The following is a 57,671-nucleotide window of genomic DNA, read 5'->3' on the forward strand; positions in this document are numbered from 1 at the left end:
GGCGGCCCAGCCAAGCTCAAGCGCATCGTCATGCGCAACATGACCGAGTCGCAGTCGTTGCGCCTGATGATCGAGCGCGGCGACCTGGACATCGCCAAAGGCATGTCCGCGCCGGACATCGAAGCCCTGCAGAAAAGCGACAAGGTCCGCACCCAGACCTTGCAGCGCGGCACGCTGTACTACGTAGCCCTGAGTGTGAAGCAACCGATGTTTGCCGATGCGCGCGTGCGCAAGGCCGTGCGTGCGCTGATCGATTACCAGGGCATCAACCAGACCGTCATGCCCCATTACGGCGTGATCAACCAACGGCCGCTGCCGCTGGGCCTGGCCGCGCGCCTGCCGGATCCGGGTTACACGCTCAACGTCAAGCAGGCCAAGGCCTGGCTGGCCGAGGCCGGTTACCCGAACGGTTTCAAGACCACCATCCGCGTGCTCGCCGAACCGCCGTTTATCAACATTGCCTCCAACCTGCAGTCGACCCTGGCCCAAGCCGGTATCGATGCCAGCATCATCACCGGCACGGGCAACCAGATCTACGGCGCGATGCGTGAGCGCAGCTTCGACATCATCGTCGGCCGCGGCGGTGGCGGCGCGGAACGGCATCCGCACTCCAGCCTGCGTACGCTGGTGTACAACCCGGATAACCGCGATGAAGCCAAGCTCACCAACTTCCAGGGCTGGCGCACGTCCTTCTACAGCCCTGAGCTGAACCAGCTTATTGAGCGCGCGGAAGTCGAGCCTGACACAGGCAAGCAACTGGCCCAATACCGCGACATCCAGGAGCAGGTCGATCAGCAGGTCGGGGCCATTTTGCCGGTCTCGCAAATGACCGACACCGTGGTGGTGTACGACGACGTGGCCGACTTCCAGGGCCATACCGCCGCGACCACGCGCTACAAAGACGTCTACAAGAAGCGCTGACCGATTATCAGGAGCTCACTATGTTTGTTATGACTGCCTCTGTCATGGGCGCTCGCGCGTCCAACACAGCCCGGCGTGCCGGTACGGTGCTGGTGACCTTGCTCGGCCTGTTGGCCCTGACGTTCATCATCGGCCGGGTCATGCCGCTCGACCCCGTGCTGGCGGTAGTCGGGCCGGATGCCGACAGTTCCACCTACGATCAGGTGTACCGGTCGATGGGCCTGGACAAGCCGATCTGGACCCAATTCGGTCTTTACCTCAACGACCTGCTCCACGGTGACTTCGGCAATGCGCTGTTGACCGGCCACCCGGTGCTCGACGACATCCTGCGCGTATTCCCCGCGACGATCGAACTGGCCACCCTGGCGATCCTGTTCGGCGTGCTGATCGGCTTGCCGCTGGGTGTCTGTGCGGCCAGCAACCAGGGTCGCCTCGGCGATCACGTGGCGCGGGTGATCACTTTGTTCGGCTACTCCACGCCGATTTTCTGGCTGGGCATGATGGGGCTGCTGGTGTTCTACGCCTGGCTCGGCTGGGCCGGTGGAGCGGGGCGCATCGACTTGGCCTATGACGGCATGGTGCCCGAGGTCACCGGCCTGCTGCTGATCGACTCGACCCTGGCACGTGACTGGGAGGCCTTCGCCAGCGCCCTGCGCCACATCGTGTTGCCGGCGCTGATTCTGGGCCTGAATTCGGTGGCGTATATCAGCCGCATGACCCGCAGCTTCATGCTCGAGCAGCTGTCCCAGGAGTACATCATCACCGCGCGGGTCAAGGGCCTTTCCCGTCGCCAGGTGGTGTGGGGGCATGCGTTTCGCAACATCCTCGTGCAATTGCTGACGGTGGTTGCACTGGCCTACGGCTCGTTGCTGGAGGGCGCGGTGCTGATCGAAACCGTGTTTGCCTGGCCGGGGTTCGGCCAGTACCTGACCAGCAGCCTGATGCTCGGCGACATGAACGCGGTGATGGGCTGCGTGCTGGTGATCGGCTTGATTTTCGTCGCGCTCAACCTGATCAGCGACGCCTTGTACAAGGTATTCGACCCCCGTACCCGTTAACACACTGCGCAGTACCGATAAAACTATAAAAAGAAGGATTTTTGCATGAAGACGGTATTTTCAACACTGCACCTTGGCCTGTTGACGGCGATACTCGCCCTTGGGCCGATGACAACGGCCAGCGCCAAGACCCCCGCCGATCAATTGATCGTCGGCATGAGCATGGTCAACCTGTTTTCCATCGACCCGGCCAATGCGCCCGGCCTGGATGCCTCCGGCGTCAACGCCAACCTCTACGACACGCTGATCAAGCGCGACCAGGGCAACCCGGAAAAACACCTGCCGCAATTGGCCGAACGCTGGGACATCAGCGAAGACGGCAAGCAGGTGACCTTTCATCTGCGCCAGGATGTGAAATTCCATTCGGGCAACCCGCTGACCGCCGAGGACGTGGCGTGGTCGCTGTACCGGGTGATGAAGCTCAATTTCGGCCTGGCCACCACCTGGAAGGCCTACGGCTACAGCGTCGAGAATATCCAATCGCTGATCCGCGCCACGGACACCCACACCCTGGTCATCGACCTGCCGCAGACCATGGACCCGCTGCTGCTGGTGGACTCCCTGGCGATCTCGCCGAGCGCCGTGGTAGTGGACCGCAAGACGGCCCTGGCGCATGAAAAAAACGGCGACCTCGGCGCCGGCTGGCTGGTGACGAACGAGGCGGGCAGTGGCCCCTTCGTGCTGACCAAATGGAGCGCCAACGATTCGCTGCTGCTGACCCGTTTCGACGGTTACTGGGGCGGCGCGGCCAAGCTCAAGCGCGTGGTGGTGCGGCACATGACCGAATCCCAATCCTTGCGCCTGATGCTTGAACGCGGCGACCTCGACCTGGCCTACGGCATGGCGGCGCCCGACATTCGCGCCATCGACGGCTCGGACAAGATCCAGGTGCAATCATTGCCGCGCGGCACCATGTACTACGTGGCGATGAGCATGAAGCAACCCGAGTTTGCCAAGACTCAGGTGCGTGAAGCCGTGCGCAACCTGATCGACTACAAGGGCCTGGATGAACAGGTGATGCCGTATTACGGCAAGCTCAATCAGCAGCCGATGCAGTTGGGGCTGGAAGCGCGCTTGCCGGATCCGGGCTATCACATGGATGTGGCCAAGGCGAAAAAGCTGCTCGCCGAGGCGGGTTACCCCGACGGTTTCAACACTACTATTCGCACGCTGTCGGAGCCACCGTTCATCGACATCGCCGCGCGCCTGCAAGCGACCCTGGCCGAAGGTGGGATCAAGGCCAGTATCGTCACCGGCACCGGCAACCAGGTCTACGGCGCCATGCGTGCGCGCAATTTCGAGATCATCGTGGCCCGTGGCGCCGAGCGCTATCCGCATCCGTATTTCAGCCTGCGCACCTTCGCCTACAACCCCAACAACAGCGATGACGCTGGTTTGCCGAACTTCCAGGGCTGGCGCGCTTCATTCTTCAATCCGCAGCTCAACAGCCTGATCGACCAGGCGGGTGTAACGCGCGATTCGGCACAGCGGGTCAGCCTGTATCACCAGGCGCAGACGCTCTATGACCAGCAGGTGGGGCCGATCCTGATGATCTCGCAGATGACCGATACCGTGGTCAGCGCTGCCGACGTCAAGGGTTTCAGCGGTGACGATGCCGAGGCCACCCGTTACCTGGGTGTCTACAAGCAGCGTTGAGTGGGGCTGCGGCCCTTCAGAATTCACACAGAGAAGATGCTTATGAATGCCAATCTGTCTTCCATCGATACGGGGGCGAAGCGGCCGGTGGATCGCTCGCCGGGCTCCAGCTTCGATGCCTTCTGCAAGAGCGGCCTGCGGGTGCTGCGTCACCTGTTGCGTAACCCCATGACCCTGGCGGGCCTGCTGGTTGCGCTGCTATTGGTGGTGGTCGCGGCCTTTGCGCCGTGGATCGCCACCCATGACCCGGTCGCGCAAAATCTCGCCACTGCCTTGCAGGCGCCGGGCTCGGCGCACTGGTTCGGCACCGACGAATACGGCCGGGATATTTTCAGTCGGCTGGTCTATGGCTCGCGGATCACGCTGTACATCATTGCCCTGGTAACCGTGATCGTCGGTCCCATCGGGCTGTTTATCGGCACCGTTTCGGGCTACTTCGGCGGGGCGGTCGACACCGTGTTCATGCGCCTGACCGACATCTTTATTTCCTTCCCCAGCCTGGTCCTGGCGCTGGCCTTTATCGCCGCCCTGGGTCCTGGCCTGGAGCATGCGGTGGTGGCGATTGCCTTGACTTCATGGCCACCGATTGCGCGGCTCGCGCGGGCCGAAACCCTGTCGCTGCGCAACGCTGACTTTGTCGTCGCCGTGGAACTGCAAGGTGCGTCGCCGGCGCGGATTATCCTGCGCCATATCGTGCCGATGTGCCTGTCCTCGGTGATCATCCGCCTGACCATGAACATGGCCGGGATCATCCTCACCGCCGCCGCGTTGGGCTTCCTCGGCCTGGGTGCCCAGGCGCCGCTGCCGGAGTGGGGCGCGATGATCTCCACCGGGCGCCGCTACATGCTCGAGTGCTGGTGGCTGGTGGCGGTGCCTGGGGCGGCGATCATGTTGGTCAGCCTGGCCTTCAACCTGTTGGGCGATGGCCTGCGGGACATCCTTGATCCGCGCAGCGAATAATCGGAGAACACCTTATGTCCGCCATCAAACTGAATGTCGAAGGGCTTAATGTGCGCTTCGTCAGTGGCCAGAAAGAAACCCACGCCGTGCGCGATGTGTCCTTTACCTTGGGGCGGGAGAAACTGGCGATTGTCGGTGAGTCCGGCTCAGGCAAGTCCACCGTCGGGCGCAGCCTGCTCAAGCTGCATCCGCCCAGCGCCAGAATCACCGCAAAGGCCATGGCGTTTGGCGAGGTCGATCTGCTCTCGGCCAGTGAAAAGGCGATGCAGAAGATTCGCGGCCAGCGCATCTCGATGATCATGCAAGACCCCAAGTACTCGCTGAACCCGGTGGTCAAGGTGGGCGACCAGATTGCCGAAGCCTACCTGGCCCACCACAAGGCCAGTCGCAGTGATGCGCGCGAGCGGGTCATGCAGATGCTCGAGCAGGTGCATATCCGCGATCCGAAGCGGGTCTACAACCTGTACCCCCACGAGGTGTCCGGCGGTATGGGCCAGCGCATCATGATCGCGATGATGGTGATCACGCGTCCGGAAGTGATCATTGCCGATGAGCCCACGTCGGCGCTGGATGTCTCGGTGCGCCAGCAAGTGCTCAGCGTGCTGGAAGAGTTGGTGGACCAGCAGCAGATGGGGCTGATTTTTGTCAGTCACGACCTCAACCTGGTGCGTAACTACTGTGACCGCGTGTTGGTGATGTACGCCGGGCGCGTCGTCGAATCCCTGGCTGCCTGCGACCTGCAATACGCCGAGCATCCCTACACCCGCGGCCTGCTGGCCGCGCTGCCGAGCATGGATAACCGTCGCGTGCACCTGCCGGTGCTCAAGCGCGATCCACTTTGGCTGACTCAATAAGGAACCTGACCATGCCCATGATCCAAGCGCACGCCTTGAACCTGAGTTTCGGCACAGGCGCTGCCATCAACCAGGTGCTGCACGATGTGAGCCTGAGTGTCGCCGACGGCGAATCGTTCGGCCTGGTGGGGGAGTCCGGTTCGGGCAAGACCACCGTACTGCGCTGCCTGGCCGGGCAATACCGGCATTGGAACGGGGAGCTGAGTATCGCCGGCGCGCCGTTGCAGCACAAGATTCCCAAGGAGCATTTTCGCAAAGTGCAGATGGTCTTCCAGGACCCCTACGGCTCCCTGCACCCCAGGCACACCATCGATACCGCCCTGCGTGAGCCGCTGATTATCCACGGGGTAGGAGACAAGGACGACAGGATCAACGAGATCCTGCTCAAGGTCGGCCTCAACGATAGCTTCCGCTTCCGCTATCCGCATCAGTTGTCCGGTGGGCAGCGCCAGCGCGTGGCCATTGCGCGCGCATTGATCCTTGAGCCCCGCGTGCTGTTGCTGGATGAGCCGACCTCGGCCCTGGATGTGTCGGTCCAGGCCGAGATCCTCAACTTGCTGGCGGACCTGCGTCAGCGCGAGAAACTCACCTATCTGCTGGTCACCCATGATCTGGGGGTGGTCACTCACTTGTGCGACCGGGTGGCGGTGATGCAGCACGGCAGGATCGTCGAATTGCTCGACTGCCAGGCCTTGAGTCAGGACCAGGCCGTGCACGACTACACGCGCATGCTGGTGCAGGCCAGCCGTGACTTCAGTCAGGAGTCTGTAGGGCGTAAGGTCGGATGATCTCTATAGTCATCGTATGACCATGGCTTATTGGTGATGCGTGACTTCATGTTTTGTTCACGCAAGCTTATGGTTTTATTGATTAAATAATAATGGCGCAAACAAAAGCGCTTAGAGACTAGCTAACGCTCTTCTACAGTTGTACGATGACGTACCTCTTTAGGTATCCCCTTTATTTTTCGATTTGAGGTTTGCGAACATGACGCCACAAGAACTAAAAACAGTCCTGTCTTCCGGCTTGCTCTCTTTCCCGGTTACCGACTTTGACGCGGCCGGTGACTTCCGTGCCGACACCTATGCCCGCCGCCTGGAGTGGCTGGCACCCTACGGCGCCAGCGCGTTGTTCGCGGCGGGGGGCACCGGGGAATTCTTCTCCCTGGAAGCCAAGGAGTACACGCAGATCATCAAGACTGCCGTGGACACCTGCAAAGGCCAGGTGCCCATCCTCGCCGGGGCAGGGGGCCCTACACGCCAGGCCATCGCCTACGCCCAGGAGGCCGAGCGCCTCGGTGCCGCCGGTATTCTGCTGATGCCTCACTACCTCACCGAAGCCAGCCAGAAAGGCCTGGTGGCCCATGTTGAGCAGGTGTGCAACTCGGTGGATTTCGGCGTGGTGGTGTACAACCGCAACCTGTGCCGTCTCAACGCCGACAGCCTGGAACAGTTGGCCGAGCGCTGCCCGAACCTGATCGGTTTCAAGGACGGCATCGGTGAAGTCGAATCCATGGTGTCGATCCGTCGCCGCCTCGGCGACCGCCTGACCTACCTCGGCGGGCTGCCGACCGCCGAAGTCTATGCCGCGGCCTACAAGGCCCTGGGCGTGCCGGTGTATTCCTCGGCGGTGTTCAACTTCATCCCGAAAACCGCGATGGATTTCTACCGCGCGGTGGCCGCCGACGACCACGCCACCGTGGGCCGCTTGATCGATGATTTCTTCCTGCCGTACCTGGCGATCCGCAACCGCTGCGAAGGTTATGGCGTGAGTATCGTCAAGGCCGGTGCACGCCTGGTAGGCCACGACGCCGGCCCCGTGCGTGCGCCGTTGACCGACTTGTTGCCGGAAGAAGTGGAGCAATTGGACGTGCTGATCAAGGCGCTGGGCGCCCAGTAAGCCCCTTGTAGGAGCGAGCTTGCCCGCTCCTACAACCGCCTTATCAACTACCTCGAAGAATCCGGGCGGCAGATGTAGCGCCCCTCGGTGTGAATACCGGCAAAAACAAGGAGAACAACATGCCGTATCAACCCTCGAAAAAAAGACCGGTGCGTTGCGCGCTGGTCCTGGTGGTCCTCGGTTGCAGCCCGCTGTCATGGGCGCTGCAAGCCCCGTCAAAACTGCAAGTACCGACGCTGGCCTTTGATGACCGGCAAATCATCCTGGTGTGGGAAAAGCCTGCCGATCACGCCGACATCAAGGATTACCGGGTCTACGCCAATGGCACGCTGCTGGGCAGCGCCAATGCCAACAATGACCAGGTGTCACCGGCCAAACCCTACATCGACCGGTTTTATAGGCAAGACACCGCCAACTTCCACCATCGCATCGGCATTCACAGCTTCACCGCCCAGGGCCTGAAGCCCGACACCGCGTACCGCTTCACCGTGCGCTCCGTGGATGGCAACGGCAAAGAGTCCGCCGACAGCGCCCCGGTGCTGCAGCGCACCACCCAGGTTGCGGCGGTATTTGACGTGAAAAAATACGGCGCCAAAGGCGATGGCAGCCATCTCGATACCCAGGCTATACAGAACGCCATCGATGCCTGCAGCGTCGGTTGCAAAGTCTTGCTGCCTCAAGGCACCTACAAAACCGGCGCGCTCTACCTCAAGAGCAACATGACCCTGGAGATCGCCGAAGGCGCGACCTTGCTCGGCTCCGAGCGCGCCGAAGATTACCCGTTGGCCGGCTACATCCAGTACCCGTATTCCACCACCGTGCGCCCGGCCTCGCTGATCAACGCGTTGCCTCGCGATCCACGCCAGCATCAGTCATTCGAAAACATCCGCATCGTCGGCAAGGGCACCCTCGACGGCAATGGCTGGAAGCGCAACGCCGATGTCGTCGACGAACGTGGCCAGGCACTGCCGTTCTACCTGCCCAGCGACAATACCCGCTATGCCCAGGACGGCATCCTCGCCAAGGCGCAGGTGGAACAGGCCGTGGCGCGCGGCATGAACGTCAAGGATGCCTACGGGCAGATGCGCTCCTCGCTGATCACCCTGCGCAATGTGAAGAACGTGTTCTACGGCGGCTTCACCGTGGTGAACCCGGCGTTCCACGGCATCATGAACCTGGAGACCGAGAACGTGGTGCTGGCCAACACCACCCACAAGACCTACGACGCCAACAACGGCGACGGCATCGAGTTCGCCAACAGCAAGGGGGCGATGGTGTTCAACAACTTCTTCGACACCGGTGATGACTGCGTGAACTTCGCTGCCGGCACCGGTGCCGATGCCGTGCATCAGCCGCCGCAGGAAGATGCGTGGATCTTCAACAACTACTTCCGCAAGGGCCATGGCATGGTGGTCGCCGGCAGCCATACCGGCGCCTGGATCCAGAACATCCTGGCCGAAGACAACGTGTCGGACGGCACCGATGCCGGGCTGCGCATGAAGAGCACCAACTTCATGGGCGGCGGCGCGCGCAACGTGACATTCCGCGACTCGGCGATCCGCAACACCGTCAAGCAGGCGTTCATTTTTACCCTTGACTACAACGACCCGAACGCCAAGCTCGACTATCAGCGCTCAACGATAGCGGGGCAGTTCAAGGACATTCGGGTGAGCGACGTGAGCGTCGAGAATGCCCAAGGGGCGGCGATCGAGGTCAAGGGTGATGCCTTGCACAACGCCTACCATCAGGGCCTGGTGTTCGAGCGTGTGCGCTTTCGCGGCGCAGCCAAGGCGCGTATTGATGGACTGAAAGACTCACGCTTCGACCACGTGGTCTTCAGCCAGACCGGCGGTGCCAATCCATGGCAGGTCAGCGATAGCCAAGGGCTGGTGTTCAAGGATGTGGAGCCGGCGCCGTAAGCGTAAACGTTATGACGAATGGACCCTTGTAGTGAGCGGGGCAAGCCCGCTCACCACCGGTACGGTGTTCGCTCTTAACTGAACGGCCCGCTCACCACTGGGGAATCTATTGCGTCCTGCGTTAATAGACCTGCGGCACGATGATTTCCACCGGCGTCGGGCTGCGCGAGTAGTCCTCCTGCCTGACCCGTTGCGGCAGCTCGATCACCGGCAGTTCCACTTCCTCATAAGGCATTTGCCCGAGCAGGTGGTGGATGCAGTTGAGTCGGGCTTTCTTTTTATCATCGGCCTGCACCACCCACCATGGCGCTTCGGCGATGTGGGTGCGCTCGAGCATGACTTCCTTGGCCTTGGTATAAGCCTCCCAGCGCCGACGCGACTCCAGGTCCATGGGGCTGAGTTTCCATTGCTTGAGCGGGTCATGAATGCGGCTGAGAAAGCGCAGGTGCTGTTCCTGGTCGGAAATGGAGAACCAGTACTTGATCAACTGGATGCCGGAGCGGGCGAGCATGCGTTCGAACTCCGGCACGGTGCGGAAGAACTCTTCGTACTGGTCTTCGTTGCAAAAGCCCATGACTTGTTCGACGCCGGCGCGGTTGTACCAGCTGCGGTCGAACAGCACGATTTCACCGGCGGCCGGCAGGTGCGAGACATAACGCTGGAAGTACCACTGCGTCTGTTCGCGGTCGTTGGGGGCGGGCAAGGCGGCGACGCGGCAGACCCGCGGGTTGAGGCGCTGGGTAATGCGCTTGATCACACCGCCTTTGCCGGCGGCATCGCGGCCCTCGAACAGGATCACCACTTTGGCGCCGGTCTTGACCACCCAGCTTTGCAGCTTCACCAGTTCGCCTTGCAGGCGAAACAGCTCGCTGAAGTAAATCCTGCGCGCGGCCTTTTCCGGGCTTTCCTCGACGTGCTCATCGAACAGCGCATTCAGGTCGTGCCCGTCTTCGGACAATTCCAGTTCCAGCTCTTCGTCACTGTGATCCAGCAGCTCTCGGTGGATGCGCTGGATCAAGGCGTCGTCTACTGCAGACATGGGAGGCACTCGCGTCGTGGGGGGGAGATGGCAAAGTCTTAGTCGCATTTTGTTACCAACCAATTACATCGAAATGCATGGCAGTGGCGGAAAGGCGGGAAGAAATAGCGGTTTGCCACTCAATTTTCATAAAAGCGTAACAAAGCTGCTGCAAAGTGCCGGGAGCCCGTAATCACAAGGATTTCCCTGAATGAAACGTCTGATGAAGTCTGCTGCACTCGCCGTTGCGGTTTCTCTAAGTGCCACCTCGGTATTTGCTGCCGAGAACGTCCGTCTGACAGGTTCTGGCGCCAGCTTCCCGGCGCCGATCTACCTCACCTGGTTCAAGGATTTCAGCAAGAAGACCGAAGGCGTCACGGTTGACTACCAGTCCAAAGGCAGTGGCGCGGGTGTACAGGACTTCCTGAACAAAACCGTGGACTTCGCCGCCAGTGACTCGGCCATGAAAGATGAAGACATCGCCAAGGTCGCCGAAGGCGTGCAGTTGCTGCCGATGACCGCAGGCGAAATCGTGCTGGCGTTCAACCTGCCAGGCAATCCTAAAGAACTTAAGCTGCCACGCGATGTGTACTCCAACATCTTCCTGGGCAAGGTCACCAAGTGGAACGATCCGCAGATCGTCGCCGCCAACCCTGGCCTGAAACTGCCGGATATGCCGATCACCGTGGTCGTGCGTGCAGACTCCAGCGGTACCACTGCCGTGTTCACCAAGCACTTGTCGGCCATCAACCCACAGTTCCAGAAGGACTTGGGTGAAGGCAACACCGTCAACTGGCCAGCCAGCGACAAATTCATCAAATCGCCGAAGAACGATGGTGTGACCGCCACCGTACGCCAGACCCCAGGCGCGATTGGCTACATCGAATACGGCTTCGCCAAGCTGGCCAAGGTTGACTTTGCCCAGCTGCAAAACAAGGCTGGCAAGTACGTGGTACCTAACGCCGAAAGCGGTGCCGAAGCACTGGCGGCGGTGAAGATGCCGGAAAGCCTGGTGGCCTGGCTGCCGGATCCGGACGGTGCCAAGTCCTACCCGATCACCTCCTACACCTGGATGATCTTCCGCAAGGACAACGGCAACCCGGCCAAGGCCAAGGCCATGCGTGAAATGGTCGAGTACAGCCTGACCGAAGGTCAGAAAATCGCCGACTCGATGGGCTATATCCCGCTGCCGCCATCGGTGGTCGATCAGGTTCGCAAAGCGTCTGCCAACATCAAGTAACGCTCGTGAGGCCTCTCTCGGCGGGTGCTGTCAGCCTTGCCGGGAGAGTTACCCCCCCCTGTTCCGGAATTAGCCAATGAACACACCGTTTGTCGTACCGGGTAACCCGGATTCTGCCTGCCAGCCACCTTCTACGAAGGACTTCCTGGTTGACCGCACCTTCCGTGCGCTTGCGCGAATAGGCGTGGTTCTGGTGCTGGCGTTGGTGTTTGCCTTGGTGTTCGAAGTCGGCCGCAAGGCCCTGCCAGGCATGGAAAAGCACGGGTTTGACGTGCTGCTCGGCAGCGTCTGGGATGTCAACCAAGGCAAGTACGGCATTCTGCCGGCCATCTGGGGCACGCTCTACAGTGCTTTTATCGCGTTGCTGATCGCAGGCGTCTTCGGCGTCAGCATGGCGATTTTTCTCACCCAGGATTTTTTGCCGGCGAAGCTGGCGGCGGTGTTTCGTACCATCGTCGAACTGCTCGCGGCCATCCCCAGCGTCGTTTACGGCCTCTGGGGCATTTACGTGGTCATCCCGGCGATCCGGCCGTTGACCGCATGGTTGAACACTGAACTTGGCTGGATCCCCTTTTTCGGCACGTCCCTGAGCGGCCCGGGGTTGCTCCCGGCGGCGCTGGTACTGGCCATCATGATTCTGCCGACCATCGCCGCCGTGTCGCAGGATGCGCTCACCGCCGTGCCGATGAAAACCAAGCAAGCCGCCTACGGCATGGGTACCACCCACTGGGAAGCGATTCTCAAGGTGATGGTGCCGTCCGCCGCCACCGGCATCTTCGGTTCCCTGGTGCTGGGCCTGGGCCGCGCACTCGGTGAAACCATGGCCCTGGCCATGCTGGTGGGCAACGCCAACAACATCTCGCTGTCGCTGTTCGCACCGGCCAACACCCTGGCAGCCTTGCTGGCGCTGAACTTCCCTGAAGCCGGGCCGAACGAGATCGAAGTATTGATGTACGCCGCACTGGTGCTGATGTTGATCACGCTGATCGTGAACATCTTCGGCTCCATGATCATGATGTACGCCCAACGGGGTAATAAGTGATGACTGATCTCACTGCTGCAACCGACCTGACGTCCCCCGCAGGCGCACTGCCCAGCCTGCAGCGCCGGTTCGAAGGCCGTGCCCTGCGCAGCCTGGTGTTGACCACCCTGGTCTGGGCGGGCGCGCTGCTGGCCAGCGTACCGCTGATTTCCGTGCTCTACATGCTCATCACCCGCGGCGGTGCGCGCCTGAGCCTTGAAGTGTTCACCGAGCTGCCACCCACCGGTTTCGAGACCGGCGGCGGTTTCGGCAACGCGATGGCCGGTACCTTCGTGATGGTCGGCATTGCCGCTGCCATCGCCGTGCCGGTCGGCATCATGGCGGCGATCTTCCTCGCCGAACTGGGGCCGGACAGCAAGCTGGCGAACGCTGCACGTTTTGCCGCGAAGATGCTCACCGGCCTGCCTTCCATCCTGGCGGGTGTATTCGCCTACGCCCTGGTGGTGATGACCACCGGCACCTACTCGGCCCCGGCCGGTGGTGTGGCACTGGCGGTATTGATGCTGCCGATCGTGGTGCTGACGGCTGAAGAGTCGATGCGCATGGTGCCCAAGATCATGAAGGACGCCGCCTACGGCATGGGCTGCACCCGCTCCCAGGTGATCTGGAAAATCGTCCTGCCCACCGGCCTGCCGGCAATCCTCACCGGCGTGATGCTCGCCGTGGCCCGCGCCGCAGGCGAAACCGCGCCGCTGTTGTTTACCGCGCTGTTCAGCAACTACTGGATCTACCACGACGGCAGCCTGGCGGTGATGAACCCGACGGCCTCGCTGGCCGTGCTCATCTACAACTTCTCCGGCATGCCCTTCGACAACCAGCTTGAACTCGCATGGGCGGCGTCGCTGGTACTGGTAATGATCGTGCTGGTCGTGAATATCGTGAGCCGTATCTTCGGCAAGCCAAAGTATTGAAAACGGGAGCATCTGAATCTTGAACGTATCAACTGCGCAAATAGCCGCTCCGTTTGTCACCCAGGCGCCTGTGGTCATGGACTGCAAGCTGGACAAGATCTTCTACGGCAACTTCATGGCCGTGCGTGACAGCCATGTGCCGATCGAAAAGAACAAGATCACCGGCTTCATCGGGCCTTCCGGCTGCGGTAAAAGTACCGTGCTGCGTAGCCTCAACCGCATGAACGACCTGGTCAAGGGCTTCCGTTTCGAGGGCCATGTGCACTTCCTCGGCCAGGACGTCTATGGCAAGGGCGTGGACCCGGTGGTCGTGCGCCGCTATATCGGCATGGTGTTCCAGCAGCCGAACCCGTTCTCGATGAGCATCTTCGACAACGTCGCTTTCGGCCTGCGCCTGAACCGCTACAAAGGCGACCTGGGCGACCGCGTCAAGCACGCCCTGCAAGGCGCTGCGCTGTGGGATGAGGTCAAGGACAAGCTCAAGGTCAGCGGCCTGTCGCTGTCTGGTGGCCAGCAGCAACGCCTGTGCATCGCCCGCGCCATCGCCACCGAGCCTGAAGTGCTGTTGCTCGATGAACCCTGCTCGGCGCTTGACCCGATCGCCACGCGCCGGGTCGAGGAATTGATGGTCGAGCTGAAGAAGGACTACACCATCGCCCTGGTGACCCACAACATGCAGCAGGCGATCCGTGTGGCCGACACCACGGCGTTTTTCTCGGTGGATATTTCCCAGGGCACGCGCACCGGCTACCTGGTGGAGATGGGCCCGACGGCGCAGATCTTCGAGAACCCGCGTGAACAAATGACCGGGGACTACATCAGCGGCAAGTTCAGCTGATGCCCCTGCGGGAGCTCGGATGCTCCCGTATTTTCAACTGCTTATGGGAATGCCAATGCCTGCAACACGACGCCTTGATTTGCCCGCGATTGAACGCGCACTGCGTGAGGTGCAACAGCGCTTTGCCGAGCTCAGCCGGGACTTTACCGAGCCGCGCGATCCGTTGACCGACGAAGTGCTGCACAACGTGCTTGAAGGCTACGCGCTGATTGATGACTATGTGGCGCGGGGCGTCGACCTGTTTGACCTTCAGCAACTGAACCTGATGCTGGAGATCAACGCCACCGTACTCTGTGGCAGCGACCCGGCGCGCCGCCTGGAATACGCCCAGCACCTGGCGGCGACCGAGGAACACTTCTTCAACAACGTCGAGGGCGGCATCAAGGACTTGTACAACTGGTACTGCGCGTATCGCAGTGAATCAGTCTGGAAGCGTGCAGCCGGGGTGTATGTACGCATCCTCAGCAAGCCGCAGTTGTTCATTGAAGGCAACAACCGCAGTGGCTCCCTGATCGTCAGCTATTTGCTGATGCGTGCAGGCTTGCCGCCGTTCGTGCTGACGCTGGAGAACGCCGAGGGCTATTTCAACCCCTCGTCGGTCATCCGCAACTCAGCCAAACATGGAGTCAAGGCGTTGTACGAATTGCCCAAGATCAAGAAAAAATACGCCGCCTTCCTGGAAGAACAGGCGCCGGATCCGATGAAGTTTTTTCTTAAAGACCAGTCCTTGCCCGTCTATCAAGGGGGCCATTGATGAGCGGTTATTCCCTGTTAGCCAGGGCAGGGCAGGCGCTCCAGCGCGTGCTCCCGATGCAGCTGGTCAAGCGGCCGCGCATCCGCATTTCGTTCGATATCGACGACACGTTGGCTTGCCAGCTCCACCACTGCGACGTCGAGCCGAGCCGGCTGCCGGCCTGCGTGCACCGTTGGCTGGGTGAGCCCTTGCGTATCGGCACACGGTCCCTGACCCGCGAACTACGCCGCCAGGGCTGCAGCATCTGGGTCTACACCTCGTCCGGACGCACGCCGTCCTATATCCGCCGCTGGCTGATGCTCTACGGCATCCGCGTCGACGGCGTGGTCAACAGCGTGCTGCACAACCATGCGCTGACGGCGCACGGCCTGTCGAACGCACCCTCTAAATTCCCGCCGGCCTTCGACATCGACCTGCATGTGGATGACTCCGAAGGCGTGCGCAGTGAAGGCCATGACCATGGTTTTCGCGTGGTAGTGGTGGACCCCCAGGACGAGAACTGGGCACAGCGAGTGCTGGATGCCGTCGCCCAGGTTCAGGCGCAGCTTGTTCGACAGCAGCCGGTCCGGCACAAAACAACAACACAGGGTGCGCGGAGGTTTTTTCTGCCTGAGGCACTCTGAAGCCCCATGCAAAGGCCACCCTCGGCGTACTCTACGCCGCTGCGCGACGACCGTAGCCCAAGTCGGCCACCTCAGTCGGAGCGTTCAGCTTCCATATCGCGCCGAATGCGCATCAGGTCCTGATAGGCCTCGGTGCGCTTAGCGTCCGCCACCTGTTTTGCCTCGGTAAAACGCAACCACGCGCCGGCATCAGCCAGGCTGCTGCCAATGATGGCGTAGGCCTGCGTTTCCAGGCGGTCTGCCTCGTAGAACAGCTCGGTGTTCCTGGCCAGCTCTGCTTCCCAGTCGGTTTGTTTCGACGCTTCACGCATGTTTGCTGCCATGGCCTTCACCCCAAGGTCGTCATGTGCGAGCGAAGAGTGCAGGGGCCTGATCAAGGCCGCCGGGGTCGTAGCTCGCGTAGGAGCGACACAAGCCGTTCTCGTGTCTGATAGGTCCTTCAGTGTTGATGGATAAACGTGGGGGTTCGTTCAAATTAGTTCGGGGTGCGGGCCGCACCCTCGGCTCGATCTATGTGATACCGGCAGCAGGCTTGGTGCTGGTACTGGGCGTCTACCGGTTTATCTCCGAAGGCGGCGCACTGATCAATGTGATCGGCAACGGCGTGGCCACCCTGTTCATTGCCCGCTGGGATGGGGCGCTGGACCGTTAGCCACTCAAGCGGGAGTTGGGGCAGGTCTCAGAAAGCCTTGGTCAATCGGCCGGTTTGGCTGTGCCCAGCACGCGATTCAACTCGCCAGCGACAGCGATGAGTTGTTGTTCCAGTGCTTCAACCTCAGAAAGGCTAATGCCATTGTTGATAACTTGCAGGGTTTTAGCCCGCTTCTTTGGGGCGGGCGCCAGATTGTGTGCTTGTTGCGAAATCAACGCCTGACGCAACAGATTGTTGATCACGGTTTGATAGCCCGTACCGGCGCTTTCTGCGCGTTCACGGGCGGCATCGATTACCGCATCGTCAAGCATGATGGTGATGCGGGTCTTGCCCTTGTTGCTGGCGACAGCACCGCGTTTGCTGTGGGTGAAATCGTATTCGTCTTTCATTGTTCAAGCCTCCAGATAACGGCGCCGTTCATTTTTTGATGCGAGCCTGGCGCTGATAACGCGTACGAAATTCGGATCGCGGTAAGTGTATGTCACTACCAAAATTCGTCCCCTCGCGTCAGTGCCCATGGTCACCCAGCGCTCTTCATCGTGATCGTGGTCTTGTATCGTCAGGGCGATCTCATCGTTGAACACCGGTTCTGCGTCCGCCAGGCTTATGCCCTTGTGCTTCTGCTGATTGGCGATGTTTTTTGCCTCATCGTATTGAATCCTGAACATCTTCATTATGCATACTTTATATGTATGAAAAAGCGGTTGAAGGAACCGTCAGTCAGGAAGATGGCCAGCCATAAATAGCGGTAGTGTGAATTTGCCATGTTCCGCTCGGTCAGTTGGGTCTCGATCTTGCTGAGGTTGCCAACATATTTCCGTGCGTAATGGTTAATCCGTTACGTAGAAGGATTCTGTTTTGATTGTCGGAAGAGGCGAGCTTGAATAGGCGAGTAATCGGACAGATCAACGTTCGCGGGGCCGGATCAATACTAAGTTTGTTCACATCAACCCTTATTCCCCGGCATGCTCATTTCACTGCCCACGCCGGGGAAAAGGTCGGGACGCTACCTTCAACGCATATGCAAAATAATCGGACTGCTGCTGGCCGGGTCGGTATGCCCGCGCAGCTTGCCGACGGCCTTGGCATCGACCGCATCACCGTGGTTGCCCCAGGTGCTGCGCACGTAGGTCAGTACCTGGGCGATTTCCGCGTCGGACAGTTGCTCACGAAACGCCGGCATGCGGTAGGCGTCCGGGACGCCGGCGGCCACTACTCGTTGTGAACCGTTGAGGGTGATGTTGATCGCCGAGGCGCTTTCCTTGGCCAATGCCGAGGTGGCGCCGGCCAGGGGTGGCATCCATTCGGGCTGGCCCTTGCCGTCAAGGCCATGGCAGGAGGCGCAGCGGGTCGCGTAGGTGTGGGCGCCGGGGGCGTCCTGGCGTGTGTCGGCGGCCGCGTACTGCCAGGCTGTGCCGTCACGCTGTGGGTCGCCGGGCAGTGACTTGAGGTAACGGGCGATGGCGGCCAGGTCGTCGTCGGCCATGAACTGCGTGGAGTTGTTGAAGGCTTCGGTCATCGAGCCGTAGACCACCGCGTGGGCATTGCGCCCGGTCTTGAGGAACTGCACGATCTGCGCCTCGCTCCAGCGCCCCAGACCGGTGTTCGGGTCCTGGCGCAGACTCGGAGCGTACCAGCCGTCGAGCAGGGCGCCGGCGAGGAACGGCTTGCCGGACTCGTCCAGGGCTTTTTCGTTGAAGGCCAGGCCGCGCGGCGTGTGGCAGCTGCCGCAGTGGCCAGGGCCTTGGACGATGTAGGCGCCACGGTTCCACAGCGCGTCCTGGTTGGGTTTGGCCGCGTAAGTGGCGGTCGGCGCGAAGAGGCCGTTCCACAGGGCGATGGGCCAGCGCAGATTGAGCGGCCAGGGAATGTCGCTGGGGATGTTGGGCTCGTTGGCCGGTTGTATGCCTTTCATGAAGAACGCATACATCGCGCGTATATCGTCGTCGCTGAGCTTGGCGTAAGACGGGTAGGGCATCGCCGGATAGAGCCGGCGGCCGCCCGGTGCGACGCCGTGGCGCACTGCACGGTCGAAGTCGGCGAGGCTGTAGGTGCCGATACCGTGGGTGCGGTCCGGGGTGATGTTGGTGGCGTGAATGGCGCCCAGCGGCGTGGCCATTTCCAGGCCTCCCGCGAACGGCGCCTTGCCAGGCAGGCTGTGGCAGGCAACGCAGTCGCTGAGGCGGGCGACATACTCGCCGCGACTGACCTGTGCGGGGTCGACGCTGGCGGCCTGTTCCTGCTCAAACGGGGTGGCGGGCTGGCGGGTGACATACCAGGCCAGCACGCCGGCGGCGACCAGGCAGGGCAGCACCAGCCAGCGTGCGGTTCTTGCGAATCGACGGTTGTTCATGGGCGGTCTCGCTCGGTCAGCTGAAGGTGTGTCGGCTTAATGGCAGGCTGCGAACACGCTGGCCGGTCAACTGCGCTACCGCATTGACCACGGCCGGCGCCACAGCGGGGAGCGGAGGCTCACCGATGCCGCCCATCTTCTCGCCACTCTCGACGATCTTTACGTGCACCTGCGCCATCCGTGAGGGCGGCAGGATTGGGTAAAGGTCGTAGTTGCGCGCCCGTGGCTTACCGTCCACGTACACCGCCTCCTCCAACAGGGTTTGCGATAAGCCCAGGGCCACCGCGCCATTGACCTGGGCTTGCACAATCGCCGGGTTGACGATGCTGCCGGGGTCGATGGCTTCCCAGATGTGGTGGACCCTGACCTGGCCGTTCTCAAGCGAGACTTCGGCGATCACCGCCGCGTGGGAGCCAAACGGCGAGGCCATGGCCACGCCACGGGCGCGCCGGGTGCCGTCTTCGGCGGTGTAGGGGCCACGCTTCCAGCCACCGGACAACTCGCCCACGGCCTTGAGCAGGGTGGTCAGCCGTGGGTTGTCGCGCAGCAGGTGCAGGCGCAGCTCATAGGGATCGCGACCGCCTTTGTCCGCCAGTTCATCGAGGAACGCTTCGTAGAAAAAGTCATTCAGCGAATTGCCCACCGAACGCCAGTAGCCGAGCATGGCCGGGCCCTTGACGTAGATCTGCGCGATGCGTTTGTTGGGGATGGCGTAGCTCTTGCCCGACAGGCCTTCAAGGGCGGTGGGGTCGAGCTTTTCGCCCTGCTTGCCGGCGATGGCCTCGGTAGGGCCTTCGGTGGCGCTCACCGCTTCGATCGCCACCGGCAGGCCGTCGGCGTCCAGTGCGGCGCGGAACTTGACCACGGCGACCGGGCGCAACACGTCGCGCAGGAACTCTTCCTCACGGCTCCAGATCAGCTTGATCGGACGACCCACCGCCTTGGCCAATGCAATGGCTTGCGGGTAAGGGCTGGCCGAGTCATACAGGAAGTGCCGGCCGAAAAAACCGCCCAGCAGCGGCGAGTGCAGGGTCACTTGCGCGGGGTCGAGCCCGGCGCGCTTGGCGATGTCGGCGCGGAACATATCGGGCGCCTGGTTGGGCAGCCAGATCTCAAGCGAACCGTCGGGGTTGAAGCGCGCCAGGGCTGACGGTGGCTCCAGCTGGGCATGGTTGAGGTATTGGTTGTGGTAGGTGGCCTCGACCTGGGTCTTGGCGTTTTTCAACGCGCCGGCCACATCGCCTTCGTTCTCGTCGTCACGGGCCGGACCTTGCTGGGCCGCGAGAAAATCGCGAAAGCCGTCGCTGGAGAAATCCGCGGGCATGCCCCGCACTGTTGAGTCGGCCGTCGGCTCCTGCCAGTCGACCTGGATCGCCTCCACCGCACGCTTGGCGTGCCACCAGCGTTCGGCCACCACGGCCACCGCACCGGGCAGCACATGCACCGAGTGCACGCCTTTCATGGCTTCGACGTGCGATTGGTTACGCAGGCTGCCCACGGTCATGCCCAGGCGCGGCGCGTGCTGCACGGCGGCGTGGAGCATGCCGTCGACCTTCATGTCGATGCTGTACTGCGCCTTGCCGGTGGATTTGTCATAGGCATCCAGGCGCTTGACCGGCTTGCCGATCCAGCGGAACTGGCTCGGGTCGCGCAGGGTGATGCTGGTCGGGTCGGGCACCGGCATGTCCAGCGCACGGCCGGCCAACTCGCCGTAACCCAGGGAGCGGCCGGACGCTGCGTGGACCACACGGCCGGGTTGGGTGGTCAGTTGGGCCACCGGCACACCGAGCTGCTCGGCACCGGCCTGCAACAGCATGGCGCGGGCGAGGGCGCCCAGGCGGCGCATGACCGGGTAGCTCATGCGCACCGACATGCTGCCGCCGGTGATGCGCATGCCGTTGTCCATCACCACGTAGGCCTCACCGGGTGGCGCGGCTTCGACGATAAAGGTGGCGGGGTCGGCATCCAGTTCTTCGCCGACGATCTGCGCCATGGCGGTATGGGTGCCTTGGCCGCCTTCCATAAAGGGGCTGAGCAGGCGCACCGTACCGTCCGGGCGAATCTCCAGGAACGCGGGCACCTGGGTGCCGCGTTCTGCGGCACTGGCGGCCTGTACCCGGGCCGAGCCCAGCGGCAGGCCGAAACCGATGACCAGCGCACCCACGGCCGTACTGGCCAGGAAGCGTCGACGCGACAGGTTGATCGGCTCGCCCAGGGTGATGCCAGGGATGACGGATGGCGTGTTCATCAGGCGCTCTCCTTCCCGGCAGCCAGGTCATGCATGGCGGCGTGGATGGCGTTGTAGGTGCCGCAGCGGCACAGGTTGACCATGGCCGCGTCGATCTGCGCATTGGTGGGCGCGGGGGTGTGCTTGAGCAGCGCGGTGGCCGCCATCACCTGCCCGGACTGGCAGTAACCGCATTGCGCCACCTGATGCTCGACCCAGGCACTGACCACCCGCTTGCCGACTTCATCGGCTTCGATGGCCTCGATGGTGGTGATCTCACGCCCGACCACCCCGGCCACCGGCGTGACGCACGAACGCACGACATTGCCGTCCACCAGCACTGAGCAGGCGCCGCATTGGGCCAGGCCGCAGCCGTACTTGGTGCCGGTCAGCCCCAGGTCATCGCGGATCACCCACAGCAAAGGCGTGTCCGCGTCGGCGTCGACCTGATAGGCCTTTTGGTTGATGCGTAATTCCATGGCTGACTCACCTGCTGATCATCGGTTGGTATGGCTTGGTTCTTATAAGAAAGGCGATGGGCGCCCATTGTCGAACTCTAGATCAGGGCACAAGGGCCATCTACGAAAAAACCGAACATTCGGAGGATCAGGCAAGTATTCGAGAGGATTGAGTCAGTCAATCAAGGTGGTCGATCAACACGGGGACCAGCAGCCGATTGTTTTGGGAGGGTTTATTGATCTGGGTCAGTACAAACTCCTATTGGCTCAAGATGGCCGTCCGAGAGCGGTAGCGCCGTTTTCATGGGTGATATTATGGCGCCACTATCTTGGCGTGACAGGCGCCAGTCTGATCCATGGACATGAGGCTTTAGGGAAATGCTTAAGAACGCTCCGCTGCGTCTGAAACTGTTGTTGATACTGCTGCTGCCCATGCTCGGGTTCCTGACCCTGGCCGGCGTGTTTGTGGTGGACAACTACAAAACGCTGCGTGACATGAACACCACGGTGATGGCCAGCGCCACCGCCCAGAAGTTGAGCCAACTGATTACTACGTTGCAGCGCGAGCGCGGTGCCAGTGGCGTGTTCCTCGGCAGTGGCGGCAAGTCCATGGGCGATCGGATGGTGCAGATGCGCAGGGACTCCAGCGCAGCCGTCGAGGTGGTGCGCGGTTTGTCCACCTCCGGCAGTGCGAACCTGGACAACGTCCTGCGGGCCCTGGACCAGCTGCCGGCCATGCGTGGGCAGGTCGATAAACTGAGCATCAACAGCACCGAATCCGGCGCGCGTTATACCGAGATCATTCAAGTGCTGACCGGTTACACCCATTCCCTGGAAGCGAGCGTCAACAACGCGACCATCGTCTACGCGCTGGGGGCACTGAATCAATTTATCGAGATGAAAGAGCGGGCCGGGCGCGAGCGCGTGGTGCTGGGCCTGGTCTTCAGCCAAGGGCATTTCGATGAGGCGCTGTTGTCGCGCTTCAGCCGCAACCTGGGCGAGTTCGGCGCCTACTACGATGCGTTCCGGCGCAAGGCGCCCGCGGCCTCGCTGGCGCAGTTCGACACGCAAATGCAACAACCTGCCGCCGTCGAGGTCGGCAAGTTGCAGCGCCTGGCGTTTGAGGTGCCGATGGGCCAGGCCCTGGGGATCAAACCCGAAGCCTGGTTTGAAACCTCCACCCAGCGCATTGACCTGATGAGCCAAGTCGAGGAAGCCTTGGGCCAAAGTGTCAGCAGCCTGGCGATGCACGAGCGTGATGACGCCAGTCGCGCCCTGTGGCTGACTGTCGGCGCAGTGATCGTGGCCCTGTTGGCAGTGGCGGTATTGTCCTGGCTGATCATCCGCATGATCGATTCGGCGGTGCGCGACCTGAACCGCGTGCTCAACGACCTGGCAGCACGCGATCTCACCGCGCGGGCGACCTATGAGAGCAAAGACGAGTTCGGTCAGATCTCGCGCAACCTCAACCGCATGGCGCAAGAAATCAGTGGCGTGGTGCAGGAAATCGGCAACGCCACCGCACAGGTTGCAACGGCGGCGGAGGAGTCCTCGGCCGTGACGATGCAGACCAGCCAGAGCGTCGAGCAACAGCGTCAAAGCACCGAGCTGGTGGCCACGGCGATCAACCAAATGAGCGCCACCGTGCGCGAGGTGGCGCACAGCACCAACGATGCGGCGCAACTGTCGCAACGGGTCAATACCAGCACCACCCAAGGGCGCACCGAGATCGAAGGCACCATCACCCTGATCCGCCAGCTCTCGGGGCAGGCCGAGGACACGGCGCTGATCATTGATGAACTCAAACAGGAAAGCGATGGGATTTCCTCCGTGCTGGACGTCATTCGTGGCATTGCCGAGCAAACCAACCTGCTGGCCTTGAACGCGGCCATCGAAGCGGCGCGGGCCGGGGATCATGGGCGCGGATTTGCCGTGGTGGCCTCCGAGGTGCGGGTACTTGCGCAGAAGACCCAGGAGTCCACGGGGAACATTCAGCAGATGATCAGCAACCTGCAAAGTGGTTCCGATCGCGCGAGCTCGTCCATGCAGGAGACCTTGGGCAAGGCCCAGGACGGCGCGCGCAAGGTCGAACGTGCGGGTGAGTTGCTGTTGGAAATCGCCGAAGGCGTGGCCAGTATCAGTGATCGCAACCTGCAGATTGCTTCGGCGGCTGAAGAGCAGAGCGCGGTTTCAGAAGACATCAACCGTAACGTCAACGAGATAAACGACCTGGTCATCCAAGTCAGTGCCGGCGCCGAGCAAACCGCAATCACCAGCCAGGAACTGGCGCGCCTGGCCGAGCACCAGCAGGATCTGGTCAATCGTTTCAAAGTGGCGTGAGGCGAGGGCGGCCTGCTCCGACGGCGGTGGGTCAGTCGACCTCTACAGTGACTGACACTCCGCTATCGGGAGCAAGCCCCCTCCCACAGTTGTTTGGTGGCGATGGATGGATTGCAGCAAGGCTTTGATTTCGACGAGGCCTGTTCCATTAGTCCGCCCACCCGTCACGCACCGCACTGCGAATCCCCTCCAGCAACATCGCGAATGCCGGGTTGTCATTGTTCTCGCGCCAGATCAGGTGCAGTTCACTCTGGGCGCCTTCGCCCAAGTCGATATCGCGAAACACCACGTTCTTGAACACCACGCTGCTGGCGCAACGCGGTACCAACGCCAAGCCCATACCGGCGTTGACCAGGGCCAGGATGGTCAGGGACGAGCCCAGCCACTGCACATATTCGGGGGCGACACGGGCCGAGCGCAGCAGGCCGGTGAGCAGTTCGTTGAATGGCGGGTAGGCCGAATGGGCGTACATCAGGAAGGGCTGGGCGTCGAGGTCGTGGACACTGACGTTGTCGGCGCTGGCCAGTCGATGGCTGCTCGGCACCGCCAGCACGAAAGGCTCGCGCACCAGGCACTCGGTGGCATAACCGGGCTCCAGCAGGGGCGCGCGGACGATGCCAAGGTCGATGCGGCGTGCACGCAGGGCTTCGTATTGCTGGTAGGTGTTCATCTCCGAGAGGTCGATCCTGACCTGGGGCTGCTTGAGCCGTGCCTCGGCAATGACCCTGGGCAAAAACTCATACACCGCGCTGCCGACGAAGCTGATATTCACCGTGCCGATATCGCCCTCGGCAAAGCGCCGTGCGGTTACGGCCGCCTGCTGGGCCCGTTCCAGCAGGTTCTGGGCCTCGATAAAAAACGCCCGCCCCGCGGCAGTGAGCGCAACGCTGCGGGTGGTGCGGGTAAACAGCTCCACGCCGAGGTGATGTTCCAGTAATTGGATCTGCCGGCTGAGGGGCGGCTGGGTCATGTTCAGGCGTTCAGCGGCGCGGCGAAAATTCAGCTCGGTGGCTACGGTGGTGAAGCAGCGCAGTTGCGTCAGTTCGAACATTGATCTAATCCAGGTATCAATCGAATGCCAAGTTAGATTAGACGGGAACAATCCCCGGCGTCCATCATCGGAGCGTCCCTAAAAAAACAATGATTGGGAGTTGCCCTTGGATACCGTCCAGAATTCGCCCGACCCGCGCGTGCTTGCCCGAGCAGCCGCCAAGGTCAAGCGCCATGTACTGCCGTTGTTCGTGGTGATGTTCATCGTCAATTACATCGATCGGGTCAATATCGGCTTTGTGCGCAGCCATTTGGAGACCGACCTGGGCATTGGCGCCGCCGCCTATGGCTTGGGTGCCGGGCTGTTCTTCATCGGTTACGCGATCTTCGAAGTGCCGTCCAACCTGCTGCTGCAGCGCTACGGCGCACGGGCCTGGTTGACGCGCATCATGTTCACCTGGGGCGCGGCCGCGATGGCCATGGCCTTTGTCAAAGGCGAGACCAGCTTCTATATCCTGCGTTTCGTGCTCGGCGCGGCCGAAGCCGGTTTTTTCCCCGGCATCATCTACTACTTCACCCAATGGCTGCCGGCCGCCGAGCGCGGCAAGGCGATGGCGATTTTCCTCAGCGGTTCGGCCATCGCCTCGGTGATTTCCGGGCCGGTGTCGGGGGCGTTGCTCAACGTCAGCGGCTTGAGCCTGCATGGCTGGCAGTGGATGTTCCTGATCGAGGGCTTTGCCTCCGTCGTGTTGTGCGGGTTTGTGTGGTTCTGGTTGCAGTCTCACCCCCATCAGGCCAAGTGGCTCAGCGACGAAGAAAAACACGCGCTGGTGACGGCCATCGCGCTTGAGCAAACGGCCCGCGAAGCCACCCAGAGCGTGCGGCCGTCGATGTTCAAGCTGCTGGCCGACAAGCAGATCGCGCTGTTCTGCTTTATCTACTTTTCCATTGCCCTGACCATCTACGGCGCCACGTTCTGGCTGCCGAGCATGATCAAGAAAATGGGCAACCTGGGCGACTTCCAGGTGGGGTTGTTCAACTCGATTCCGTGGTTGATTTCCATCGTCGCCATGTATGGGTTCGCCGCCCTGGCCAGCAAGTGGAAACACCAGCAGGCGTGGGTGGCGCTGATGCTCGTGATCGCCGCCGTCGGCATGTTCATGTCCACCATGGGCGGGCCGGTGTTTGCGTTTGTCGCCATCTGTTTTGCCGCGATTGGCTTCAAGGCTGCCTCCGCGCTGTTCTGGCCGATCCCCCAGGGTTACCTGGATGCGCGCATCGCGGCGGCGGTGATTGCCTTGATCAACTCAGTCGGCAACCTCGGCGGTTTTGTTGCACCCACCACCTTCGGCCTGCTGGAGCAGACCACCGGTTCGATTGAAGGCGGGCTCTACGGCCTGGCCGCGACCTCGCTGGTGGCCGCGGTGGTGGTGTTTTTTGCGCGCACCGCACCACGGCCCGGTGTGCCCCCCACCTCCAAACCGACTAATCATCATCACGCCTTGCGTCCAGGCCCACAGGGAGCCGCTTCTTGAAAATCGTCCGAGTCACCGTCACCCCCATCGCCTTTCGCGACCCGCCGCTGCTCAACGCCAGCGGTATCCACGAAGCCTTCGCGTTGCGCTCGATCATCGAAATCGAGAGCGACACCGGCTATATCGGCCTTGGCGAAAGCTACGGCGATGCCCCGGCGCTGGCGATCCAGCAACAGGTCAAGGACCAACTGATCGGCCTCGATCCGTTCAACCTCAACCAACTGCGCGCCATCGTGCAGGCCACCGTGGCGGCACACAAACCTGTGAGCATTGCCGGCGCCGAACTGGCCCCCGGGTCCCATGCGAGCAAGGCGGTGAGCAATGCCTATTCGGCGTTTGAGGTGGCGTTTCTCGACCTGCAGGCGCACTCGCTGAATGTGCCGCTGGTGGACCTGCTGGGCGGCGCGATCCGCGACCGGATCCCGTTCAGCGCCTACCTGTTCTTCAAGTACGCCGAGCACATCGACTCGCCCTATAAACCCGACAGTTGGGGCGAAGCCCTCAACGAAGTACAGATCGTCGCCCAGGCGCGGCGGATGATCGAAACCTATGGCTTCAAAAGCATCAAGCTCAAGGCCGGTGCACTGGACCCTGAACATGAAGTGGCGTGCATCAAGGCCTTGAAAAAGGCCTTTCCCGGCGTGCCGCTGCGCATCGACCCCAATGGCAACTGGTCCCTGGAAACCTCGATCCGCATGGCCGAACTGCTCGGCGACGACCTGCAGTATTACGAAGACCCGACCCCCGGCCTGGAAGGCATGGCCGAGTTGCACACACGCACCGGCTTGCCCCTGGCGACCAATATGGTGGTCACCGATTTTGACGAGTTCCGCCGCAGCGTGGCCCTGAACAGCGTGCAGATCGTACTCGCCGACCATCACTACTGGGGCGGCCTGCGCGACACCCAGGTGCTGGCGAAGATGTGCCAGACCTTTGGCCTGGGCGTGTCGATGCACTCCAACTCACACTTGGGCATCAGCCTGATGGCCATGGCCCACGTGGCCGCGTCTGTGCCCAACCTCGACTATGCCTGCGACACCCACTACCCGTGGCAAGAACCGGACGAAGAAGTGATCAAGGGCGGCAAACTGCCGATCGTCGACGGCTGCGTGAAGATCACCCGCGCACCGGGGCTGGGCCTGGAACTGGACCATGATCAACTGGGCAAGCTGCATGACCAGTACCTTACCTGCGGCATTCGCCAGCGCGACGACGTGAAGCAGATGCAGCGTTATCAACCGGATTGGAAGACCGTCAAACCGCGTTACTGAAGCTGGTCGCTTCGTTTTGCCCGGTGACCTGCGTCACCGGGTTTTTTTCAGGTGAAATCTTCTTCGAAATGCTCATGCTCGCCGCGTGTCTCCCCCTGGCGTCGCACCACCTCCATCTGCCGCAGTTCCACCCGGCGGATTTTCCCGGAAATGGTCTTGGGCAACTCACTGACAAACTCGATCCGCCGCACCCGCTTGTAGGGCGCCAGGTGCTCGCGGGCGAAGGCGAGAATGTGCCGCGCCAGCTCGGCGTTGCCAGGGGCGTCGTGGGCCAGGATCAGGAACGCCTTGGGCACCGCCAGGCGCAACGGATCGGGGCTGGGCACCACGGCCACCTCCATCACCGCCGGGTGTTCGATCAGTGCGCTCTCCAGTTCGAAGGGGCTGATACGGTAGTCGGAAGCCTTGAACACATCGTCGGCGCGCCCGACAAAGGTGATGTAGCCGTCGGCGTCGATCTGCGCGGTGTCGCCAGTGCGGTAGTAACCGTCGCGCATTACTTCGGCGGTTTTCTCCGGGCTGTCTTCGTAGCCGAGCATCAGGCCCAGTGGGCGCACCTCAAGGGGCAGGGCGACTTCACCCTCGGTGCCCGGCACGCCGTCGGCGTCCAGCAGGGCCACCTGGTAGCCCGGCAACGGGCGGCCCATGGACCCTGGCTTGAGCAACTGGCCCGGCGTGTTGCCGACCAGGGCGGTGGTTTCCGACTGGCCGAAGCCATCGCGCAGCGGCAGGCCCCAGGCCTGTTGGATCTGCTCGATGATCTCCGGATTCAGCGGCTCACCGGCACCCACCAGTTCGCGCAGGTTCAGGCGCGGTTTGTAGCTGGCCAGGTCTTCCTGGATCAGCATGCGCCACACCGTGGGCGGGGCGCACAGACTGGTCACCCGGTACTGCTCCAGCGCGCCGAGCAACGCCTGGGCACTGAACCGCGCGACGTTATGGATAAAGATGCAGGCGCCGGCATTCCACGGCGCGAACAGGCAGCTCCAGGCATGCTTGGCCCAGCCCGGCGAGGAGATGTTCAGGTGCAGGTCGCCGGGTTGCAGGCCGATCCAGTACATCGTAGACAGATGGCCGATCGGGTAGCTCTGGTGGCTGTGCAGCACCATTTTCGGTTTTGAAGTGGTACCGGAGGTGAAGTACAGCAGCATCGGGTCCGTGGCCAAGGTACGACCTTCGGCCTCGAACCGCTCGGGGTATTCGAAAGCGGCGCTGTGCGCGACCCAGCCAGTAGGCGCCGCCCCCACACAAATGCGGCTGCAACCCTCACCCAGGCCCTCGAACTTGCCGACATGCGCCTCGCCGACCACCAGGTGGCGTACCTGGCCCCGCTCGATACGGTCGTGCAGGTCAACGGGGTTGAGCAGGGCGGTGGCGGGGATCACCACGGCGCCGAGCTTGAAGGCCGCCAGCATGGTTTCCCACAGCGCCACATCGTTACCGAGCATCAGCAGTACGCGCTCGCCACGCCGCACACCGAGGGCACGCAGGTGGTTGGCGACCTGGTTGGAGCGCGCGGCCAGTTGCTGGAAGCTGTAGCGCTGCTCGCTGCCGTCCTCTTCGACGATCCACAGCGCGTCGGCGGCATTGCCCTCGGCCATGGCATCGAAGTAATCCAGGGCCCAGTTGAAGGCGTCCAGTTGCGGCCAGCGGAAGTCGCGGGCGGCGGTGGCGTAGTCGGTACGGTGCGCGAGCAGAAAATCCCGGGCAGCCAGGAAGGACTGGGTCATGGTCGATGTCCTTAATTATTGTTGTGGGGACTGACCCCTCGGGTGCATCGAGAGGCTGGACCGAGTATAGGCACGCATAAATAAGAGCAAAACGCTCAAAAACACCGGAGCGTTGTGCAAAAAAGTCATGGGTGCGGCACCGGCAATGCCGGCGCCGATGATGATGAAGTCCGCGAGGCTCATAGCTGTCAGAGGGCGTTGGCCAGTGCGATGTCTTCCAGGCCCAGGCCGATGGAACGGCAAAATACGAGCAGCCGTAAGCCGTGCGCTGGATACCTTTCTGGCGGGCTATACGCTCGGGCCTCACAGCGTTGCTCCCTAGGGAAACGCGATCTGGCTCAATGGGCGGCGCTGGCCGTTTCACGGTAGAGCCTGGGCGGCATGCCGAATGCTGCCTTGAAATGGCGACTGAAGTGAGCGCTGCTGCCATAGCCCCAGGCGTAAGCAATGTCGGTGAGCGAGCGATGGCTGAGGTCACGGTTGCGTAGGTCTTGCGCGCAGCGCGCCACGCGGCGTTGCCAGATGTACTCGCTGACACTGCAACCGAATTCGTCCTGGAATGCCCGATGCAGACTGCGCACGGAACAGTGTTCGGCAAACGCGATGCGCTCGATGCTCAGGTCGCGGTCGGCCAGGTGAAGTTCGATATAGCGCTTGAGGCGGTTCTGCTTGTAGTGACGGAAGTCGTGTTCGAGCTTCTTCTCTTCCTGCTTGTTGCCCAGCGCATTGTTCAAAAGCCCGACGATACTGTCGCCGACCAGCGCCGCCGACTGGCTGTTCAGCAGCGGATATTGGCTGTAGGCGTCAACGATCAGGTGCATCAACATCCGCCCAAGCCCGTTGCGTGCGCTGATATGCAGGTCGTCAGCGTCCAGTGCCTGCCCGGCGCCTTCGTTGAACAACAGGATGAAGTGCTCACAGCCTTGGGGGCTGCTGACGTTGAATGGCTGGGTGCAGTTAACCACCAGCAACTCGTCGGGCGCCAGGGCGTTGCTGTGCTTGCCTTGCTGGAAATGACTGACGCCGGCGGTTTGCAGAATCAACATGCGTGACGTATCGGGTGCCTCGACTGCTTTGCTCAGGTGACGGGAGTAGCGGTGCGCGCTGGCGGTCATGCGGCAAAAACGCAGTTTTCCAAGATCGCCGTATTCCAGGCGGCCCTGGAAGTCGGCATCGTGCAAGGGTTCGATGTAGGTGGACTCGAGGCGCTTGATGTACTCCGGCGTGCGGCCGAGGTTGTCACTCATAAACTCCTTCCACTTCATCAGGCGGTCGGAGCGCATCACTTGATCGGTAGAAACGCAGGCTAGATTGCTCATGGTTCGCCTCTTTTTATTGTTATGGGGTGGGCCACACCGGCTGGGCCCACCCTGTCTCCTAGAAGGGGTAGTGGTGGCTCCCGGCTTGCCAGGTCACCCAGTGCGCACGGGTGAATTCGTCCAGGGCATAGTGACCGTTGAAGCGTCCCAGCCCCGAGTTCTTTTCGCCACCGAACGGGGCATTGGGCTGGTCGTCCACAGTGATGTCGTTAATGTGCGTCATCCCAGCCACGATGCCGCGGGAAAAGTTCAGAGCGCGGGCCATATCTTTACTGAACACGGCGCTGGACAGCCCATATTCGCTGGCGTTGGCCAGGGTCAGGGCATGTGCCTCATTGTCGGCGATCAATATTGGCAGCAAGGGCCCGAAGGTTTCATCGTGCGCCAGTTCGTGGTCGAAAGGGACATCCCCGTATACATGGGGCGGCAGCACCAGCCCGGACGCCGGGCCACCGTGCAGTTTCTTCAGGCCCGCGCTGTCGGCGGCATTGACCTTGCGCAGCAAGCCGTCCAACTGGCTGCGGTTGATTACCGGGCCAATCACGGTATCGGCGAGGTTCGGGTTGCCGGTTTTCAAGTTGCGCACGCGTTCCACCACCAACGCGGTGAAGTCGGCGTAGAGCGAGCGGTCCACAATCACCCGGTTGACGCTCATGCAGATCTGGCCCTGATGCAGGAAGCGTCCGACCACTGCTGCATGCGCGGCAAGGTCGATATCCGCATCATCGAGCACCACCAGCGGCGCGTTGCCGCCAAGCTCCAGGGCGACTCGCTTGATGTGCTGGCCGCCGGTGGCGATGCGCCCGACATTGCGCCCGACATCGGTAGACCCGGTAAATGAGATCAGGCTGGGAACGGGGTGCCCCACAAAGGCATCGCCGATTTCCGAGCCGGCGCCGACCACTACATTGAGCGTGCCCTCGGGAAAACCCGCTTCTTCGAACAGGTGCGCAATCAGCAGGCCGCCGGTCACGGCCGTGTCGCTGGCCGGTTTAAGGACCACGGTATTGCCCAGTGCCAACGCCGGAACCACCGAACGCATGCTCAAGTACAGGGGGAAGTTCCAGGGACTGATGACCCCAATCACCCCGAGCGGCTCACGGAACACGAAGCTTTGCTCGCCGGGCTTGTAGCTACTCAGGATGCGCCCCTCCACCTGCATGGGCAGCGCAATGCATTCACGCACCAGGTTGAGGGTGAATTGCCATTCCATGGTCGCTTTGATACGGGTACTGCCGGACTCGCGAATCAGCCAGTCGATGATCTCTTCGCTGCGTTGCTGGATGATGTGAACGAGCTTTTCCAGCTGGGCGCCGCGTGCGGTTGGATGCAACTGCGCCCACGGGGTTTGCGCGCGTTGTGCTGCTGCGTAGGCCGCGTCGAGGTCGGCAATGCTGGCCAGGGGCATTTCGAGCAATGTCTCGCCGTTGAAAGGATTGCGATCGTCCAGCTGTGCTGAGGAACGACCGGTGTGCCAGGTGCCGTCGATGAACTGGTCGCCGTTGAGGGCGTAAGGGGTTGGGCGTTGGGCAGTCATGGTTTTACCTTTGGGTCAGTGGGGCACGTGGTTTCAGAGCAAGACGGGCTCAGGTTCTGATCCACGCGCGCCCCCAGGAATTGAGGGTGTGTTCTTCTTGCGGCCAAGTGCCAGGAGGGTCGCTCGCTTCGGTGATTTGCAGCTCCGCCGAGAACTCCAGCCGGTTGCGATCGGCATCCACCACCATGAAGAACAGGTTGTCGCCGGGTCCATGACGGCCGGGGCCAAAGAAAATGCTGATGCGCTCCTTGGCAAAGCGATCACCCCAGTCCCGAATGTCATTCCATTCATTGGTTTCGTAACAGTGATGATCCCACTCGTTTTTCGAGCCGCGGAAGAACGCCAGCGAATGGTGCTCATCGTCCGAACGCAGGAAGCACACCATCAACAGGCCACTCTGTTGGTCGACCACGCTGTCGGACACCGTGAAGCCAACGGTGTTGACGTAGAACTCCATCATCGCTTCCAGCTCGGTGGTCTGGAATACCACATGCTGCAGGCGGCCGGGCATGCCGGGTGGGGTGGCATGAGTGTGCGCCTGGGATATGCCAAAAATCGTCTGGCGACCTTGAGGATCGCGTATTGCAAAGGCGCCCGGGGCGAGCAGTGGCGAGCTGATGTCTTCGGTGGTGCAGTTGCGCTCGCGCAGGCGACGGTGCAGCGTGGCAAGTTTCTCTGGGCTCGCCAGGTCATACGCCGCCGCCAGCAGGCCGCTGTGCTCGGCCGGGGAGAGCAGCATGGCGCGATTAGGCCCCCTGAGTAGCCAGTGGCCGTCGGCTTGGGGCTGGCCCTGCATGTCCATCATGCGTTGATAGAAGTCGATCTGCCGTTGCGGGTCTTTGCTCGCCAGGTGCAAGTAGCACAGGCGAGCAGGGGTGGACGTTTGCAATGTGTTCATACGCACCTCTCGAGCGTGACGGGTGTTGTGATGGACGGTCGGGGCGCGCGATCGCCCGCGGGCACGGCACCCAGCAAGGACTGCAAGGCCTCGGCAGTGATTGTCTCGGTGGCGCAGTGGAAAATCGCGGCAATGTAGCGATCAGGCCGCAGCAGGAAGAAGCTGGCGCTGGCGCCGAGCAATGCCTCGAGCGCCCCGGCATGATCGTGCAATACCGTGCAGCCCGGCAGGACAGGTGGCTCGCTGACGGAACCTGGCAGGATCAGAATCCGCTTCACCTCCAAGTGCGCCCAGAGCGGGTGCTGCAATTGATCCAGGCGTTCGCGGTGAGGGGCGCCGTATTGGATCAGGGCGAAACCTGCGCCGATGTAATCGTCGAGCAGGCGTTCAGTGCCCTGGCTGTCGGTGAGGCTTGGCTGAGGGAACATTTGCCCGCTGGACACGCTGCCCGCGGCACCGGCGGTGAGCACCAGGCCTTGGCGCAGCCGTGGTTTTGGCTTGAAGCGCATCTGCAGGAAGTAGTCACGCAGCGGCGGCACCAGCCCGATCAGCGAGAATGCACCACTGATCAATCGCGCCCGCAGCACGGTAGCGGGCGCCATCACCACCCCGAGGTTCAGCGCGAGCTTGATCAATGCCCACGCGTGATCGCGGCGCTCGGTTTCGTAGGTGAGCAACACGGCCGGGGCCATTTTCCCGGTCAGCACGCCGATCAGTTTCCAGGCCAGGTTATGGGCATCGCGCACGCCGCTGTTCATGCCTTGTCCGGCATAGGGCGGAGTGAGGTGTGCAGCGTCACCGGCGAGCAACACACGGTTGACTTGCCAGCGTTCGGCGATGCGGGCGTGAAAGGTGTACACGGTTTTACGCACGATGGAGACCGGTGCATCGCCCTTGAACGGGCGTAGCAACGCTTGCAATCGCGCTTGGCTGAGCATCTGCGCGTCGCTTTCGCCGTCCTTGAGCATGAACTCGAAGCGCCGCGTGCGATGCGGGCCGGGGACCTCGACGGTCGGGCGGCGCGCATCGCAGTACACGCGGGTTTGCCAGAACGGGTCATCGTCCTGATCGGTGTCCACCACCAGCCAGCGCGACGCGAAGCTGGAGCCGACCATATTGATCCCAAGCTGTTTACGCACCGGGCTGCGCCCACCATCACAGGCGATCAGGTAGTCGGCCTGCACTTCCAGCAGTTCCTTGTTGGCGTCCACGACCAGCGCACGCACGCCGTGCTCGTCCTGGGTGAACTCCAGCAGTTCGTGGCTGAAGCGCGCGGTCAGGCAAGCGAAACGCAGCAGGCCGGCCCTCAACGTGCTTTCGAACAGCGGTTGGCGGAACGCATTGCGCTTGGGAAAACCATACAGCTTGCCGCTGGGTTCGACCTTGCCGAAGCACCGCCCGCCAGGGCGCGTAAAGTAATGCACGCCATAGCCGGCCACCACGTCCGCCAGCACCGCCTGGCTCAAGCCCATGGCCTGCATGGTGCGCAACGACTCATCATCGATCGAGACCGCGCGAGGCTCGGTGACGGTGCCCGGTTTGCTGTCGATAATCCAGGCATCCACGCCGGCCTGGCCCAGCAGGTTGGCCAGGGTCAGCCCGGTAGGGCCGGCGCCGACGATCAGGACGCGGGTATTGATACTGTTCAGGGTTGTCATTGTTGTTCCCCTACGACTGCATCAGTCCAATGGCTTGGAGGATGGGTTGGCGCTGTGGGTCAGCGCGAGCATGTGCCGCGAGAGCGTGTGGGCCAGCGCGACCATCTGCTCACCCTGTTCCTGCTCCAGCGCCTTGTGCCGCTCGGCTGCCGGGCGCACGCAACTGAGGCTGCCCACAACCTTGCCGTCGCCGTCGAATATCGGTGCGGCCAGGCCGTACACGCCGGGGTCGACTTCGCCTGCACTGGCTACATAGCCCTGGCGCCGCAAGCGTTGCAGCGACCGGCGGAAGTCTTCCCAGGTGGCGCCCAGGTTGCTGGCGCGCACCTCGTCAGGGTGTTCGAGAAACAGCTGGCTGTGCTGGCGAGCGTTCATGTGCGCAAGGATGGCTTTTGAGGTCGCGCCCATGAACAACGGCCGTGGCGAACCACGGGAATAGCTGACGGTGCTGGTCAATTCACCGCACTGGTGAACACACACCACTTGGTCTTTGAACAACCGGCAGATCAGCCAGACTTGTTGCTCACTCCAGCCTGGCAGGTTGGCCTCCAGCTGCTGCGCGGCGCGTACCAGCGGGTCGCTGAGCCGCAGTTGACGGTCCCAGGTAATGATCCTGGCCCCCAGTGCATAGCGCCCGGCCTCGACCTGGAACAACAGATTGGTCTCGGCCAGTTCACGCACGTAGCGGTAGGCGGTGGAGCGGGTAAACCCCAGCGCGCTGACCATGTCGTCGACCGCCCAGATCGGCTGCGTCTCGGTAAACAGATCCAGCACGCGCAGCATGCGCTCCAGGCTGGAGCCCTTGGTGTCGCGCTCTGGCGGTTGGGATGATTCATCGATCAGGGTCATGGTTTATTGCTCATCGACGATGGTGTTACGCAGGGTGCCGATGCGCGAGATCTCCACTTCCACCACATCACCGGGCTGCATCCACACCGGCGGCTCGCGGAAGGCACCAACCCCGCCGGTGGTGCCGCTGACAATCACGTCACCGGGGGCGAGTTCGGTAAAGGTGGAGCAGTACTCGATCAGTGCGCCGACGTCGAAGATCATGTCGCCTGTGGACGTGTGCTGCATGACCTCGCCGTTGAGCCGGGTGGTCAATTCGAGGTTCTGCGGGTCGCTGATTTCGTCACGGGTGACCAGCCACGGGCCAAAGCCGCCGGTGCTCGGGAAGTTCTTGCCGGGGACGAATTGAAGGGTGTGCTTTTGCCAATCGCGCACGCTGCCATCGTTGTAGCAGGCGTAGCCGGCGACGTAATCGAGGGCGTCGGCTTTGCGGATGTGGCGCGCGGTCTTGCCAATGATGATGGCGAGTTCGCCTTCGAAATCCAGCTTGTGCGAAACCGTAGGCCGCACGATGGGTTGCAGGTGAGCGGTCTGGCTGTCGGCAAATCGCGTGAAAATCATTGGGTAAACCGGCATGTCACGCCCGGTTTCGCGCACGTGGGTCGCGTAGTTGATGCCAATGCACAGCACCTTGCCCGGGTTTGGAATGACCGGCAGCAGCGTCACGTCGGCCAGTGCCAGACGCGGCAGGCTCGACACCTGCTCATCGCTCATCGACCCCAGGCGGCCGAGGGCAAGCGCCTGCTTGAGATCCGCGCCGAGGGTGTTTTTCATCGATTCCAGATCAGCCACCTGGTCGCCTTCGACGATGCCATAGGTGTGACGGCCTTCAACGGTGAAGCTTGCAAGTTTCATTCGATAGTCCTTGTGGGCGAGGGAGGCGTGGACAGAATTTCACTCTATTCGCGCTTAAAAATCCTGTAAAGCGGGATTTTGCTTAAATCCCAAATTGCAGGAAAAATGTATATTTTTTGCTTTCGCGCAGCCGAGTGCCTGCCTTCGGGAGCAGGCCATTCGGTGTGCTGGCGGTCGGGTCTAGCCCAGGGTTATCCCTGTGCCCAGCAGCCGTGCAGGGACATGCGCATCCGTAATGGAACCTTGACCCGCGCAATGGGCCCGCTGGCCATTTCGCGCGAATCCAGGATCACCAGCTCGCTACGCGCCTGGTCCAGCACATTCAGCAGTGCGACCACGTAACCGTCGGCCTCTTCGGCATCCGAAGAACGAGGGATGAATATGGGCTCCTGGAAACAACTGTTGTCCCCTGGGAACCAGGCGTCGGTGCTGCCCGTCTTGAGGTTCAGATGGGCCAACTGGTTGAAAAACTGAAAGGGCATGGGGCCGTTTGCGGGGTTGTAGGGCAGTGTCGGATCAAAGGCGAGCACAAAGCCGTGTTCGTACGGGCGACCCAGATAGCGCTCATCGCAGCGGGGAAACTCACACATGTAGTCGGTCAACGGTTGCGGCTCGACGTCATCCCGCGCGTCGTTCAGATCAAACGTCCAGCGCATCAGGCTCGAAGGCAGGTCCTCGGGGGCGGGCACCGCACCGTCCGCCTGGGGGAAGAAATAAAACACGTTGCCGCCAGTAACCGGCATGTCCACGTACACTTTGCCGTCTTGATCGAAGGCATTGAGGGTGTGGCCTTGAAAGCTGTCCTTGGGGCCTTTGAACCAGCGGATAGCCTGCGCGTTGCCATTGCGCGGCAGCACGGCAAACAACTGCGGCAGATCAGGTTGCCACTGAAAATGCGGCCCGCCGTTTTTCATGCGTTCTACATCGACGGTCAGCGGAATCAGTGGGAACACGACGTAGTGCTCGGTGACCGCAAAGTCATGCACCATCGCCGCGTAAGGTGCCTGGAACCAGATCTCTTTGAGCAGCTTGCCGTCGGGTGAGAGTTCGAAATACGCCATATCCGGCGTGCCGTCACCTTTGGCTTCATAACTGAAGGCCAGCAGGTTGCCGGTGACGGGGTCGATCTTGGGGTGGGCGGTAAAGGTCGCCGACTTGATTTGCCCGGCAAAATCCCATTCGCCCAGGGTTTCCAGGGTTTGCAGGTCCATGGCCCAGGGCAGGGCGTCCTCCTTGAGCGCGAGCAGCCTGCCGTTGTGAGGGATCACCGACGTATTGGCGGTGGTGTTGTTTTTGGCCGCCAGTGGGTCATTGGTGTACGTGTTTCGATAGACGCCATTGAGGGAGCGGCCTTCACGGCGCTGCGCGAGCAAGCGATCGGTCTGCACGTAGCGTCGCCGCAGGGACACCTTGCCGTCAGCAAAATAGAAACCGCTGACCATCCCGTCACCGTTGAAAAACATATCGCTGCCCAGCATGGGCGGGTATTGCGGGTCGGGGGCCACTTGATAGAAGACGCCTAGGATGGACGCGGGAAGGGTGCCTTCGACCTCAAGGTCCAGCACCTCGGCTTCTACACGACTAGGGCTATACAGCGCCCCGGAAAATTCAGGGGTTTGCGGGAATCGGGTACTCATGGCTACGACCTCATGTGCGCAGTATTTATTTATTGAGCAGGCCGGCGGGCAGCGCAGGCGCGTCGGGTGTTGAAGGGCCGGACGCGCGGCGAAAACGGGCAACCATCCAGCAAGAGATGACCAGGGCGACGATATACGCCGAGGCCGCCAGCCAGCCGACCGCTCGGAAGTGTCCGTCACCGACGACCAGGGCCGCGCCAAACGGGCCGAGGCCCTGGCCCACGAAGATCGCAGCATTGCCCAGGCCTGCGAGTCGACCGCTCGCGTCCAACTCGGCCGCCATCGAGAGCAGGTAGGGAAGGCTGAAGAACCAGACCATATGGATCAGGCATGCCGTGGTGGCGAACGCCATGGGGCTGTCGCCGTAGACCATGATCAGCGTGGCCATCACCGCCGTGCCGAACCCCAGCAACTGCGGAAACAGCAGTCCCAGGCGCCGTCCGATAAGTCCCGCCAGCGCAGCACCGAGTGCCCCGGCAAGAATACTGCCACCCAGGATGGCGCCGATCTGCTGGGGCTCCAGGCCGATACTTTTGCCGATGCGTTCCTGATACACCCACAGCGCCGAATGGCCAAAAAACAACAGCGCAAACAGCCCGATCAACAAGAGTGACGTCAGGCCGAACGGCTGGGCCAGCCGAGCCGGTGCTCCGTCGGCGGGGGTGTACCGCGCAGGCACGCGCCCGCAGCCGAACAGGGCCAAGGCACTGGCGCCGGCCAGCAGGTAAAACGCGCCGTTGACGCCAAAGGCCATGAGCACCGCTGGCATCGAGGTCACCAGTAACATGCCCCAGAACAGATTACCGATATTGATCACCGCGAACGTCGCGTCCTTGAATGTGCGCAGTGCCGCGGAGGCATACACCACCGCCATGACCGCGCCGCCGCTGGCGCCAGAGACGATGCGGCACAGCAGCAGCGATGTCTCGCTGTGGAACCGGGTACTCGCCAGATTGGCGCAGACCAGCACCAGCAAGGCGAGCTGCGCCACCCATCGGCGATTGACGCGGGTCATCAACAGGGCAGACACCCCGCAGGTGAGCGCCATGGCAATCAGTTCGCCTGCGAAAATCCTACCGATGGCATTGAGCGGGATACCGAGCTGATCGATAAAAGCCCCGCCCAGAATCGGTTGAATCTGCAAGGTGCCAAGGGACGTGACCATCATCAGGCAAATAGCCGCCAGTGATGTTTTGCTGTCGATGCCAGCGGATGCATTCATGAATGCAGTACCTCGATAGGGTGAGCGAGCGCTTGTCGGTCAGAAGGTGTGGGCGTAACGAACCTGCACGGCATAGTCCTGCCGGGAGCGGTTCTCGACACCGGTTTCCTTGTAAGTGTTGAGCCAGAAGCCTTGGCCTTCACTGATTTTCCAGAACATGCCGGGGCCTATGCCCAGCACTTTTTCCCGCGAGTCGCTCAGCCGGTCGCCGTTGATCTGGTCGTCGGTGATCTGCCGGAAGTAATAGCCGTTGATCCCCACCGACACGTTGGGGATGACTTCATAGGACGCCGTGAAGTTGGCCCAGGCCGACTGCCCGGCGCGGCTGTCACTTACCGGTTTGCCCTCGAAGGAGTCCTGCGAGCTGCTGGCCGGATCGCGGTTCTTGAAGTTGTACAGGTAATGCAGGCGCCAACTGACTTCCCAACGCGGTGCCGGCATCCAGGTTGCGGCCCAGTAGGGGTTCAGGGAGTAATAGTTCGACCCTGGGTTGAGGTCTTTGTGTTTGTCGTATTTACCGGTCGGCAGGATCGTGTCAAAGGCCACCCGCTGCACAAACACCGGGCGCCCGTGCGCATCGACGATAGGATCGAATTGGATCTGCGGCCCGACGGTGACATCGCCAAGCCCTGTGGCGTTGTCTTGCAGCGCCGGTCCATTACTGCCAAAGGTGGCATCCAGTGACACGACGGGCACCAGCAAGCTCCAGCCCAGGTGCGCACCGCCGCCAATGGTGTCGGGCGAGTAGTAGCTGAGTTGGTTGATCAGCGTGATCACGTTGATTTTGGGATTGTCGAAGGCGCTGTTGGCCTTGCCGCTGTTGGTCCTGAGACTGCTGGCGGTACTGAACTTCAAGTAGGTGAGATGGGACAGGCCGGGCGGCCCGGCAAAACCATCGTAGAAACTGGTGCCGCCGAGGTTGATGCCACTGGGCTCGGTCACCGAGGGCGCTGGCGGCCCATCGGCGGCGAAGACAACTGACGAGGCGAAGCTGAGCACCAGGCACGCTGGCAAGTATTTGAGTGGGCTCATGGACGTGGCTCTATTATTGGAATTGTGAGCAGAGGGAACTCCCTCGCACAATCACCCTAAGCCAAACCCCGCCGGCGTACTTGAGCGGTACCGCCAGAGTTGACTGATAGCGCCACGGGGCTCGTTTTAACGCCGGCGCTGTTAGCCCCCGTAGCGAAACCCACCCGACAACTTGCCCTTCAAATACCCCACCAACGCACTCACCGACTTCGGCACATGGGGCGAATACGGTCGGATCAGGTAGATCTCGTCGGCAAACGCGCCCCTGAGTGTCCAGCCCTTGAGCACCTGCACCAGCTTGCCGCTGGCCAGCGCCGCCTGGGCGCTGAAGTCCGGGAGCAGGGCGATGCCCAAGTGGTTGAGCGCCGAATCACGCAGGGCTTCGCTGTTGTTGGTGGCGAAGCTGCCGGCGATGGGCACGGTGAGGCGTTCCACGGTTTTGTTGCCGCGCTCGAACGTCCACGCGGGCTGGTCGGTGCCGCGTGGGTAGAACAGGCAGTTGTGCGCGGACAGGTCGCCGGGTTCGCGCGGTTCGCCGTGGCGTTGCAGGTAATCGCGGGTGGCGACCAGCACCGAGCCGGTGTCGCACAGTTTCCACGCCACGTGGGTTTCCGGCACCTGGAAGCCATGGCGCACCGCCAGGTCGTAGCCCTCGGCCGCCAGTGAACTCAGGGCATCCGACACATCCAGCTGGATACGCACCTGCGGGTACTGCTGCAGGAATTCCGACAAGTGCGGCACCAGCTGTTGCCGGGCGAATGCCACGGGGGCGGTCAAGCGCACCAGGCCGCGGATTTCCCCGGCGGAATCGCGCACCGACGAGAAGCTGCGCGCGATTTGCTCATAGGCACCGCGCACTTCACGGGTCAACGACAACCCCGCATCGGTCAACCGCACACTGCGCGTGGTGCGCGTCACCAGCCGTGTGCCGGTGGCTTTCTCCAGGTCGGAAATGCGCTGGCTGACTGCGGATTTACTCACCCCCAGGCGCGCGGCTGCGGCGGTGTAGGTGCCGTGTTCCTCCAGCACTGAGAGCCAGTGAATGTGGGTCCACAGCCCTTCGATCTCGGATTTTTCCATGGGCTTATTGTTCGCTTGTGAGGACAATCAGTTCTTGATTCTGCTCTGGTTTGGAACAAACCGAAAGCCTATCGTGTGTCCCAACGCAACCCACCTGGGATCTACTGCCATGACTACAACAATCGAGCACTACATCAACGACCAGCGCGTCAGTCGCGATGATCGCTATCAGGACGTCTACAACCCGGCCACCGGCGAAGTGACCGGCCGCGTCGCACTGGCCAGCAGCCAGACCGTGTCCGAAGCCGTCGCCGCTGCCCAGGCCGCTTTTGCCGGCTGGGCCGACACTCCGCCCATCCGCCGCGCCCGCGTGCTGTTCGAATACCTGCACCTGCTGCGTGAGCGCAAGGACGACCTGGCGCGCATCATCGTCGCCGAACACGGCAAGGTCTTCACCGATGCCCAGGGCGAAGTCGACCGTGGCATCGACATTCTCGAATTCGCCTGCGGCATCCCCAACCTGCTCAAGGGCGAGCATTCCGACCAGGTCTCCCGTGGCATGGACAACTGGACGATGCGCCAACCCCTGGGCGTCGTGGCCGGTGTCACGCCGTTCAACTTCCCGGTGATGGTGCCGATGTGGATGTACCCAATCGCCATCGCGGCGGGTAACACCTTCATCCTCAAGCCAAGCCCGACCGATCCAAGTGCTTCGCTGTTCATGGCTGAACTGCTGCGTGAAGCCGGCCTGCCCAAAGGCGTGTTCAACGTGGTGCAGGGTGATAAGGAATCGGTGGACGCGCTGATCGCACACCCGGACGTCAAGGCCGTGAGCTTCGTCGGCTCCACGCCGATTGCGCAGTACATCTACGAAACCGGTGCGCGCAACGGCAAGCGTGTGCAAGGCCTGGGCGGCGCGAAGAACCACATGGTGGTGATGCCGGACGCGGATATCGAAAAAACCGTCGACGCCTTGATGGGCGCCGCCTACGGCAGTGCCGGCGAACGCTGCATGGCCATTTCCGTAGCGGTGCTGGTCGGCGATGTCGGTGACAAAGTCATCGCCGCGCTGATCGAACGCGCCAAGCACCTGCGCATCACCGACGGCCGCGACCTCAAGGCCGAGATGGGCCCGATTGTGTCCCGCGCCGCACTGGAGCGCATCAGCGGCTACATCGAACAAGGCGTGCAGGCCGGCGCGCAACTGCTGCTCGACGGACGTGACTATGTACCCACCGAGGCTGGCCTGGAAAACGGTTTCTGGCTCGGCGCGACCTTGTTCGACCACGTAACTAAAGAGATGAGCATCTACCGCGAAGAAATCTTCGGCCCGGTGCTGGCCTGCGTGCGCGTGAATGACTTTGCCGAGGCGGTGAAGCTGGTCAACGACCACGAATTCGGCAACGGCGTCAGCTGCTTTACCCGCGACGGCAACATTGCCCGCGAGTTTGCCCGGCGTATCGAAGTGGGCATGGTCGGCATCAACGTGCCGATCCCGGTGCCGATGGCGTGGCACGGGTTTGGTGGCTGGAAGAAGAGCCTGTTCGGTGACATGCATGCCTACGGCACTGAGGGGGTGCGCTTCTACACCAAGCAGAAATCGATCATGCAGCGCTGGTCGGAGAGCATCGAGCAGGGCGCGGAGTTTGCGATGCCGGTGTCCAAATAACGCTTGGAAGAACACCGTAGGGCAAATGTGGGAGGGGCAGTGCGACGATTCGACTTGCCCCCTCCCACTTTTGGTTGTTTTTCACTTGAGGGTTGACGGCCAGGCAAATGACGAATACTGTACATAAACACAGTGTTTAAGCGCTGATCAACCAGGATGGCAACATCAGCCACGCCAAACACTGTGTGCAAGTTAATGGATTAACTTCATGCACAGGCTCGTTCTACCGAGCCGTTTTTATGTATAGAGAGGGAACTCATGTCGTATCCAGAAAGCAAACTCACCGGCTTGACCGGTTTCGCCCTTGCGGCAAAAGTGACCGGCGGCTGGTCCGGCCCTGTGGTCAGTATCACCAGCCTGGATCAACTCAAGGCCAATATTGGCGACACTACCCCACGGGTATTGGTGATCAACAGTAATATCTCGGCGTCGAGCCTGACCAAAGTCAACATGGGCGCCAACAAGACCCTGATCGGTTCGTTCCAGAACCGTACGTTGGAGAATATTCACCTGCGTGCAACCGCGCAGTCGCAGAACATTATTCTGCAGAATATTATCTTCAAACATTCGGCGAGCATTAAGGCCAATGATGATATTCAGGTCTACCTGAACTACGGCAGCAAGTACTGGATTGACCATTGCTCTTTTGTCGGGCACAGCTGGTCAACCACTGACGGCAGTGAAGACAAACTGGTGTATATCGGTGAAAAAGCCGATTATGCCACCATCAGCAACTGCTTCTTTGGCAGCCACAAATACGGCCTGATCTTCGGTCATCCGGCGGATGATAATAAGGCGGAGTTCAACGGTTACCCGCGCCTGACGGTGTGCCATAACCGCTTCGAGAACATGGAAGTGCGCGCACCCGGCTTGATGCGTTACGGTTATTTCCATGTCTACAACAACTACATCAATAACTTCCACCTCGGTTTTACCCTGGCGCAGAATGCCAATATCCTCTCTGAAAGCAACTATTTTGGCGAAGGCAGCCAAAACAAAGGCATGTTGGATGATAAAGGCACCGGGACGTTCACTGATACAAACAGTGTGCCGCCGATCACGAACCAGAAGTCGCCCAAGGCACAATGGACGGCAAGTTCTAACTACGCCTATACCTTGAAGACGGCGGCGCAAGCCAAGGACTTCACCCAGAAGAATGCCGGGGCTCAGGCTGCGGCGCTGGTATTCGGTAGTTGAGTAGCTAGCTTTTTACTGAGCTGTCATTTATTGCAAGTGCCACTGTCTTTATATCAAGGATATAAATACAGTGATGGCCTTTGTAATCTAAATAATTCTTCATGTTGCGATAAGCGGGTGCCCATGTTAAACCTTGGTGCGCACTTGCAGGGCCAACTATCTCTTGCTCTTTCAGTCAGTATTAAGTTGCTGGCTGCCAGGTGCTATTTAATCTTCGCTTGTCATTTAAGCGTCAGCAAAAGGACATCATCATGAAACATGCGAATCACACACCCACTCGCTGGACACGGGCCGATGCGCTGAAAGTTAATGAGAATGACCCGACGACGACACAGCCGTTAGTGAGTCCTGACTTTCCTGTCATGAGCGACACGGTCTTTATTTGGGACACCATGCCGTTGCGTGAACTGGATGGCACGGTGGTATCGGTGAATGGCTGGTCAGTGATCTTCACCCTGACCGCCGACCGTCGCCCCCATGATCCACAATTCATCAATGCCGATGGCCGTTACGACATCAAGCGCGATTGGGAAGACCGCCATGGTCATGCGCGGATCTGCTACTGGTATTCGCGCACCGGCAAGGACTGGATCTTCGGCGGCCGTGTCATGGCCGAAGGGGTTTCGCCGACCACCCGTGAATGGGCGGGCACGCCGATCCTGTTGAATAACAACGGTGACATCGACCTGTATTACACCTGCGTCACGCCGGGTGCCACGATTGCCAAGGTCAGGGGGCAGGTTGTCACTTCGGACACCGGTGTCGAGCTGCGAGGCTTTACTCAGGTCAAGTCATTGTTCGACGCCGACGGCACCTATTACCAAACCGAAGCGCAGAATGCGACCTGGAACTTTCGCGATCCCAGCCCCTTTATCGATCCCGTCGATGGCAAGTTGTACATGGTGTTCGAAGGTAATGTGGCCGGCGAGCGCGGAACTCACGAAGTGGGCCCGAATGAAATAGGCCTGGTACCGCCAGGGTATGAAGATGTAGGCGGTGCGCGTTATCAGGTGGGCTGTATCGGCATCGCGGTTGCCAAAGACCTCAACGGTGACGAGTGGGAGATTTTGCCGCCGCTGGTGACTGCCGTCGGGGTGAATGATCAGACCGAACGGCCGCACTATGTGTTCCAGGACAACAAGTACTACCTGTTCACCATCAGCCACAAGTTTACCTATGCGGATGGCGTGACGGGGCCGGATGGCGTCTATGGGTTCGTCAGCGATCACCTGTTCGGCCCCTATACGCTGATGAATGCGTCGGGGCTGGTACTGGGCAACCCGCCTTCGCAGCCGTTCCAGACGTATTCCCACTGCGTGATGCCCAACGGCCTGGTGACGTCGTTTATCGACAGCGTGCCCACCACCGGCGATGACTACCGCATCGGCGGCACCGAGGCGCCGACGGTCAGGATCGTGTTGAAGGGCGCTCGTTCGTTTGTGCAGGAGGCTTACGACTACGGTTACATTCCGGCGATGCGGGATGTGGTGTTGAGCCAGTGACCGCAGTGCAAAACCCAGCCTGATTTCATCAGGTAGGTGGGAGGGGGCTTGCCCCCTCCCACTTTTTTTGACCGCATTTCAGCCGCCTTCAACGCTCAAGTCCCCGCCCACCTGGCCGATACAGGCACTAGCACCACGAGTGATCCCGAACGCGTAGGTGCACACCTGGTCGTCGCTCAGGTCAACGAATAAAAATCAAAAGGGGTGGCCATGACCATATTGCAGCGTGTGATCGGCGGGTTCGCAGTGCTGGTGCTGTTACTGCTAGTCATGGCGGGGATCAGCTATCAGAACACGCAGTCCATCAGCAGTCGCTTGAACATTATCACCGGCCAGTCGGCACCCTTGAGCCGGGCCGCCAGTGAGTTATACGTGCATATCCTGCGCGCCAACCAGGCGTTGCTGGCCATTCAGATCAGCACCGACCCCAAGCAGATCGAGGACGGCAAGCGACCGTTCACCGAGAGCATCGCCCAGTTCAATCAATTGCTCGACAGCACCGTTGCCTATACCGGCGAGCATGAGGCGCTGCGCGCGAACCTGGCGCAGCAGCGCCAACAGGTAGCGGCCTACGCCGAACAGGCGCAGGCGTTGATGGCGTCACACTCGCAACATGTGCAGCAGTTGGCGCTGACGCGCAAACTTCAAGGCTACAGCAGTGCGCAAGCAATGCAGCTGACCAGCTATTTGCGCGATTACATCGCGCATGCGCGCAGTGTCGGCGAGCCGCAACAGGTGGCCGCAGCGGAAAAGCTGCTGTTGGAAGTCAACAAATCCTACGATGGCTTCGCGGCTCATACCGTTACGCCCGCTATTGATAAATTACAGCGCGTGCTCAACCTGCAGGACGAAGTGATCAGCACCCGGGCCCAGGCCCTGACGGCGATTGATCCCAGGGTCGGGCGGATTGCCGGCGTCATGGTCAATCGCCTGCTTACTGACCTGACCGCCCCTGACGGGCTGTTCCAGGCTTATCAGGTGGAGGCGAAACTGGCTGCGCAGGTGCAGCAGCAACGCAATGCGGTTGACGCGACCCTGAAAGCCACCCTGGACAGGATTGGCGAGTTCGGCAGCCAGTCCCTGGAGGTCGCCAACCAGGCCAGTCAGTCGGCCAATGCCACCATCGGCACCAGCCGCAGCTTGCTGTTGATCGCGTGTGTGCTGGCGGTGCTGGCGGCAGTGGCGATTGGTACGTGGGTCGCCTTCAGCCTGCGGCGTCCGCTGGCGGCGTTTCGTGAAGTCCTCAAGACGCTCACGGCGGGGGACATGCGGGTCAGTTTCGATGTCAGCCGCAAAGATGAGTTCGGTGAGTTGGGCGGCTACCTGAACGAACTGACCACGGCCCTGCGCAAAACCTTTCGTGAATTGATCAGCTCTGCCGATGCGCTGGCCGTTACCGCAGGCAGCAACGCCTTGAACAGCGAGCAGACCACCCGTGTGGTGGATGAGCAGAAGGACCGGTTGCAATCGGCAGCCTCGGCCATGACGCAGATGGAAAGCACGGTCGAAGAGGTGGCTCGGCGGGCGCAGGACACCCGCCAGGCCGTGGACGACACGAGTGAACTCACGCACAAGGTGCAGGCGCGCGTGGCCGAGACCATCGTCAACATCCGCCAGCAGGCCGACCAGGTGAACAAGGCCACGCAGGTGACCGATGAGTTGCAGAAGTACGGGCAGAATATCGAGGGCATTGTTGTCGCCATTCGCACCATTGCCGAACAGACCAACCTGCTCGCCCTGAATGCGGCGATTGAAGCGGCCCGTGCCGGCGAGCAGGGACGCGGTTTTGCGGTAGTGGCCGATGAAGTGCGCTCCCTGGCCAGCCGTACCCAGACCTCGACCAGCGAAATCCAGGACATGATCGGGCTCATGCAGGAAAAGATTCACTCGGTGGTGCACGTGATGAACGAAAGCCAGGCGCAGTCCACCCAGTGCGTGTCCCTGGCCTCGGGCGCGGGCGACTTGCTGCTGTCGATGAGCGATTCGGTCGACAGTATCCGCGACATGAATATCCAGATCGCCGCCGCCACCGAGGAGCAGAGCGCCACGGTGCAGGAAACCAGTCGGATGGTCATCCAGATCAACGATTCGGCCCAGCAGACGGCAAATGGCGCCGAGCAGTCCGCCATCAGCAGCCACGAGCTGTCGGACATGGCCAAGGTGCAGCGCGAGCTGCTCCATCATTTCAGCGTTTGAGCCGCGGGAGTCAGAACATGAAAGCATGGTTAATCCTCGCCTTGGGGGCGACGCTGTTCATACCGGGCCCAGCCCAGGCCGCCACGCCCTTGCTGGGTGTGGGCATGGCAAAGTACGACGATAACTTCCAGACCCTGCTGCGCAATGGCGTGCAGCACCAGGCCGACGTCATGAACGTCGACGTTTTTATGGAGAACGGGAAGGACAGCGTCGATTTGCAGATGCGTCAATTCCGCAACCTGGTCAATTCCAAGGTGGATGCGATCATCGTCGCGATGGTGGACGGCAAAAGTGCGGCGCAGATGATGCAGCTGGCCTCGGACGCCAAAATTCCGCTGGTCTTCGTCAACCGCAATCCGAACCCGGAAAAGTGGCCGGCGCAGACCGCATTTGTCGGCTCCAACGAGCTGGAGTCGGGGACCTTGCAGATGGAAGAGCTGGCGCGCCGCGCCGGTTACAAGGGCAACGTGGTGATTCTGGTCGGCGACCCGGCCAACGCGTCCTCCTTGATGCGCACCGAGGACGTGGAGAAAGTCGTCGCCAAATACCCCGATATGAAAGTCGTACAGAAAAAAGTCGGTAACTGGGAGCGTAGCCAGGCCGCCACGATTGTCATTGACTGGGTCAAGCAGGGCGTCGATTTCTCGATCATTGCGGCCAATAACGACGAAATGGCGATCGGCGCGATCATGGGCCTGGAAAAGGCCGGCAAGCAGGCCAAGGACTATTGGGTCGGCGGCATCGACGGCACCCCGGACGGGTTGAAATTGATGGCTGAGGGCAAGATGGCGGTCAGCGTGTTCCAGGATGCCGCCGGCCAGGCCGGTGGCGCAGTGGACACCGCGCTGCGCATGGTACGCGGCGAGGTGCTGGAGTCGACGGTGGTCTGGGTGCCGTTCAAGTTGATCACCCCAGAGAATCGTCAGGCGTTTGAATAGGACTGACCACCTCGCTCCAACCTTGGAATGCAGTCAAATGTGGGAGGGGGCAAGCCCCCTCCCACAGGGTTATGGGGTGTTAGTGAGAACGGGCGTCAGCGCCGCCCCGTGCGCGTACTCACGTCCACCCACACCGCCAGCACCAGGATGCTGCCCTTCACAATCATCTGCCAGTAACTGTCCACGTCCAGCATCGACATGCCGTTATCCAGGCTGGTAATCACCAACGCCCCGAGCAACGCGCCATACACCGTGCCCGAGCCGCCGCGCATCGACGTACCGCCAATAAAGCACGCAGCGATGGCATCCAGTTCGCCCATGTTGCCCGCTGACGGTGAGCCCGCCGCGAGGCGCGCGGTGTTGACCAGGCCGGCGAGGGCGCACATCACGCCCATGATGCCGAAGATCCACAGTTTTACCGCCTGCACGTTGATGCCCGACAGACGCGTGGCTTCCATATTGCTGCCTACGGCGTACACGCGGCGTCCGAACACGGTCTGGCTGGTGACGTAGCTGAACACGCCGAGCAGCACCAGCAACAGCAGCACCGGTACGGGGATGCCGTCGTAGCTGTTGAGGGTGGTGACGAACCCGGCGAGCACCGCGCCGATCACCCCCACGCGCAGCACATCGCGCACCAGGGAGTGTGGCGCCAAGCCATGCAGCGCTCGGTTGCGGCGTTGTTTCCAGGTCAGGAACAGGGTCAGGGCAAACAGCAGAACCCCAAGGCCAATCCCCACCGAATGCGGCAAATACCCCTGGCCTACATACACCAGCGACGGCGACACCGGCGCGATGGTGGTACCGCCGGTGATCCCCAGCAGAATCCCGCGAAACGCCAGCATGCCGCCCAGGCCAACGATAAACGACGGAATGCGCAGGTAAGCGGTCATGTAGCCATTGGCCAAACCGATCATCAGGCCGCACAACGCCACCAGGCTGAGGTTGGCCAGCAGCGGGATGTGATAGATCACATCGAGGATCGCTGCGAGCCCGCCCAATAATCCCAGCAATGAACCCACCGACAAATCGATCTCGCCGCTGATGATCACCAGCACCATGCCGCACGCCAGGATGCCGGTGATCGACATCTGCCGCAGCAGGTTGGACAGGTTGCGCGGGGTGAGGAAGCCGCCCTCGGTCTGCCAGCTGAAAAACAGCCAGATAAACGCCACGGCGATCACCAGGGCGAGCATTTTGTAGCGGGTGAACAGCTGTTTGACCTGATTCATCTACGCGGTTTTCCGATTGTTATTATTTTGGCTGAGTGCGGCGGCGAGCACCTGTTCCTGGGTGAGCCCTTCATTGATGAAATCGCCGCGCAACTGGCCGTCGCCGATCACCAGCACGCGGTTGGATACGCCGAGCACTTCGGCCAATTCCGAGGAAACCATGATGATCGACACGCCTTCGGCCGCCAGCGCGCCCATCAGTTTGTAGATCTCATACTTGGCACCGACATCAACCCCGCGTGTGGGTTCGTCGAGGATCAGCACTTTGGGCTTGGCCATCAGCATTTTCGCCAGCACGGCTTTTTGCTGGTTACCACCGGACAGGCTGGTGATCGGCAGGAACGGGCTGGCGGTCTTGAGGTGCATGCGTGCGATCTGCTGGTCGATGCTGCCCAGTTCGGCTTCGGCGTCGATGCGGGTCAGGTGGGCATAGGTGTCGAGCACCGCCAACGTGATGTTCTGGCCCACGCCCAAGTCGGGAATGATGCCCTGGCGCTTGCGGTCCTCGGGCACCATGCACAGCCCGGCGCGGATCGATTTGAGCGGCGTGCGCGTGTCGATCACCTGGCCGTCCAGCCAGACCTCGGCGCTGTAGCGGCCGGGGTAGGCGCCGAACAACGCCGACACCAGCTCTGTACGCCCGGCGCCCACCAGCCCGGCTATGCCGAGGATTTCGCCGCGCTTGAGCACGAAGGAAATATCGTCGACGCGCTTGCGCCTGGGGTTGTCGACGTCATAGCAGGTGACGTTGCGCGCTTCGAAAATCACCTCGCCGATGGCATGGGGCTCGGTGGGGTAGAGGTTGCTCATTTCCCGCCCGACCATCTGCGTGATGATCTGCGGGATGTCCATGTCGGCCATCGCCGTGGTCGCGATGTGCTTGCCATCGCGGATCACCGTAATGGTGTCGCACACGGCCGCGACTTCATCGAGCTTGTGGGAGATGTACACGCAGGCCACGCCCTTGGCCTTGAGGCTGCGGATGATGTCGAGCAGCACCTCGATTTCCGAGCGGGTCAGGGCCGAGGAGGGTTCGTCGAGAATCAGCAGGCGCGCCTGTTTGTTCAGGGCCTTGGCGATTTCCACCAGTTGCTGGTAGCCGCCGCCGTACTGCGACACCGGCAACGCGACGTTCATGTCCGGTACCTTGAGCTCGCGCATCAACGCTTCGGCGCGGTGAAGCATCGCCGGGTAGTTCATGCGCCCGCCGGGCAAGGTCAGTTCGTGGCCCATGAAGATGTTCTCGGCCACCGACAGGTCGGGCACCAGGGTCAGTTCCTGGTGAATGATGACGATGCCGGCGGCCTCGGTCTCGCTGATGGACTGAGCCCTGAGCGGCTGCCCGTCCCAGAGGATTTCCCCCTCCCAGGTGCCATGGGGGTAGACCGCCGACAGCACCTTCATCAAGGTGGATTTACCGGCACCGTTCTCGCCGCACAGGCCGACGCATTCCCCCGGCCGCACCTTGATGTCGATGCCGTTCAGCGCGTGGACACCGCCAAAGGTTTTGACGATGCCGTTCATTTGCAGCAAGTAGTCGGCCATGGCGGTCACTGCCCGCCGATCTGCTCTTTGGTATAGAACCCGTCCTTCTCCAACAGGTCGATATTGGCCTTGGTCAGCGGGGTCGGGGTGAGCAGGATGGTGTCGACTTTCTTGCTGCCGTTGTCGTACTGCGAGCTGTAGGTGGGCTTCTCGTTACGCGCCAGTTGCACCGAGAGCTTGGCGGCTTCGGTGGCGATCAGCTTGAGCGGCTTGTACACGGTCATGGTCTGGGTGCCGTCGATCACGCGCTTGACGGCGGCGAGGTCGGCGTCCTGGCCGGAGATCGGCACCTTGCCCGCCAGCTTCTGTGCCGCCAGGGCCTGGATCGCACCGCCGGCGGTGGCGTCGTTGGAGGCGACGATGGCGTCGATTTTGTTGTTGTTCCGAGTCAGGGCATTTTCGACGATGCTCAGGGCTTCGGTAGGGTTCCATTCCTTGACCCACTGCTGGCCGACAATCTTGATGTCGCCCTTGTCGATGGCCGGTTGCAGCACCTTCATCTGGCCTTCGCGCAGTACCTTGGCGTTGTTGTCGGTGGGCGCGCCGCCGAGCAGGAAATAGTTGCCCTTGGGCGCCGCTTGCAGCACGCCGTTGGCCTGCATCTCGCCGACTTTTTCGTTATCGAAGGAGATGTACGCATCGATGTCCGCGTTGAGAATCAGGCGGTCATAGGACACCACCTTGATCCCGGCTTTCTTGGCTTCGGCGACGGCATTGGTCAGCACAGTGGCGTTGAATGGCACGATAACGATCACGTCGACGCCCCGGGAGATCAGGTTTTCGATCTGCGATATCTGCTTCTGCTCGTTGGCATCGGCGGACTGCACAAAGACCTTGGCATCGAGTTTTTCCGCAGCGGCGACGAAGTAATCACGGTCACGGGACCAGCGTTCCAGGCGCAGGTCGTCGATGGAAAAACCGATTTTCGGGTGGGCGGAATCGGCCATTACCGGCAGTGCGAGCAGGGCCAGGGCGGTGGCGAGCAGGGTACGTTTGAATGACTTCATGGTGGTGCGTCCTTTTATTGTTGTTGGAAAGACACAGCGTGATGCGGGTAGAACTGTAGAGCGTCCTTCGACGCTCCGTGCACAGATTTGTCGCGCAAATGTCACCGATAAATAAACCGGTTGACCACTCCCTCCAGCATCTCCTGCCGACCACTCACGGCCTGCGGGTTCAGTTCATGGGCAAACGCATGTTCGGCCAGCGACTCCAGGCTGAACTCACCCGCCAGCACCGCTTGGCCCAGCGGCTGCTGCCAGCCGGCATAGCGCTGGTCCTTGAACTGCTGCAACTGGTCGTTCTGCACCATGGCCGCCGCTCGTTCCAGGGCCAGGGCGAGTACATCCATGGCGGCGACATGCCCGTGGAACAGATCCACCTCATCCAGGCTCTGACGCCGTACTTTGGAATCAAAGTTATAGCCGCCGTTCTTGAACCCGCCAGCCTTGAGGATTTCATAGGTGGCGAGGGTCATCTCCTCGACGCTGTTGGGGAATTGGTCGGTGTCCCAGCCGTTCTGCGGGTCGCCCCGGTTGGCGTCGATGCTGCCGAAGATGCCCAGGGACACGGCCGTGGCGATCTCGTGATGGAAGCTGTGCCCGGCCAGGGTGGCGTGGTTGGCCTCGATATTCACCTTGATCTCGTGTTCCAGGCCGTACTCATGCAAAAAGCCGAACACCGTGGCGCTGTCGTAATCGTACTGGTGCTTGGTCGGCTCCTGGGGCTTGGGCTCGATCAGCAGGTCGCCCTTGAAGCCGATCTTGTGCTTGTGCTCCACCACCATGCGCATAAAGCGCCCGAGCTGTTCGCGCTCGCGCTTGAGGTCGGTGTTGAGCAGGGTTTCATAGCCTTCACGGCCGCCCCACAGCACATAGTTGGCGCCCTTGAGTCGCAGCGTGGCGTTCATCGCGCTGAACACCTGGGCAGCGGCGTAGGCAAACACCTCCGGGTCCGGGTTACTGGCGGCACCGGCGGCAAAACGTGGGTTGCTGAAGCAGTTGGCGGTGCCCCAAAGCAACTTGATGCCGGTCTGTTCCTGATGGCGCTCCAGGTGGTCGACCATTTGTGCAAAGTGGTTGCGGTACTCCTTGAGCGAACTGCCTTCCGGCGCCACATCGGTGTCGTGAAAACTGTAGTAGTCGATGCCCAGCTTGGAGAAAAACTCGAAGGCCGCCTCAGCCTTGCCGATGGCCACGTCCATCGGCTCGCCGCTGCGCTGCCACGGGCGTTTGAAGGTGCCCATGCCAAACATATCGGCGCCGGGCCACACGAAGGTGTGCCAATAACACGCGGCCATGCGCAGGTGCTCGCGCATCGGTTTGCCGAGGATCAGCTTGTTGGCGTCGTAATGGCGAAAGGCGAGGGGGGCGTCGCTGCTGGGGCCTTCGAAGCGAACCTTCTCGACACCGGGGAAGTACGGCATGGCGTTTTCCTTATTGTTCTTGGCGGTGTCTGGATACTAGCAACGGCTCCTGGCCCGCTGATTATGAAAATCATCAAGGTGTAGTGCGATTTTGAGTGGCAGGGGCTAGTCTGGTGTGACTGGCCTCAGGACAAAAACAATGAAAACCCTACCGCCCGTCCACCGCATCGCCCTGTTGTTCAACGGCAGCAAAATCTACGACCGCGGCATCATCGCCGGCATCGGCAATTACCTGAGCAGCACCCGCGCGTCCTGGGATCTGTTCCTGGAAGAGGACTTCCTCTGTCGCCTCAAAGGCATCGAGCGTTTTCAGGGCGACGGCATCATTGCCGACTTCGACGACCCGCTGATTGGCGAGGCATTGGCCGACAGTCAGTTGCCGGTGGTGGCGGTGGGCGGCTCTTATGAGGATGCACGCGCCTACCCCAAGGGCATTCCGTATGTGGCGACCGACAACGACGCGTTGATGAAGCTGGCGTACGAGCACCTGATCGAGGCCGGGCTGACGCGATTTGCCTGTTTCAGCCTGCCAGAGGCCCAGGCCAATCGCTGGGCCCAGGAGCGTGAAAAAGCCTTTCGCCGCCTGCTGCAACGCGATGGTTTGCACGTCGAGGTGTATCGCGGCCTGGGCACCAGCGCGCCGTTGTGGGACAGCGCGGTGGAACAGCAGATTGCCTGGCTGCACAGCCTGCCCAAGCCCATCGGCATCATCGCCGTCACCGACGCCCGCGCCCGGCAACTGCTGCAAGCCTGCCTCACTGCCGGCATCGCCGTGCCGGAGCAAGTGGCGTTGATCGGCATCGACAATGACCCCCTGACCCGCACCCTCACGCGGGTGCCGCTGAGTTCGGTGATCCAGGGCACGGAAACCATGGGGCGCACGGCCGCCGCCTTGCTGCACCAGATGCTGCACGGCAAACCGTGCGTGGGCACGCAGGTCCTGGTGCCACCGGAGGCGATCAATGTGCAGGCCTCCAGCTTGCATCAACCCTTGGGTAATCCGTACGTGATGCAGGCGCTGCTGTTTATCCGCCAGTACGCCTGCCAGGGCATCAAGACCGCGCAGGTGGCGGCCTATGTCGGCGTGTCGCGCTCCTCCCTGGAAGCGCACTTTCGCAAGGTGCGCGGCTGCAGCGTGCATGACGAGATCCTGCGCTTCAAACTCGCCGCCGCCGCCAAGGGCCTGGAAAGCCACGAACTGGCGATTGCCGATATTGCCGCCAGGTGCGGCTTCAAGTCGGCGCAGTACCTGCACACGGTGTTTCGTCGCGAGTTTGGTTGTACGCCACGGGAGTACCAGCAGGGTGCGTAGTATGCGTTGCCCGTGCCTGAGTAAGGCCTTACATACACCGCCCCTCCCACCTTTTTAACGCGTTCAGGCAGTTGCTTTAGAGGGCTTCAGGCATTCGATGGAGCGATCCACGGTGGTCTTGGCAATTTCCAGCAAATGCCACACGGCCAGAATCTTCGCCCGTTCGGGGTTTGGTAGCAGGTCACCGCAATCCAGCGCCGTGGCGGAAGCGCTGTCGAGCAAGCTGGCGGTGTAAAGCAGGGCGTCTTCGAAGCTCAGGTCTTCGTTGACCGAGTGGAGGCCTTGGGTGGGTAGGTAGTGGTCGATGGCGCGGTTGAAGGCGGCGCGGTCTTTGGCGGGGTCGTGGGGTGGATCGGGGATAACTTTATTCATGGTGTACCTTCGCGTTGGATGAGGGACCGACACCCTTCGCGACTAAACGAGGGTGGTGGCTGTACGCAGGTTAGTCGACCGGCTCCAACGCGAAAATACCGGCGCACCCGAAGGTGCCCTGCGCACAGCCACCATAAAACTCATGGAGGACCATGCACGCGTTGGAAGGTCAGGCGACTAAACCCGATCACTGATTTGGCAGTGACGGACCGCAGACTAGCCAGCGATTCCAACAGGCACAAGGCCGGCAGGGATTGTCTAGGAAACGTCCTGCAATTAAAAGCGACCCGACTTGCTGGCCCTTTACAAACCATGACCAAATGCCACTAACGATGCCGCTCAACTATTGAAATGCAGGCGATGTGTGAGGGGGCTTGTTGCCGATGCCGGAGCGCGGTGCAGGGGCACCGCGCGGACAGAGGGGTTATGGCAGGGCGTAGGCGATCACGTAGTCGCCACGGTCGGTGGACTGGCGCGCACCGCCGGCGGTGACGACGATGTACTGCTTGCCGGTTTTCGGCGAAACGTAGGTCATCGGGCCGCCCTGGCTGCCGACGGGCAGGCGGGCCTTCCAGATTTCATCACCGTTGCCGCTGTTGAAGGCGCGCAGGTAGAAGTCCTGGGTGCCGGCGATAAAGATCAGGCCGCCCTGGGTCGACAGGGTGCCGCCGAGGGTCGGCAGACCGATCTTGATCGGCAGGTGCATGCGGATGCCCAGCGGACCGGTGTCTTCAACGGTGCCAACCGGCACTTGCCATGCGACTTTCTGGGTCTTCATGTCGATGGCGGTGAGGGTGCCGAACGGCGGCGCCTGGCACGGAATGCCGGCCACCGACAGGAAGCGGTTTTTGTTCACCGCATACGGCGTGCCCTTGAGCGGGACCGCGCCCATGCCGGTGTTCAGCGCTTCGCCACCGGACGAAGACTGGGCCTTGTTCTGCGACGGCACCATCTGGATCCACAGGCCCAGGCGCATGTCGTTGACGAAGATAAAACCATGCACCGGGTCGGTGGAAATACTGCCCCAGTTCATGCCGCCCAGGGAGCCCGGGAAGCTCAGGGATTTATCGGTGCCCGGCGCGGTGTACAGACCGTCGTAGCGCATGCCCTTGAAGTCGATGCGGCACAGCAACTGGTCGTACGGGGTGGCGCCCCACATGTCCGACTCGCTCAGGGTCTGCGCGCCGATCTGCGGCATGCCCACGGATTTCGGCTGGGTTGGCGAGTAGGGTTCGTTGGGGATGTTCGCGGCTTTGACCGGGACTTCCTTGACGTCGGTCAGCGGCTGGCCGGTGGCGCGGTCGAGCACGTAGATCTGCCCGGCCTTGGTGCCGATTACCACCGCGGGTACCGCCTTGTCGCTGCCCGGTGGGGTGAAGTCGATCAGGCTTGGCTGCATCGGCAGGTCGAAGTCCCACAGGTCATTGTGGACGGTCTGGTACACCCACTTTTCAGCACCGGTGGAGGCATCCAGCGCCAATACCGAAGCGCCGTATTTATGGTTGAGCGGGGTGCGCTCCACGCCATAGATGTCGGTGGACGAGCTGCCCATCGGCAGGAAGACCGTGTTCATCAACGGATCGTAGGACATCGGCGCCCAGCTGTTGGGGGTGCTGCGCACATAGGTGCTGCCGGCGGCCGGTGCTTGTTTGTCTTCAGGGTTGCCCGGGTCGAAGGCCCAGCGCATTTGCCCGCTGATCACGTCAAAGCCACGGATCACGCCGCCGGGCATATCGGTTTGTACGTTGTCGGCCACGCGACCACCGACCACCACGGTGGTACCGGCGATCAATGGCGCGGAAGACAGCTGGTAGTAGCTGTCCGGCACATTGCCCAGGCCGGCTTTCAGGTCCACCTGGCCGTGGGTGCCGAAGTCTTCGCAGAATTTACCGGTGTCGGCATCTACTGCGATCAGGCGCGCATCGATGGTGTTGGTCAGCAAGCGGCGCTGGCATTGCGCACCGGCTGGAACGCTGGCGGCAATGATCGGCGAGCTGTTGGGCTGGC

Annotated in this window: 48 protein-coding genes and 2 pseudogenes (2 of these 50 only partly in view); 25 read left to right on the forward strand and 25 right to left on the reverse strand. The window is 61.6% G+C overall.

The window, feature by feature from the left end; translation table 11 throughout:
• The 8 genes from HDC32_RS30570 to HDC32_RS30605 form a co-directional block, all read left to right on the forward strand.
• Nucleotides 1–921, forward strand: partial view of an ABC transporter substrate-binding protein gene (locus tag HDC32_RS30570; RefSeq protein WP_145337174.1) — the 3' portion only. Its footprint begins 690 nt before the window's first position; 921 of the gene's 1,611 nt are visible here — the last part of the coding sequence; the start codon falls outside the window, past its left edge; its stop codon occupies nt 919–921.
• 20 nt (nt 922–941) lie between these two features.
• The gene (locus tag HDC32_RS30575; protein ID WP_065923970.1) at nt 942–1,979 is read left to right on the forward strand and encodes an ABC transporter permease; all 1,038 of its coding nucleotides are present in this window, start codon (nt 942–944) and stop codon (nt 1,977–1,979) included.
• Nucleotides 1,980–2,024: 45 nt separating this feature from the next.
• The gene (locus HDC32_RS30580) at nt 2,025–3,635 is read left to right on the forward strand and encodes an ABC transporter substrate-binding protein (RefSeq protein ID WP_167654941.1); all 1,611 of its coding nucleotides are present in this window, start codon (nt 2,025–2,027) and stop codon (nt 3,633–3,635) included.
• Nucleotides 3,636–3,677: 42 nt separating this feature from the next.
• Nucleotides 3,678–4,595 (forward strand): ABC transporter permease, encoded by a 918-nt coding sequence (locus HDC32_RS30585; protein ID WP_184746544.1) that lies wholly within the window; start codon nt 3,678–3,680, stop codon nt 4,593–4,595.
• A 14-nt stretch (nt 4,596–4,609) separates the two neighbouring features.
• Nucleotides 4,610–5,449: an ABC transporter ATP-binding protein gene (locus tag HDC32_RS30590; protein ID WP_027603511.1), complete on the forward strand. Its 840-nt coding sequence runs from the start codon at nt 4,610–4,612 to the stop codon at nt 5,447–5,449.
• 11 nt (nt 5,450–5,460) lie between these two features.
• A complete protein-coding gene (locus tag HDC32_RS30595; RefSeq protein WP_053139627.1) occupies nt 5,461–6,237 on the forward strand; it encodes an ABC transporter ATP-binding protein in 777 nt (258 codons plus the stop codon).
• Nucleotides 6,238–6,436: 199 nt separating this feature from the next.
• Nucleotides 6,437–7,348, forward strand: coding sequence for a 5-dehydro-4-deoxyglucarate dehydratase (kdgD, locus tag HDC32_RS30600; RefSeq protein WP_046035395.1), 912 nt, complete (start codon nt 6,437–6,439; stop codon nt 7,346–7,348).
• A 119-nt stretch (nt 7,349–7,467) separates the two neighbouring features.
• A complete protein-coding gene (locus HDC32_RS30605) occupies nt 7,468–9,267 on the forward strand; it encodes a glycosyl hydrolase family 28 protein (protein ID WP_184746547.1) in 1,800 nt (599 codons plus the stop codon).
• Between the two features lie 121 nt (nt 9,268–9,388).
• Here the strand turns inward: HDC32_RS30605 and ppk2 are convergent, their stop codons facing one another.
• Nucleotides 9,389–10,306, reverse strand: a complete 918-nt coding sequence (gene ppk2, locus HDC32_RS30610; protein ID WP_131698828.1) for a polyphosphate kinase 2 — start codon at nt 10,304–10,306, stop codon at nt 9,389–9,391.
• Nucleotides 10,307–10,496: 190 nt separating this feature from the next.
• On the opposite strand from ppk2, the gene pstS reads away from it, so the two are divergent.
• The 6 genes from pstS (at nt 10,497) to HDC32_RS30640 (ending at nt 15,693) form a co-directional block, all read left to right on the forward strand.
• Nucleotides 10,497–11,525 (forward strand): phosphate ABC transporter substrate-binding protein PstS, encoded by a 1,029-nt coding sequence (gene pstS / locus HDC32_RS30615; RefSeq protein ID WP_131698827.1) that lies wholly within the window; start codon nt 10,497–10,499, stop codon nt 11,523–11,525.
• 76 nt (nt 11,526–11,601) lie between these two features.
• Nucleotides 11,602–12,567 (forward strand): phosphate ABC transporter permease subunit PstC, encoded by a 966-nt coding sequence (gene pstC, locus HDC32_RS30620; RefSeq protein ID WP_053139617.1) that lies wholly within the window; start codon nt 11,602–11,604, stop codon nt 12,565–12,567.
• A complete protein-coding gene (gene pstA, locus HDC32_RS30625) occupies nt 12,567–13,478 on the forward strand; it encodes a phosphate ABC transporter permease PstA (RefSeq protein ID WP_131698826.1) in 912 nt (303 codons plus the stop codon). The genes pstC and pstA overlap by 1 nt, the downstream gene beginning before the upstream one ends.
• A 76-nt stretch (nt 13,479–13,554) precedes the next feature.
• A complete protein-coding gene (gene pstB / locus HDC32_RS30630) occupies nt 13,555–14,316 on the forward strand; it encodes a phosphate ABC transporter ATP-binding protein PstB (RefSeq protein ID WP_010210300.1) in 762 nt (253 codons plus the stop codon).
• Between the two features lie 55 nt (nt 14,317–14,371).
• Complete coding sequence (locus HDC32_RS30635; protein ID WP_131698825.1) at nt 14,372–15,070, forward strand: hypothetical protein; 699 nt, start codon at nt 14,372–14,374, stop codon at nt 15,068–15,070.
• Nucleotides 15,070–15,693 (forward strand): hypothetical protein, encoded by a 624-nt coding sequence (locus HDC32_RS30640; protein ID WP_131698824.1) that lies wholly within the window; start codon nt 15,070–15,072, stop codon nt 15,691–15,693. Before HDC32_RS30635 ends, HDC32_RS30640 begins: the two co-directional genes overlap by 1 nt.
• Before the next feature lie 71 nt (nt 15,694–15,764).
• On the opposite strand, the gene HDC32_RS30645 is transcribed toward HDC32_RS30640, so the two are convergent.
• Complete coding sequence (locus HDC32_RS30645; protein WP_145337183.1) at nt 15,765–16,016, reverse strand: hypothetical protein; 252 nt, start codon at nt 16,014–16,016, stop codon at nt 15,765–15,767.
• Between the two features lie 170 nt (nt 16,017–16,186).
• Between HDC32_RS30645 and HDC32_RS30650 the strand changes: the two are divergent.
• Nucleotides 16,187–16,345 (forward strand): annotated as a pseudogene (locus HDC32_RS30650) (C4-dicarboxylate transporter DctA); the annotation flags it as partial.
• A gap of 41 nt (nt 16,346–16,386) precedes the next feature.
• On the opposite strand, the gene HDC32_RS30655 reads toward HDC32_RS30650, so the two are convergent.
• From HDC32_RS30655 to HDC32_RS30675, 5 genes are all read right to left on the reverse strand, one after another.
• Nucleotides 16,387–16,734 carry a BrnA antitoxin family protein gene (locus tag HDC32_RS30655; protein ID WP_027603523.1) on the reverse strand — a complete coding sequence of 116 codons (348 nt, stop codon included), beginning with the start codon at nt 16,732–16,734 and terminating at the stop codon, nt 16,387–16,389.
• Between the two features lie 3 nt (nt 16,735–16,737).
• A complete protein-coding gene (locus tag HDC32_RS30660) occupies nt 16,738–17,019 on the reverse strand; it encodes a BrnT family toxin (RefSeq protein WP_131698822.1) in 282 nt (93 codons plus the stop codon).
• Nucleotides 17,020–17,357: 338 nt separating this feature from the next.
• A complete protein-coding gene (locus tag HDC32_RS30665; protein WP_184746549.1) occupies nt 17,358–18,698 on the reverse strand; it encodes a cytochrome c in 1,341 nt (446 codons plus the stop codon).
• Nucleotides 18,699–18,714: 16 nt separating this feature from the next.
• The gene (locus HDC32_RS30670; protein ID WP_184746551.1) at nt 18,715–20,946 is read right to left on the reverse strand and encodes a xanthine dehydrogenase family protein molybdopterin-binding subunit; all 2,232 of its coding nucleotides are present in this window, start codon (nt 20,944–20,946) and stop codon (nt 18,715–18,717) included.
• Nucleotides 20,946–21,404, reverse strand: coding sequence for a (2Fe-2S)-binding protein (locus HDC32_RS30675; protein ID WP_090402472.1), 459 nt, complete (start codon nt 21,402–21,404; stop codon nt 20,946–20,948). The genes HDC32_RS30670 and HDC32_RS30675 overlap by 1 nt, the downstream gene beginning before the upstream one ends.
• A gap of 489 nt (nt 21,405–21,893) precedes the next feature.
• On the opposite strand from HDC32_RS30675, the gene HDC32_RS30680 reads away from it, so the two are divergent.
• Nucleotides 21,894–23,723 carry a methyl-accepting chemotaxis protein gene (locus HDC32_RS30680; RefSeq protein ID WP_409438499.1) on the forward strand — a complete coding sequence of 610 codons (1,830 nt, stop codon included), beginning with the start codon at nt 21,894–21,896 and terminating at the stop codon, nt 23,721–23,723.
• A gap of 148 nt (nt 23,724–23,871) precedes the next feature.
• On the opposite strand, the gene HDC32_RS30685 is transcribed toward HDC32_RS30680, so the two are convergent.
• Complete coding sequence (locus tag HDC32_RS30685) at nt 23,872–24,774, reverse strand: LysR family transcriptional regulator (protein ID WP_145337187.1); 903 nt, start codon at nt 24,772–24,774, stop codon at nt 23,872–23,874.
• Between the two features lie 106 nt (nt 24,775–24,880).
• On the opposite strand from HDC32_RS30685, the gene HDC32_RS30690 reads away from it, so the two are divergent.
• Complete coding sequence (locus tag HDC32_RS30690) at nt 24,881–26,248, forward strand: MFS transporter (protein WP_131698818.1); 1,368 nt, start codon at nt 24,881–24,883, stop codon at nt 26,246–26,248.
• Nucleotides 26,245–27,519 carry a glucarate dehydratase family protein gene (locus HDC32_RS30695; protein WP_184746555.1) on the forward strand — a complete coding sequence of 425 codons (1,275 nt, stop codon included), beginning with the start codon at nt 26,245–26,247 and terminating at the stop codon, nt 27,517–27,519. Before HDC32_RS30690 ends, HDC32_RS30695 begins: the two co-directional genes overlap by 4 nt.
• A gap of 47 nt (nt 27,520–27,566) precedes the next feature.
• Here the strand turns inward: HDC32_RS30695 and HDC32_RS30700 are convergent, their stop codons facing one another.
• The 11 genes from HDC32_RS30700 to HDC32_RS30750 all read right to left on the reverse strand — a co-directional run bounded on the left by HDC32_RS30700 (nt 27,567) and on the right by HDC32_RS30750 (nt 41,336).
• Entirely contained in the window at nt 27,567–29,249 is a 1,683-nt protein-coding gene (locus HDC32_RS30700; RefSeq protein WP_184746557.1) for an AMP-binding protein, read from the reverse strand.
• A gap of 338 nt (nt 29,250–29,587) precedes the next feature.
• A complete protein-coding gene (locus tag HDC32_RS30705) occupies nt 29,588–30,568 on the reverse strand; it encodes a helix-turn-helix domain-containing protein (protein ID WP_184746559.1) in 981 nt (326 codons plus the stop codon).
• A 58-nt stretch (nt 30,569–30,626) separates the two neighbouring features.
• Nucleotides 30,627–32,105 (reverse strand): aldehyde dehydrogenase family protein, encoded by a 1,479-nt coding sequence (locus HDC32_RS30710; protein WP_131698814.1) that lies wholly within the window; start codon nt 32,103–32,105, stop codon nt 30,627–30,629.
• A gap of 49 nt (nt 32,106–32,154) precedes the next feature.
• Nucleotides 32,155–33,003, reverse strand: a complete 849-nt coding sequence (locus tag HDC32_RS30715; protein WP_184746561.1) for a VOC family protein — start codon at nt 33,001–33,003, stop codon at nt 32,155–32,157.
• Complete coding sequence (locus tag HDC32_RS30720) at nt 33,000–34,661, reverse strand: bifunctional 3-(3-hydroxy-phenyl)propionate/3-hydroxycinnamic acid hydroxylase (RefSeq protein ID WP_184746563.1); 1,662 nt, start codon at nt 34,659–34,661, stop codon at nt 33,000–33,002. The genes HDC32_RS30715 and HDC32_RS30720 overlap by 4 nt, the downstream gene beginning before the upstream one ends.
• 21 nt (nt 34,662–34,682) lie before the next feature.
• Complete coding sequence (locus HDC32_RS30725) at nt 34,683–35,510, reverse strand: IclR family transcriptional regulator (protein WP_145337191.1); 828 nt, start codon at nt 35,508–35,510, stop codon at nt 34,683–34,685.
• A 3-nt stretch (nt 35,511–35,513) separates the two neighbouring features.
• Entirely contained in the window at nt 35,514–36,365 is an 852-nt protein-coding gene (locus HDC32_RS30730) for a fumarylacetoacetate hydrolase family protein (protein WP_145337192.1), read from the reverse strand.
• Nucleotides 36,366–36,556: 191 nt separating this feature from the next.
• Nucleotides 36,557–38,002, reverse strand: coding sequence for a carotenoid oxygenase family protein (locus HDC32_RS30735; RefSeq protein WP_184746565.1), 1,446 nt, complete (start codon nt 38,000–38,002; stop codon nt 36,557–36,559).
• A 25-nt stretch (nt 38,003–38,027) separates the two neighbouring features.
• A complete protein-coding gene (locus tag HDC32_RS30740) occupies nt 38,028–39,224 on the reverse strand; it encodes an MFS transporter (protein ID WP_184746567.1) in 1,197 nt (398 codons plus the stop codon).
• Nucleotides 39,225–39,263: 39 nt separating this feature from the next.
• Nucleotides 39,264–40,256, reverse strand: coding sequence for a transporter (locus tag HDC32_RS30745; RefSeq protein ID WP_131698807.1), 993 nt, complete (start codon nt 40,254–40,256; stop codon nt 39,264–39,266).
• A 141-nt stretch (nt 40,257–40,397) separates the two neighbouring features.
• A complete protein-coding gene (locus HDC32_RS30750; protein WP_131698806.1) occupies nt 40,398–41,336 on the reverse strand; it encodes a LysR family transcriptional regulator in 939 nt (312 codons plus the stop codon).
• 109 nt (nt 41,337–41,445) lie between these two features.
• Between HDC32_RS30750 and HDC32_RS30755 the strand changes: the two genes are divergently transcribed.
• The 6 genes and pseudogenes from HDC32_RS30755 (at nt 41,446) to HDC32_RS30775 (ending at nt 48,778) form a co-directional block, all read left to right on the forward strand.
• Nucleotides 41,446–42,945, forward strand: a complete 1,500-nt coding sequence (locus HDC32_RS30755; RefSeq protein ID WP_184746569.1) for a CoA-acylating methylmalonate-semialdehyde dehydrogenase — start codon at nt 41,446–41,448, stop codon at nt 42,943–42,945.
• Between the two features lie 258 nt (nt 42,946–43,203).
• Nucleotides 43,204–44,142, forward strand: a complete 939-nt coding sequence (locus HDC32_RS30760) for a pectate lyase (protein WP_131698805.1) — start codon at nt 43,204–43,206, stop codon at nt 44,140–44,142.
• 251 nt (nt 44,143–44,393) lie between these two features.
• Nucleotides 44,394–45,644, forward strand: a complete 1,251-nt coding sequence (locus HDC32_RS30765) for a glycoside hydrolase family 68 protein (protein ID WP_184746571.1) — start codon at nt 44,394–44,396, stop codon at nt 45,642–45,644.
• Between the two features lie 918 nt (nt 45,645–46,562).
• Nucleotides 46,563–46,982, forward strand: a pseudogene (locus tag HDC32_RS32625) (HAMP domain-containing protein); the annotation flags it as partial.
• Nucleotides 46,983–47,084: 102 nt separating this feature from the next.
• Complete coding sequence (locus HDC32_RS32630) at nt 47,085–47,840, forward strand: methyl-accepting chemotaxis protein (RefSeq protein WP_371920981.1); 756 nt, start codon at nt 47,085–47,087, stop codon at nt 47,838–47,840.
• Between the two features lie 17 nt (nt 47,841–47,857).
• A complete protein-coding gene (locus HDC32_RS30775; RefSeq protein WP_131698802.1) occupies nt 47,858–48,778 on the forward strand; it encodes a substrate-binding domain-containing protein in 921 nt (306 codons plus the stop codon).
• Nucleotides 48,779–48,873: 95 nt separating this feature from the next.
• On the opposite strand, the gene HDC32_RS30780 is transcribed toward HDC32_RS30775, so the two are convergent.
• From HDC32_RS30780 to xylA, 4 genes are all read right to left on the reverse strand, one after another.
• Complete coding sequence (locus HDC32_RS30780; protein WP_145337200.1) at nt 48,874–50,010, reverse strand: sugar ABC transporter permease; 1,137 nt, start codon at nt 50,008–50,010, stop codon at nt 48,874–48,876.
• Nucleotides 50,011–51,555: a D-xylose ABC transporter ATP-binding protein gene (xylG, locus tag HDC32_RS30785; protein ID WP_184746575.1), complete on the reverse strand. Its 1,545-nt coding sequence runs from the start codon at nt 51,553–51,555 to the stop codon at nt 50,011–50,013.
• 5 nt (nt 51,556–51,560) lie between these two features.
• Nucleotides 51,561–52,562 carry a D-xylose ABC transporter substrate-binding protein gene (gene xylF, locus HDC32_RS30790; RefSeq protein ID WP_167654921.1) on the reverse strand — a complete coding sequence of 334 codons (1,002 nt, stop codon included), beginning with the start codon at nt 52,560–52,562 and terminating at the stop codon, nt 51,561–51,563.
• A 101-nt stretch (nt 52,563–52,663) separates the two neighbouring features.
• Nucleotides 52,664–53,980, reverse strand: coding sequence for a xylose isomerase (xylA, locus tag HDC32_RS30795; protein ID WP_184746577.1), 1,317 nt, complete (start codon nt 53,978–53,980; stop codon nt 52,664–52,666).
• A 139-nt stretch (nt 53,981–54,119) separates the two neighbouring features.
• Here xylA and HDC32_RS30800 point away from each other — a divergent pair, with 139 nt between their 5' ends.
• Nucleotides 54,120–55,292: a XylR family transcriptional regulator gene (locus HDC32_RS30800; RefSeq protein ID WP_145337203.1), complete on the forward strand. Its 1,173-nt coding sequence runs from the start codon at nt 54,120–54,122 to the stop codon at nt 55,290–55,292.
• A gap of 63 nt (nt 55,293–55,355) precedes the next feature.
• Here the strand turns inward: HDC32_RS30800 and HDC32_RS30805 are convergent, their stop codons facing one another.
• Both HDC32_RS30805 and HDC32_RS30810 read right to left on the reverse strand, forming a co-directional pair.
• Nucleotides 55,356–55,664 carry a DUF6124 family protein gene (locus HDC32_RS30805; protein WP_184746579.1) on the reverse strand — a complete coding sequence of 103 codons (309 nt, stop codon included), beginning with the start codon at nt 55,662–55,664 and terminating at the stop codon, nt 55,356–55,358.
• Between the two features lie 424 nt (nt 55,665–56,088).
• Nucleotides 56,089–57,671: the 3' portion of a glucose/quinate/shikimate family membrane-bound PQQ-dependent dehydrogenase gene (locus tag HDC32_RS30810; protein WP_184746580.1), read on the reverse strand. Its footprint extends 826 nt past the window's final position; 1,583 of the gene's 2,409 nt are visible here — the last part of the coding sequence; its start codon lies off the right edge, out of view; it ends in the stop codon at nt 56,089–56,091.

It is taken from the genome of Pseudomonas sp. JAI120, assembly GCF_014207255.1.
In the GTDB taxonomy this organism is placed as follows: domain Bacteria; phylum Pseudomonadota; class Gammaproteobacteria; order Pseudomonadales; family Pseudomonadaceae; genus Aquipseudomonas.

Bases quoted from the DNA above. Each gene is read 5' to 3' on its own strand.
- HDC32_RS30575 (WP_065923970.1), top strand. From the start codon at position 942: ATGTTTGTTATGACTGCCTCTGTCATGGGCGCTCGCGCGTCCAACACA.
- HDC32_RS30580 (WP_167654941.1), top strand. From the start codon at position 2,025: ATGAAGACGGTATTTTCAACACTGCACCTTGGCCTGTTGACGGCGATA.
- HDC32_RS30585 (WP_184746544.1), top strand. From the start codon at position 3,678: ATGAATGCCAATCTGTCTTCCATCGATACGGGGGCGAAGCGGCCGGTG.
- HDC32_RS30590 (WP_027603511.1), top strand. From the start codon at position 4,610: ATGTCCGCCATCAAACTGAATGTCGAAGGGCTTAATGTGCGCTTCGTC.
- HDC32_RS30595 (WP_053139627.1), top strand. From the start codon at position 5,461: ATGCCCATGATCCAAGCGCACGCCTTGAACCTGAGTTTCGGCACAGGC.
- kdgD (WP_046035395.1), top strand. From the start codon at position 6,437: ATGACGCCACAAGAACTAAAAACAGTCCTGTCTTCCGGCTTGCTCTCT.
- HDC32_RS30605 (WP_184746547.1), top strand. From the start codon at position 7,468: ATGCCGTATCAACCCTCGAAAAAAAGACCGGTGCGTTGCGCGCTGGTC.
- ppk2 (WP_131698828.1), bottom strand. From the start codon at position 10,306: ATGTCTGCAGTAGACGACGCCTTGATCCAGCGCATCCACCGAGAGCTG.
- pstS (WP_131698827.1), top strand. From the start codon at position 10,497: ATGAAACGTCTGATGAAGTCTGCTGCACTCGCCGTTGCGGTTTCTCTA.
- pstC (WP_053139617.1), top strand. From the start codon at position 11,602: ATGAACACACCGTTTGTCGTACCGGGTAACCCGGATTCTGCCTGCCAG.
- pstA (WP_131698826.1), top strand. From the start codon at position 12,567: ATGACTGATCTCACTGCTGCAACCGACCTGACGTCCCCCGCAGGCGCA.
- pstB (WP_010210300.1), top strand. From the start codon at position 13,555: ATGGACTGCAAGCTGGACAAGATCTTCTACGGCAACTTCATGGCCGTG.
- HDC32_RS30635 (WP_131698825.1), top strand. From the start codon at position 14,372: ATGCCTGCAACACGACGCCTTGATTTGCCCGCGATTGAACGCGCACTG.
- HDC32_RS30640 (WP_131698824.1), top strand. From the start codon at position 15,070: ATGAGCGGTTATTCCCTGTTAGCCAGGGCAGGGCAGGCGCTCCAGCGC.
- HDC32_RS30645 (WP_145337183.1), bottom strand. From the start codon at position 16,016: ATGGCAGCAAACATGCGTGAAGCGTCGAAACAAACCGACTGGGAAGCA.
- HDC32_RS30655 (WP_027603523.1), bottom strand. From the start codon at position 16,734: ATGAAAGACGAATACGATTTCACCCACAGCAAACGCGGTGCTGTCGCC.
- HDC32_RS30660 (WP_131698822.1), bottom strand. From the start codon at position 17,019: ATGAAGATGTTCAGGATTCAATACGATGAGGCAAAAAACATCGCCAAT.
- HDC32_RS30665 (WP_184746549.1), bottom strand. From the start codon at position 18,698: ATGAACAACCGTCGATTCGCAAGAACCGCACGCTGGCTGGTGCTGCCC.
- HDC32_RS30670 (WP_184746551.1), bottom strand. From the start codon at position 20,946: ATGAACACGCCATCCGTCATCCCTGGCATCACCCTGGGCGAGCCGATC.
- HDC32_RS30675 (WP_090402472.1), bottom strand. From the start codon at position 21,404: ATGGAATTACGCATCAACCAAAAGGCCTATCAGGTCGACGCCGACGCG.
- HDC32_RS30680 (WP_409438499.1), top strand. From the start codon at position 21,894: ATGGCCAGCGCCACCGCCCAGAAGTTGAGCCAACTGATTACTACGTTG.
- HDC32_RS30685 (WP_145337187.1), bottom strand. From the start codon at position 24,774: ATGTTCGAACTGACGCAACTGCGCTGCTTCACCACCGTAGCCACCGAG.
- HDC32_RS30700 (WP_184746557.1), bottom strand. From the start codon at position 29,249: ATGACCCAGTCCTTCCTGGCTGCCCGGGATTTTCTGCTCGCGCACCGT.
- HDC32_RS30705 (WP_184746559.1), bottom strand. From the start codon at position 30,568: ATGAGCAATCTAGCCTGCGTTTCTACCGATCAAGTGATGCGCTCCGAC.
- HDC32_RS30710 (WP_131698814.1), bottom strand. From the start codon at position 32,105: ATGACTGCCCAACGCCCAACCCCTTACGCCCTCAACGGCGACCAGTTC.
- HDC32_RS30715 (WP_184746561.1), bottom strand. From the start codon at position 33,003: ATGAACACATTGCAAACGTCCACCCCTGCTCGCCTGTGCTACTTGCAC.
- HDC32_RS30720 (WP_184746563.1), bottom strand. From the start codon at position 34,661: ATGACAACCCTGAACAGTATCAATACCCGCGTCCTGATCGTCGGCGCC.
- HDC32_RS30725 (WP_145337191.1), bottom strand. From the start codon at position 35,510: ATGACCCTGATCGATGAATCATCCCAACCGCCAGAGCGCGACACCAAG.
- HDC32_RS30730 (WP_145337192.1), bottom strand. From the start codon at position 36,365: ATGAAACTTGCAAGCTTCACCGTTGAAGGCCGTCACACCTATGGCATC.
- HDC32_RS30735 (WP_184746565.1), bottom strand. From the start codon at position 38,002: ATGAGTACCCGATTCCCGCAAACCCCTGAATTTTCCGGGGCGCTGTAT.
- HDC32_RS30740 (WP_184746567.1), bottom strand. From the start codon at position 39,224: ATGAATGCATCCGCTGGCATCGACAGCAAAACATCACTGGCGGCTATT.
- HDC32_RS30745 (WP_131698807.1), bottom strand. From the start codon at position 40,256: ATGAGCCCACTCAAATACTTGCCAGCGTGCCTGGTGCTCAGCTTCGCC.
- HDC32_RS30750 (WP_131698806.1), bottom strand. From the start codon at position 41,336: ATGGAAAAATCCGAGATCGAAGGGCTGTGGACCCACATTCACTGGCTC.
- HDC32_RS30755 (WP_184746569.1), top strand. From the start codon at position 41,446: ATGACTACAACAATCGAGCACTACATCAACGACCAGCGCGTCAGTCGC.
- HDC32_RS30760 (WP_131698805.1), top strand. From the start codon at position 43,204: ATGTCGTATCCAGAAAGCAAACTCACCGGCTTGACCGGTTTCGCCCTT.
- HDC32_RS30765 (WP_184746571.1), top strand. From the start codon at position 44,394: ATGAAACATGCGAATCACACACCCACTCGCTGGACACGGGCCGATGCG.
- HDC32_RS30775 (WP_131698802.1), top strand. From the start codon at position 47,858: ATGAAAGCATGGTTAATCCTCGCCTTGGGGGCGACGCTGTTCATACCG.
- HDC32_RS30780 (WP_145337200.1), bottom strand. From the start codon at position 50,010: ATGAATCAGGTCAAACAGCTGTTCACCCGCTACAAAATGCTCGCCCTG.
- xylG (WP_184746575.1), bottom strand. From the start codon at position 51,555: ATGGCCGACTACTTGCTGCAAATGAACGGCATCGTCAAAACCTTTGGC.
- xylF (WP_167654921.1), bottom strand. From the start codon at position 52,562: ATGAAGTCATTCAAACGTACCCTGCTCGCCACCGCCCTGGCCCTGCTC.
- xylA (WP_184746577.1), bottom strand. From the start codon at position 53,980: ATGCCGTACTTCCCCGGTGTCGAGAAGGTTCGCTTCGAAGGCCCCAGC.
- HDC32_RS30800 (WP_145337203.1), top strand. From the start codon at position 54,120: ATGAAAACCCTACCGCCCGTCCACCGCATCGCCCTGTTGTTCAACGGC.
- HDC32_RS30805 (WP_184746579.1), bottom strand. From the start codon at position 55,664: ATGAATAAAGTTATCCCCGATCCACCCCACGACCCCGCCAAAGACCGC.